This is a genomic window from Pseudidiomarina aquimaris (genome assembly GCF_003987395.1).
Lineage (GTDB): Bacteria > Pseudomonadota > Gammaproteobacteria > Enterobacterales > Alteromonadaceae > Pseudidiomarina > Pseudidiomarina aquimaris.
The window spans coordinates 115,343-173,013 of the sequence record NZ_PIPT01000006.1 but is presented as its reverse complement, the minus strand read 5'-3'; the positions used below and the strand labels follow the sequence as shown (position 1 = coordinate 173,013).

Here is a 57,671-nt window from a genome sequence, read left to right as displayed (position 1 = left end):
AGTTACCGTCTTTCGAGCGTTCTAATTTAGCCAAATCGGAAGGCGTTTCGTCGCGGACGATTTGCGGCTTGAGCACCCAAGTAAAATCAAGTGGCACGTATTCACGGTTACCAATCTTAATCAACCAGCGATCAAGTGTCGGTTCATTGAAGTTATCCAGCTGTACACCCGACTCTTGTAAACGCTCAAGCGGAATCGTTTCGGTATCATAGACTTCACCAATGATGGTCGAAATCGAGCCATCGTTGGCACGCACATCCATCTCGTGGATCTGCGCTGGCCAAAAGAACGACAGACCGCGCCAGCCAATCAGTATCAGCAGCCCGATAACCGCGATCAGACTGATACTCACAGAACCTGCGGTGAGCCAAATCCAGGGTTTTCCTGAGTTAAACCATTGCTTCATGGAAATCCTCTCGCTTACATCGAGCTGTATTTATCGCGTAGACGTTGACGAACAAGTTCCGCCACCGTATTGAACGCGAAGGTGAAAACAAAGAGCACAAAGGCCGCCAAGAACAGAATGCGATAATGCGAGCTGCCAACTTCAGACTCTGGCATTTCAACGGCGATATTGGCCGACAAGGTGCGCATTCCTTCAAAGATATTCCAGTCCATAATAGGCGTGTTACCCGTCGCCATAAGCACGATCATGGTCTCACCAACGGCACGACCAAGCCCCATCATGACAGCCGAGAAAATCCCTGGACTCGCCGTTAACAAAACGACTTTGGTGAGCGTCTGCCACGTCGTTGCACCAAGTGCTAACGAGCCGTTCGATAAGTGCTTCGGTACACTAAATACGGCATCTTCGGCAATCGAGAAAATAGTTGGTATCACCGCAAAGCCCATGGCGATCCCCACTACCAACGAGTTACGCTGGTCGAAGGTAATACCAAGTTCGTTGGTGAGATACTGACGCACGTTGCCATCAAATAGAACGTTCTCGATCGCTGGTGACAGTTGAAACGAGAGCCAACCGACAAAAGCGACCAACGGTACTAGAACTAACGCAGCTCGACCGTCGGTGAGACGCGCCCGAATCACTTGCGGCAGCAAAGCGCTCGCCGCCGCAAATAACACGATGGCTAACGGCACCAACACGATTACCGCAATGATTCCTGGTAGATAGGACTCCACCAGCGGCGCCAGCCATAGCCCAGCCAAGAAACCAAGAATAACTGTCGGCAACGCCTCCATGATTTCTACGGTTGGTTTCACTACTTTGCGCACGCTTGGCGACATGAAGTAGGCAGTATAGACCGCGGCTGCGAGGCCAATCGGTACCGCAAACAACATAGCGTAGGCCGCTGCTTTAATGGTACCGAAAGAGATCGGGACTAAGCTAAACTTCGGTTCAAAGTCATCTGAACCCGAAGTCGACTGCCACACGTAATCTGGTTCCGGATAACCTTCATACCAGACTTCCTGCCACAAACCACTCCAAGTAACTTCTGGGTGTTCGTTGATCAGTTCGAACATATGCAACTGATTGCCTTCACGCATCAGTAAGGTATTTGCGCGAGGATCGATAACGAGTTGCTCGGCTTGATAAGCATCAGGGTGTCCACGGTACAACTCTGCTTCTGAGGTGGTGTGGAACACGCCTACTTCGCCGCTTTCGGCGATGGTGTAGAAGGTGCGGCGGTAATACTCAACAACGATCTCGGCAATCGCGCTGTCAGCCGCTTGGAAGTCACGAATGAACTGATAGCGGCGACCATCGTCACCGGCTACTTCAAACCATTGCGTGATTTTACCGTTGGCATGGCCAAACAACACCGAGCTCGCGCCCGCTAATAGGCTCATTGAGGTCACTTCGCCATAGCGTCGCGCATCCACATTAATCAACTGACGTTCTTTTATGGAACCCGTACGGGTCACATCATAAACCCAAAAACGATTGTTCTGCCGCACCATCACTTGGCGCAAATCAGGGGTAACCACCAGCTGGTCAACTGCGCCGTTAATCGGCAGCTCACTAACCTTTGATTCCATTTCCACTGCGCCACTTAAAAAGTTACGCTTGGCTTGCATAAAGTTTACCAGCACACGACCGTCGCTGGTTTGCGCTGCAAACAACTTCGACTCGCCATCATATTCATAAGCAAGCTTCACGATGTTTTGTTGCTGCGGATCAACCTGCAGTAATTCCCGATCTGAAAGTTCAACCTCGCGCGGCTCGACAAACATTTCACCGTCAATAAAACGACTGTTGAACTTGGGCTCCACAATTCGCACCGAACCACCGGGTACAGCATAGGCATAACGGTTGTTTTGCGGCTGCGTTTGCGTAAACGCAGTCGGCTGCTCCGCCGTCACTTTGGCCCGCAATAGTTCCTGACCAGGCTGCCAATCGGTACCTTTCTTTGCCTGCATTGCAAAATACACCAACTCACCTTCAGCGGTGAACTGGTAACCAATTTCCGATTGCTCTTCCATGCCCATGGCGACGACATTCTCCGCCGGCGTTTGGAAGCTGCGTTGGTGGTTGATTTCGACCCCACGGAAAATCGGTTCGATTACGTAAAGTAGGTAAAAGAAGATGAGCAACAATGCGACCAAGACCATCACCCCGCCGAAGCTTACGCCCCAGCGCGCCGCGCGGTCTTTAAAGAGTCGATAATTGCTGGCTCCCATTGAGGGTTTTGCTGCCGCCATCGTAACCTCGAGTGGTTGTGCAAGTTAGAAATTTCACTGCGCGCAGTATAGTCGAGAAGTATGACAGAATTGTTACAGCACCGTCATAAAACTGACATTTTCACGAAAACCGATGTTTGATGTTCGCTGTTTGCACGCTCGCTGCGCTCGCTCTTGGTTTAAACAAACAGCAAACAGCGAATAGCGAACAACGAAGAAAAACCCGGCGGGTGCCGGGTTTTTCGTTTTTAGTTGAGTCCGAGCTTTTCTAGTTCTTGCTCAACGACCATTTTCGGCAGCGGAATGTAACCGTCTTTATCGACAATCTCTTGTCCTTTTTTCGACAGTACCATTTTCAAGAACTCAGCAGTTGCTGGGTCAAGTGGCTTGTTTGGGTGCTTATTTACGTAAACGTACAAGAAGCGTGCAAGTGGGTACTTACCAGCCAATGCGCTTTCAGTTGTCGCATCCACATACTCACCGCCTTCTTCAACCGCGATAGGCACGGTTTTAACACCAGAGGTTAGGTAGCCGATACCTGAGTAACCGATAGCATTCAACGAGGTTGAAACAGACTGCACAACAGAAGCTGAACCTGGCTGTTCATTCACGTTCGCGCGGAAATCACCGTCACAAAGGGCGATCTCTTTGAAGTAACCGTAGGTGCCTGATACTGAGTTACGACCGTATAGCTGCAAGTCGCGGTTGCCCCAGCTGCCAGTTAGACCTAAATCGCCCCAACGCTGAACTTGTTCAGTAGCGCCACAAAGACGTGTGTTACTAAATACTGCGTCAACTTCAGCAATGGTCATGCCTTCAATTGGGTTGTCTTTGTGCACGAATACCGCCAAGGCATCGATTGCTACGCGAACAGGCGTCGGTTTGTAGCCATGACGTTTTTCAAAAGCTTCGATTTCTTTCGACTTCATACCACGGCTCATTGGGCCAAAGTTTGAAGTTCCTTCAGTAAGGGCCGGTGGCGCAGTTGATGAACCAGCCGCTTGAATCTGCATGTTCACGTTCGGGTAGAGGCGCTTAAACTCTTCTGCCCAGAAGGTCATCATGTTGGCCAAGGTGTCTGAACCAACAGAAGAAAGGTTGCCAGATAAACCGCTTACTTTCTCGTATTCAGGAAGGTTGTCGGTAGCTTTTTGCGCATGTGCTGAAGTGGCTACGAGGCCGGCTACGCTTAAAGCAAGAAGTACTGATTTAACTTTCATAATGACTCCAAGTGTCTGTGCTAAGGTCATGCCAAAAATAATGGGTTAAAAACTTAGCTTTGCTTAATCAACACTGGGAATTTTAGCAGGTCAATGTGACACTTTAATGACAACAGCTATTTATTTGTCATATTTCTGCCATTTTAGTGTCACGCTATGCGGGCGTAATCACCAGCTCTTCTGGAACTCGCACACTAAAGGTCGAACCACGTCCTACTACGGAGTCGATGGTAAGTTTGCAATGATGATGCTCAACGGCCTGCTTAACGATAGCTAAGCCAAGTCCTGAGCCGCCTTTGCTACTATTGCGATCTTTATCGATGCGGTAAAAGCGTTCGGTCAACAACGGAATATGCTCGGCCGGAATGCCCGGGCCATTATCGGTGACGCTAAATTCCATTTGTTTACCAACAGAGCGCCAGCGCACGGTAATCGTGCCCTTTGGCTGAGTATAATGAATGGCGTTAGTAATGAGGTTGGCGAACACACTGCGTAACTCATCTTCGCGCCCATACATTGTCTGGTCAGCAATCTCAAATCGTAAGTCATGCTGTTTTGCTTGATTGAGTTGCTCGGCATCTTGTTGGATACGACGAAGCAGTTCCGGAACATTAACGGCGCGCTCAAAAATATCCCCGCGGGCTGAGTCAATGCGTGACAACGATAACAGTTGGTCGACCAAATTACGCATCCGTGTCGACTGCCCATTCATATCCTTCACCGCTTTTTGTAGCAGCGCAGGAGGCATCGCACTGACATCATCGTCGAGCATTTCGAGGTAGCCTTGAATAACCGTCAACGGTGTTTTCAATTCATGAGATACGTTGGCAACAAAGTCTTTGCGCATTTGCTCGAGCCGGCGCAGCTGAGTCACATCACGCGCCATCAGCAAGTATTGATCCTCGCTGTAAGGCATGACGCGAATTTCTAACTCGATATCTTCGCGCACCGGCGACGGCAAATAAATTTCTTGGCTAAAGTCACCCTTTTGCAAGTACGCAATAAACTCTGGGTAACGGATCAGGTTTGACAACCGAATGCCCGTGTCCGCAGGCCACTTTAAGCCAAAATAAAACTGTCCAAGCTTGTTACACCAAATCAGCCCACCGTCCTTACGAAACACAATTGCCGCATCAGGAATAGCTTCTGAGGCCTCACGGAAGCGACGCAAGATACGCGCAAGCGCACGACGACGTTGTTGGCTGCGACGCTGCGTACGGTAGATTCCGTCGTAGATATAGCTCCAGCTACCCGGAGCACTCGGCGGCAACATGGTGCGACGGTGCCACAACCAATCGACAAGCTTGTATTGATAGAAGTAATGCCACGCGAGAATGCCGAGTAAGCCGATACTCAACACTTGCCAGAAATAGCCAAATAGCCAGCCGATTACGGCAAGAGGGGCGACATACCAAAGGAAGCCGCGCAGAATAAATACGGCGGAGAATCGTTTATCCATGTCGCACTACCCTACGCTGCAACAATTTATCTTGGTGAGAAGCGATAGCCGACACCACGCACCGTCTGCACCAAGCGATCATGGCCGTGCATTTCGATGGCTTTGCGTAATCGGCGAATATGGACATCCACGGTACGGTCTTCAACGTAGACATTCGTGCCCCAAACGTTATCGAGGAGTTGCTCTCGACTATACACGCGATCTGGGTGTGTCATAAAGAAATGAAGTAATTTAAATTCAGTTGGCCCCATATCGAGGCGGTCATTGTAGGCGCTCACTCGATGCGAAATGGGATCAAGCTTGAGTCCTTCGATTTCCAATGGTTCATCTAGCGCTGTAGGCGAGACTCGGCGGAACACTGCGCGCATCCGCGCCATCAGTTCTTTTGGCGAAAACGGTTTGGTAATGTAATCGTCAGCGCCGACCTCAAGACCACGGATTTTATCTTCTTCCTCACCACGCGCGGTGAGCATAATAATTGGAATACCACGCGTAAAATCATCGCTCTTGAGCTTCTTCGCCAACTGGATGCCCGAACCTCCTGGTAACATCCAGTCGAGCAGAATCATATCAGGGAAAGGCTCGACAATTTTCTCTAGGGCTACTTGATAATCGTTGGCTTCCACTGCTTGGTAGCCATGCTGCTCCATGACAAAGCTAAGCATTTCGCGAATCGGAGCTTCGTCTTCAACAATCAAAATTTTTCGTGACATCGTGCTTCACCTAGTCGTTTTTAAGCACCGCCATTATTACGACACAATATGACAGTTTTATGAATCTACGACATATTTGTGAAAATTACTGCAATTGAATGTCAATCCATACTAAACGATGGTCCGAAGAGCGTTCTCGCTTGCTGACTAAATCTGCTTTAGGTTCACCTTGGGCCGGCCAAAACACTCCGCCATCGATGATCCGAATACCAAACGTTGATGGCAGCACATAGTCAGCGCGTTTACGCCAACCTGCAGTATGTTGACCCGCCAGCGGGTTATCTGGTGTGTGAGCCTGACCACCAGCACTTTTAGGGAGAAACTCACCTTGTATTTTGGTGTTTTCTAACAACTGTTCAATGGTTCCTGGGACGTTATCATCGCTCTCTATCGAAGCATTCAAATCACCTGCGATGACAAATCGTTGTTGTGAGTCGAGTCCCCCTCGCCGTCCTTGATCGTCATAGATGTAGTCGGTGTCGAGGTCACTTACATATTCCTGCCAAAAACGTATTTCGTCATGGTTACGCCGCCCATTGCGGTTCTCTCCACCATCAAATACCGGTGGTGTCGGATGGCTGACCAGCATATGCAATGGGTAGCCTTTGACATCGAGCAGCACGTCCCAATGAGATTTTGAGCTAAGCGGCATTTGTGACCACGCATCGGCGCTGTACCAAGGTTCGTGAGAATTTGGCACCAACGGCTGTAAGGCACCGGGTAAGTCACGCCATTTGAAAAACTGAAAGGTTCGCGTCGCTGTTTGGTCTATCGGATACTTAGACAACACAGCCATGCCATATTGCCCAGGATAATTTCCGTACCCCCAAGCGTCATCTGCAACGCCACTCTCTTTGCCATCGCGATTGAGGTCAAACGGACTGGCCCGCCCTGTATTGACCGGTGCAATGAAGCTGTACGGATATTCAATCGGTGCTTCGCCATTTTGGCTGACCGCCAAAAAGTCGCGGCGAAAACTCTCCAATACTTGCGCTTCGGGTAAGTAATCAAATTCATTCAGAACGATCACATCCGGCCGCACATGTTGAATGATTTCTGCGATGGCACGAATTTGTGGATGCTGATCCGCAAGTGCTTGTGGCAAGGCTTGCGCGCCGGTGGTTTGCCATTGCTCAGAAGGTATGTAGTTCGACGCGTCCATACTCACATTGAAAGTTGCCACACGAAGTGTCACCGGCGGTTGTAAATTTTTTTTCGGCACATCACACCCATTTAAGAAAAAAGTGAACAAAGCTACAACACCGAACAGAATAGGCTTCATAGACATTCCTGCAACATTTGAAGAGCGAATAGGACAGTTTTTTATCATATTAGTTCGACTTTATCGGTGCAATTGCCAGCAAAATTGATTAAAATACTGTCACATTTTTGACACAACCAAGTGTTATAAAAGCGTAGAATTAATTCACAAGGCTCAACATCAAGCGGTATTGCCTTTCTAAGATTTTTTTTTAAACCACAACCCAGGAAATTAAGAAAGATGAGTACATCTCTGCGATTTTCGCGCACCGCAAGTGCCGTCGCAATTGCCTTAGGCTTTGCCTCAGCAACAGCGGTAGCACAAGACACCTCAGCTTCTATGCGAGGCGAAATTCTTGGACCCCAAGGTAGTGGCGCAGCCAATACCACGGTTGTTATTGAACACATGCCTTCAGGTAGCCGTACTGAAGTAAATACCGATAACAACGGTAGCTTCATTGCCAGCGGTTTACGTGTTGGCGGTCCTTACCGCATCACTATCGATTCAGACGTGTATCAAGACGCTCAATACTCAGAAGTGTTCTTGAAACTTGGCGAAACCTTCCGCCTTAATGCACAACTTGAATCAGCTAATGTTGAGCGCATCAGTGTGACTGGTCAAGCGATCAACTACGCACAATTGAATAATGGCTCAAGCAGCTCATTCGGCGAAGAGCAAATCGAATCACTGCCTACTTATAGCCGTGACTTGAAAGAAATCGTACGTTTGAACCCACTTGCGACTCAGTTGGGCGACGGCGACCAGTTGGTTGTTGCAGGTAACAACCCGAAATACAACTCTATTACTGTTGATGGTATCAACCAGAATGATGATTTTGGTTTGAACAACAACGGATACCCAACCCAAGGTTCACCGATTTCAATCGACGCGATTGAGCAGATCACTGTTGACGTAGCGCCTTTCAATGCGAAAGACACTAACTTCACTGGTGCGAAAGTGAACGCGGTAACCAAATCAGGTACCAACGAACTTGAAGGTTCATTCTTCTATCAGTACACCAGCGACAGCCTCGCCGGCGACGCTGAAGCTTCAAAGTACGACGAAGATGCTTTGCCGCCGAATGTTGACTACGAAGAGAAGACTTTAGGTTTTGGTCTTGGTGGTCCAATCATCAAAGACAAATTGTTCTTCTACGTGAACTATGAGACCCAAGATGAGAGCAACGCGCCTTATCGTGGTCCTATCGGTTCTGACGCAGCAAACATTGCGAACATCACTACCGAAGAGCTTAACGAAGTATTGGCAATTGCGCGCGAAGTCTATGGCTTAAGCGACAGCCAACTCGGTGGCTGGGACATTCCAGCAGACGAAGAAGACAATAAACTTCTCGTTAAACTTGACTGGAACATCAGCAACGAACACCGTGCTGCGTTTACTTATCAGCGCACCGACGGCAACTCGATTCGTAACCAATACGGCGGCGACGGTACGTTGACGTTGTCTTCAAGCTGGTACAACAACGAGCAAATTCTTGATGCTTACGCAGTGCAAGTTTACTCAAACTGGAGCTCAAACTTCTCGAGCGACATCAAGCTTTCGCACAAGAACGTTGAAGCGATTCAAGATCCTTTGAACGGTCGTACCATGGGTATGGTTACCGTTGAAGTGGGTGGCCGTAACGCCATTGAATTTGGTCCTGACTATTCACGCCACGCGAACGAAGGTGAAAACACCACCATCGAATTCCAAGCGAACGGTGAATACCTGATCGGCGACCACGCGATTGGCTTTGGTTATGCTTTCTCAGAAACCGATATCTACAACTTGTTCGTACAGAACGCTTTAGGTTCATGGGAATTCGATAGCATCGAAGACTTCCGTAACCGTGAAGCAGGCGCATTCTACTATTCAGGTAGTTTGACTGGCGACATCAACGATGCCGCTGCGAACTTCACTCAAGGCCAGCAAGCTGTTTATATCCAAGATACGTGGCAGCCAACTTGGGACCTAGAGCTAATGTTCGGTGTGCGTTACGAGCGTATGCACGCTGAAGACAAGCCGATGTACAACCCGAACTTTGCTGCACGTTACGGCTTTGCAAACACTGAAAACCTCAACGGTAAAGACTTGATCTTGCCACGTGTAGGTTTCAAGTATCAGTTGACTGACGACGTTCAATTGCGTGGTGGCTTCGGTCGCTATGCCGGTGGTCGTCCTAATGTTTGGGTATCAAACTCATACACTAACAATGGCTTGACCTTCTCTCAGTTTGACCGTTTCTTGTCAGACGTGCCATGGTCAGTCTTCTTCGACAATGTCGACCCAACTGAAGTACCACAAGCTGTTAAAGACGGTTTGATTGCTGACGGTTATGTGAATGCTATTGACCCGGACTTTGACTTGCCTTCAGACTGGCGTGGTAGCTTCGGGGTTGATTTCAACAGTTTCAGCATCCCAGCACTTGGTGATGACTGGTTCGCAAGTGTTGAATACATCTACACCCGTCGTAAAGATGACGTGCAGTGGAAAGACTTAACTCGTGTACCGCTGTTAGACGAAAATGGCCAACCACGTCGCACCGTCGACGGCGGTCGTATCATTTATGTAGTTGACGATCCGCTTGACGACCACACTCCAGGCAGTGTTGGCGATCACGGTAACGTACAGCGTTATGACTTGTTGCTTACCAACGGCGACGGTGGTAAGAGCCAAATCTTTACCACAACCCTTGGTAAAGCATGGGACAACGGTCTAAGCATGCGTGCAAGCTACACCAACCAAGACATCCAAGAAGCGGTTGCAGGTAGCTCGAGTACTGCTATCTCTAACTACCGTTTCCCGGTTGCTATCGACCGTCAAAACGTTCGTCCAGGCACTGCGTCTTACCAAGTTGAGCACCGCTTCATGGCGGACGTAACCTACAAGACTGAAATCTTTAATGGTTACACCTCAACCTTCGGTCTCTTCTGGGAACGTTACTCAGGTCGTCCTTGGGGCTATGTGTATGACAGCTACGGTGACGTAAGCTTTGGTAACCAGCCGTTCGGTACCTTGGGTCAATCGTCAGTTTACCTGCCGTACATCCCAACCGGTGCTGATGATCCAGCAGTTGCCTACGAAGATGGCTTTGGTTACGACCAGTTCATGGAATACCTCGAGCGCGCAGGTCTTTCTGGTTATGCTGGCGAATACTTGCCACGTAACACTGAGCGCGGTCCTTGGACCACCAACTTGGACTTCAAATTTACCCAAGAACTTCCAGGGTTTGCTGAAGGCCACAAAGGTGAGTTGTATATCAACGTGCGTAACTTGATTGCTATCTTCGATAAAGATGCAGGACAGAAACACGTGTTGCCATACGGCGACAACGTGCGTGAGTTGGTAAGTGCTTATATCAACGACGACGGCCAATATGTTTACGGTACCCCGTACAACAATCGTGCCTTCGACTTGGTAACTCAAGCACCTACGCGTTACTTGCCAGAGCGTTCAACGTGGCAGGCTAAGATCGGTATCCGTTACCGCTTCTAAGCGCGTTGCTAACATCTAAAGTGTAAAAAAGTACAGAAATGTACAAAAAGCCCTCGCAATTGCGGGGGCTTTTTTTTAGAATGCGCGCCATATTGCTTTCTTACTTCAGAGATCGCTAATGGACCACGAACGTTACATGCGTCGCGCCCTTGAACTGGCACAACAAGCCGAAGCTATCGGTGAAGTGCCTGTCGGCGCCGTTGTGGTCGCCAATGACACCATTATCGGCGAAGGCTATAACGAAGTTATCCGTCTTAGCGATCCCTCGGCACATGCCGAAGCCCAAGCCATTCGTGCCGCTGGGCAACATCTCAAAAATTATCGTCTCGTTGACACGACTTTATATGTTTCTTTAGAGCCCTGCGCCATGTGCGCGGGGCTTATTACACATGCGCGCATCAAAACCTTAGTCTTCGCTGCACCAGATCCGCGTACCGGCGCTACCGGCAGCGCCATCGACGTGCTTAATCACGCCACCATGAACCATAAAGTTGAGGTGGTCGGTGGGGTCCTTGAACACGAATCAGCAGCGATTTTGCAGAATTTCTTCCGTAAAAAGCGTGAACAGGCAAAGAACAAGAAACGTGAAGAAAATAGTGTGCATTGATCAATTTTTGGCTACTATTTCATCAAACTGTCATAGAAGTCGCATAGGATTTGTCACCCAATAAAGACAATTTGTTCTAACCACAACCCAGGAAAGCAACATCATGTTGAATAATAAACCTAGTCGTATTGCTGCCGCAGTCGCACTTGCCATTGGCTTGTCCGCAACTGCTACGGCACAAGAGACCTCATCTAGTATCCGTGGCGTCGTAACCAACGAAAGCACCGGGCAAACCATCGCTAATGCAAGCGTGACTTTACGTGATGAACGTACCGGCACCAGCACTACGTTGTCAGCAAACGCCAATGGTCTGTTCTCAGCTCGTGGTCTTGCAGTTGGTGGTCCTTACACTTTAACCGTTACCGACAACATGGGTAATACCGAAGTTGTTGAAAACGTCTACCTAACTCTTGGTGAAACTGAAAACTTAAGTGTGCAAATCGCGCAACAAAGCGTTGAGCGTATTGAGGTTTCTGGCCGTCGCTTAACCATGACTTCTGGTTCAAGCAGCCCAGCATCTAACTTCAGCTTGAATGACTTACAAGAGCAACCTGCTGCGAATCGTGATATCAAAGACGTGGTACAAATTGACCCACGTATCTATATCAACGAAACCAACGCACGTGACATTCAGTGTGGCGGTGCCAACCCACGTTTCAATAGCTTGACCGTTGATGGTGTGCGCACCAACGATAACTTCGGTTTGAACTCAAGTGGTTACCCTACTGAGCGCATGCCGTTCTCTTACGATGCCATCGAGCAGGTTGCCGTAGAATTAGCACCGTTTGATGTTCAGTACGGCGGCTTCACCGCATGTAACATCAACGCTGTTACCAAATCAGGTGAAAACGAATTCTTCGGTAGCGTCTTCTTTGACTACACCAACGACTCTTTGACCGGTGACAAACTCGAAGGTGAGCCAGTAAATATTGGTGCCTTTAACGAGAAACGTTACGGCTTCAATGGCGGTGGCGCACTGATTAAAGACAAACTTTTCGCATTTGTTGCTTACGAAAAGCTTGAAGGTTCTGACACTTTCGACCGTGGTCCTGAAGATGCCAACGTTGCAACTCCAGTGCTTGGCGTAACGCAAGCAGATCTTGACCGTATCGCTGGTATCGCGCGTGACGTTTACGGCTTTGAGCCAGGTTCATTCCCATCAAGCTTGCCGGTTGAAGATGAAAAATTCTTGGCAAAAATTGACTGGTACATCAACCAAGACCACCGTGCACAGTTCACTTACAACTACAACGATGGCTACTCAATCGCAGAATCAGACGGCGATGACAACGAGCTAGAATTCTCAAACCACTTCTACTCACGTGGTGCAGAGTTCAACTCATACGTTGCGCAGTTGTACTCTGACTGGACTTACAACTTCTCAACTGAGCTCCGTGCTGGTTACTCAGAGTTAGAGAACGCGGTTGTACCTTTAGGTGGAACTGAAATCGGTGAAGTGCAAATCCGTCACAACGGTAACACCATTTACCTCGGCGCTGATGACTCACGTCACTCGAACAAGCTTGCTTATGACACTATGTTCTACAAGCTTTCAGGTACTTACTTGTACAACGATCATACCTTCACTTTCGGTTACGAATATGAAAGTTATGACGTGTTCAACCTGTTCATTCAGGAGTCACAAGGTGAGCACCGCTTTAGCTCAATTGACGACTTCGAAAATGGTATAGTTAACCGCATCATTTATGAAAATGCTGCAGGTACCAACAACCCTGACGATGGCGCGGGTCAATTCAAGTACGCAGTTAACACGCTTTATGCGCAAGACGAGTACTACTTTATTGATCACGACCTAACCCTTACTTTAGGTCTTCGTTATGACTGGTACACCACCAGCGATGCACCAACCCTAAACCAAGCTTTCCAAGACACCTATGGTTTCGCTAACACTGCGACCCTAGATGGCGAAGGTTTGATTCAACCACGTGTTGGTATGAACTGGGTTGTGAATGACCAATTAGAAGTACGTGGTGGTTTCGGTCTGTACTCAGGTGGTAACCCGAACGTTTGGTTGTCTAACAACTACTCAAACAACGGTGTGAGCTTGTATGAAGCTAACCGTTTCGGCGTCAACTTGTTTGACCTTGACTACGGTACTGGTAGCCCAATCATCGACATCCCATTGGAAATGATCGACGAAGTTGCCGAAGCAGCAGGCCGTGGCCCAGTGAACGCACTTGACCCGAACTTCGAAATTCCAAACGAATGGAAGTTCGCATTGGGTGCAACCTATGTGACTGAAAACGACTACGTTTTGATGGCTGACTTCTTGCACACTCGCAAGCAAGACGCGGCAATCATTAAAGACCTTCGTGCGGTTCAATCTGGTACAGCTCCAGACGGTCGTCCAATCTACTCACGTAGCGGTTCAGATGCCTTCTTGTTAACCAACGTTGATGGCGACGCTGGCGACCAAACGAGCATCAGCTTCGCAATTTCAAAAGAGCACGATTGGGGCTTCGATTGGTCACTTGCTTACGCATGGAACAAAGCTGAAGACGTCAACCCAATGACCAGCTCTGTTGCGTATTCAAACTACACCAGCGTTGCAACTGCTGATGCTGAAAACCCTGGCATCGCTACGTCGAACTATGAAATCCCACACCGCTTCACTTTCCGTGGTACTTACACCACTGAATGGTTAAACGGATACGATACTAAGTTCAGCGTATTCGGTTCTGCGAACAAAGGTCGTCCATACAGCTACACCATGAACGCAGCGGTAGGTGATATCACCAGCGGTCGCTCGTTACTCTACGTGCCAGACGGTATGAACGACAGCAACGTAGTTTGGGGCGATGACCTAACTGAAGCGCAAATCCAAGAGTTCTTGGCGTTTATCGATAACCACGGTTTGAGCCAATACGCGGGCGGTATCGCTCCTCGTAACGAGTTCAACAGCGACTGGTGGCACAAGGTTGACCTGAAAGTAGAGCAAGAATTGCCAGGCTTTATGGAAGGTCATAAATCTAGCATTTACTTTGTTGTCGATAACTTCACTAACATGCTGAACGACGACTGGGGTGTCTTGTACGAAGCAAGCTTCCCACGCGCAGTAAACGTTGCTGAAGTTGATATCAACGACCAAAACCAGTGGGTATTCGAAGAGATCAACCCACGCATCAACTCTGTTCAAGGCCGTGCTGGCTCTCCATCACTCTGGAGCGTTCGCTTAGGCTTCCAGTACGACTTCTAAGTCTGACGGACGAGCACAAAAAACCCGGCTTTCGAGCCGGGTTTTTTATTGCCTGTATTAACAGGTAGTACAGGTCTTATAGGTCGTTAAAAGGCTTAACCTAAATAGACGCGCGCGTTACGGAACATGCGCATCCATGGGCTATCCTCGCTCCAATCATCTGGATGCCAGCTGTTGGCTACCGTACGGAATACGCGCTCCGGGTGTGGCATCATAATGGATACGCGGCCATCTGGCGTAGTTAAGCCGGTTATCCCCTCAGGTGAGCCATTCGGGTTCGCAGGATACTGACTAGCGATACTGCCATCGTTGTTGATGTAGCGCATTGCCACCAAGCCTTTCGCTGTTACTTCGGCAAGGTTATTACCTTTGAACTCGGCGCGTCCCTCACCATGCGAAACCGCGATTGGCATTTTTGAGCCCGCCATTTCTTTAAAGAATAGCGATGGGCTGTCCTGTACTTCAACCATGCTAAAGCGCGCTTCAAAACGTTCAGAACGGTTGGTTACGAAATGCGGCCATGCTTCAGCGCCAGGAATCAAGTCGCGTAGGTTCGACAGCATCTGACAGCCGTTACAGACGCCTAGCGCGAAGGTCTTCTCACGCTCAAAGAAGGCTGCGAATTGGTCGCGTGCACGGCTATTGAACAAGATCGATTTAGCCCAACCTTCACCGGCACCTAAAACGTCACCGTAGGAGAAACCACCACAAGCCACGAGGCCATTGAATTTCTCAAGGTTTACGCGACCACTTAAGATGTCGCTCATGTGCACATCGATAGCGGCAAAGCCCGCGCGGTCAAAGGCAGCAGCCATTTCCACGTGCGAGTTCACCCCTTGCTCACGCAAAATAGCAACCACTGGATCGCGACCCGTATTGATATAAGGGGCCGCGATATCTTCGCTGCTATCGAAACTTAAATCAGCAAACAAACCGCTGTCGTTGGTATTTTGCTTCGCCGCAAATTCTTCATCGGCACAGGCAGGGTTATCACGCAAGCGCTGCATTTGATGTGTCGTTTCCGCCCAAATTGAGCGATAGTGACTGCGCGCGTGCTCAAGCACCACTTGGCCATCGCGGGTAAACTGTACGACGTCTTCGTCGGTGACCTCACCAATCACGTTTACGACATCTGCAAGGCCTGCCTCAGCGTAGACCGCCTGCACTTTATCAACGTCTTCGCTACGTACTTGAATCACCGCACCGAGCTCTTCGTTAAAGAGCGCAGCAAGGTCATGCTCATGCATGCCGTCAAGGCGCACATGCACACCACAGTGACCGGCAAAGGCCATCTCTGCGACTGTAACGAATAAACCGCCATCCGAGCGGTCATGGTAGGCCAGTAATTTCTTCTCACGGATCAGTTTTTGCGTCGCATTAAAGAAGCCTGCGAGCAGCTCAGCGTCGTCCACCGTAGGAGCATTTTTGCCTAATTGACGATAAACCTGAGCCAATGCCGAACCGCCTAAGCGCGCTTTACCGGCCCCTAAGTCAATCAGGAGTAACTTGCTTGCACCTTTATCGGTGCGTAGCTGTGGAGTAAGCGTACGGCGTACATCGCGGACGCGACCGAATGCGGTAATGACCAAGCTTAATGGCGCAGTAACGGCTTTATCTTCACCATTTTGCTGCCATTGGGTCTTCATCGACATGGAGTCTTTACCCACCGGAATGGTCAGACCTAGCGCTGGACATAGTTCTTCGCCCACGGCTTTTACCGCTTCATACAAGCCCGCATCTTCGCCAGGGTGCCCTGCCGCGGCCATCCAGTTGGCAGATAGTTTGATATGTTTCAAATCGCCAATATCTGCAGCGGCAATATTGGTCAACGCTTCACCCACCGCCATTTTTGCCGAGGCAGCAAAATCTAATAGCGCTAATGGGGTACGTTCACCCATCGCCATTGCTTCACCCGCATAGCTATCATAACTTGCGGCGGTCACCGCCACGTCAGCCACTGGGATTTGCCATGGCCCCACCATTTGGTCACGCGCAACGAGGCCGGTAACCGAGCGGTCACCGATGGTAATCAAGAAGGTCTTTTCCGCAATCGCAGGTAAGCGCAATAGACGCTCGGCAGCCTCATCCAAGCGGATCTCTTGGCTTGCCAGTTCGCTGCCCTCGGCACGCTTCGACTGCACATCGCGGTGCATTTTCGGTGGCTTGCCGAGTAACACCTCAAGAGGCAAATCAATCGGGGTATTGTCGAAATGCGAATCCGTCAGTGTAAGGTGTTCTTCTTCCGTCGCTTCACCGATAACTGCATAAGGTGCGCGTTCACGCTCACAAATCGCCGCAAAGGTGTCCATGTGTTCAGCAGCGATAGCTAACACATAGCGCTCTTGTGATTCGTTACACCAAATCGCCAATGGCGACATGCCAGGTTCATCGTTCGGCACTTTGCGTAACTCAAAGTTACCACCGCGACCGCCATCGCTCACGAGCTCTGGCATCGCGTTCGAAAGGCCACCCGCCCCGACGTCGTGAATGAAGGCAATAGGATTCTTTTCACCAAGTTGCCAACAACGGTCAATAACTTCTTGGCAGCGACGCTCCATCTCTGGGTTATCACGCTGCACCGAGGCAAAATCTAAGTCTTCGCTCGAGGTACCTGAGGTCATAGACGATGCCGCACCGCCACCAAGGCCGATGTTCATCGCTGGACCACCCAGCACAACAAGCTTCGCGCCAACAGGGATCTCACCTTTCTCGACATGGTTCTCGCGAATATTCCCCATACCGCCGGCGATCATGATCGGCTTATGATAGCCGCGCACTTCTTCGCCATTGTGACTGCTTACTTTTTCTTCGAAGGTACGGAAGTAACCCGTCAGTGCCGGACGACCAAATTCGTTATTAAAGGCTGCGCCACCTAGCGGGCCATCAAGCATGATTTCAAGCGCTGTAACAATCCGATCGGGCTTGCCAAAGTCTTCTTCCCACGGCTGTTCAAAGCCAGGAATGCGCAAGTTGGAAACGCTAAAACCAACCAAACCAGCTTTCGGCTTCGCACCACGGCCGGTTGCGCCTTCGTCACGAATTTCACCACCTGAGCCGGTTGCGGCGCCAGGGAATGGCGAAATCGCTGTCGGATGGTTGTGTGTTTCGACCTTCATCAAAATGTGTACTGGCTCGTGGAAATAGCTATATTCGCCGGCTGCTGCAGTGCCCGCTGGATAAGGATAGAAGCGCCCCGCTTCTGAACCTACCATCACTGCGGCATTATCTTTATAGGCCGAAAGCACATGGTCCGGGGTTGCTTCGAAGGTGTTCTTGATCATTTTGAACAGCGACTTCAGCTGTTCTTTGCCATCGATGGTCCAATCCGCGTTAAAGATCTTATGGCGACAGTGTTCAGAGTTTGCTTGCGCAAACATGTAGAGCTCAATGTCATTTGGATTGCGACCCAATGCATTGAAGTTCTCGAAAAGGTAATCGATTTCATCGTCCGCAAGCGCAAGACCCATTTCGATATTCGCTCGCTGTAATGCTTCGCGGCCACCAGCAAGAATATCGACCGAGGCCAGCGGAGCCGGTTCTGCAGCGGCAAACAATGTTTGCGCATCTTGTAGGCTATGCATGACTGTTTCCGTCATTCGGTCATGTAAAAGCGCTTGTGCAGTCGCAAACTGCTCTTCACTCAATTCACCTTCAAGATAATAAGCAATGCCGCGCTCAATACGACGAATCTGCTGCAAACCACAATTATGGGCGATATCGGTGGCTTTCGATGACCACGGCGAAATTGTTCCTTGGCGTGGCGTCACTACCAGCAAGCGCCCTTCTGGTAGATGCTGCGCTAATGCAGGGCCGTACGTGAGTAGCTTTTTCAAGACATGCTGGTCCGCTTCATCCAATGCACTTTTTACATCTACAAAGTGCATGTATTCAGCATAGATGTCTTGCACCGGCACATCGGCTTGTTGCAGACGTTGCAATAACTTTTCCGTTCGGAATTCAGATAGGGCTGGGGCGCCGCGTACTATCTCCACAGATCATTCTCCAGATTGGCATTGGATGGCAATTACGACTTTTCGCAGCCGCGTATTATAAAGGTTTAATCGTCTTTTTCACATAACCGAAACCACTTCTGCCGACGATCATTCAGCAGGTGGCGTTTCTTGCGTAACCATGCTCGGCGACGCGCATGCGGAACCAGACGTTTTGTTGTACGCATTAGGGGGCCTCATCACCACTTCCCGTGGGAAGTGAAATATCTAGCGGCTGAGCTGGGATGCGTCCTCTTTCATCCAACCAAACCAAAGTATCGTAGTAGCGACGAATATTCCCTACATATCGCACCGGTTCATCACCACGCGCAAAGCCATAACGCGTTTGACGGTAATATTTTTTCTGTCGTAATAAGGGTAGTCGTTTGCGCACGTCAATCCAGCGATCGGGGTCAGCGCCTTGGCGTTCTGTCAGTACCCGCGCATCTTCTAAATGACCATAGCCAATATTATAGGCAGCAAGTGCAAACCAGGTGCGGTCTGGCTCTGGTATGCGCGCCGGTATGGTATCAAGCATGCGCTCAAAATAACGCGCCCCACCACGAATGCTCTCTTCTGGATTCAAGCGGCTGCTTACCCCCATCTGTTCTGCGGTCGGCAGCGTCAGCATCATCAAACCGCGCACACCCGTAGGGGATGTAGCCCGCGGGTTCCATAAGCTTTCTTGGTAGGAAATGGCAGCGAGCAAACGCCAATCAAGGCGGCCTGAATGCTCAACAAAGAAGTCGCGGTATTTAGGAAGTGTGCTTTGCACTGCATCGATAAAATAACTGGTATCGACATAATTAAATTGCGAAACATGACCAAAATGGCGGTCAACCAACTGCGCTAGTTCACCCGAGGCGCGCAAGTCACCAAAGAAACGGATAACTTCCGCGTACAACGAGCCATCACGTCCAGGCGCCAGCATCCAGCTGATATCAAGATCCTCACGTACGGTAAACGCGACACTGATGTTCGGAAAATAGCGCCGCTGCATATCAAGTATGTTGCTATCGGTAATCGTAAAAGCGATTTCCCCCTCAACGACAGAGCGCAATAATTCCGTGGCATCATGCTCATTGGTGGCGCGCCATTGTAGATTCGGATAGTCCTTAGCATTGCGTTGCAGCCAATCATGATGGCTGCTGCCCGCAACGACGACCACTTCACCATCTACTTGTGTCCAGTCACGCGGTCGATCACGGGAGCCTTGGCGGTAAACCAGCCGTTGGGCGACTTCTTGATAAGGGGGACCGAAGCGATAACGGCGATCGCGGCGCGGAGTGCGGTCGAGACCGGCAGCGATGATATCGACTTGCGCTTGGTCAAGGAGCGAAAAGAGATCATTGACGTTGTAGCGTGAAACGACTTCGAGCTCTACGTCGAGTTGTTCAGCAAAAGTAGCAGCGAGTGCGTATTCAAGCCCTCCTTCACTTTCGAGATCATGGTAGTAGGTTGTCGGCCCCAACAAGGTTCCGACCCGCAACACACCACGCTCCTTAATTTGTGCAAGGTGGTCGGGCTGCGGTTGCGGCGCGCAGCCAGCCAATAGCACTATCGCTATAACGGCAAGCCAACGCGCCATGCTAATTACTCCCACTCAATGGTGGCAGGAGGTTTACCTGAGATGTCATAGACCACCCGTGAAATACCATCAATTTCATTGATGATACGGTTGGACACTTTTTCCAAGAGTTCATAAGGTAAATGTGCCCAACGTGCGGTCATAAAGTCAATAGTTTCGACAGCACGCAATGCAATCACCCAATCGTACTTTCGTGCATCGCCCATGACACCTACTGAGCGTACCGGCAAGAACACGGCGAAAGCTTGGCTGACATCGTGATAAATCCCAGCATTGCGTAGTTCGGAAATAAAAATATGGTCCGCGCGACGCAGCAAGTCACAGTATTCTTTCTTCACCTCCGCCAGCACGCGCACCCCAAGACCTGGGCCTGGGAACGGGTGACGATAGAGCATATCGTATGGCAGACCGAGTTCGAGACCAATCTTGCGTACTTCGTCTTTGAACAGTTCACGCAACGGTTCAACTAACTCAAGTTTCATGTCTTCTGGCAAGCCACCCACATTGTGGTGCGATTTAATCACGTGCGCTTTACCAGTTTTTGAGCCAGCCGACTCAATCACGTCCGGGTAAATAGTGCCCTGCGCTAAGTAAGAAACGTCGTTGATGCGAGTTGCCTGCTCATCAAAAATTTCGATAAATACACGACCGATAATTTTACGCTTCGCTTCTGGGTCATGTTCACCGGCAAGTGCGTCCAGGAAGCGATTCTCAGCATCGACATGAACGATGTTCAAACCATAATGGTCACCGAACATTTCCATGACTTGCTCGGCTTCTTTGTAACGCAACAAGCCATTGTCGACGAACACACAGGTCAGCTGATCGCCGATGGCGCGGTGGAGTAACATGGCAGTGACGGAGCTATCCACGCCGCCAGACAAGCCTAACACCACTTTGCCATTACCTACTTGCTCACGGATACGCGCTACGGCGTCATTAATGATGTGCGCAGCTGTCCAGTTGGTCTCACACTCACAGATCTCCACCACGAAGTGCTCGAGCATCCGCATGCCTTGGCGTGTGTGGGTTACTTCAGGGTGGAACTGCACGCCATAAAAGTCACGCGCATCATCAGCCATTGCCGCGATTGGACAGGTTGGTGTCTGTGCCACGATATGGAAGCCTTCTGGCGCTTCAATGACTTTATCGCCATGACTCATCCACACATCAAGCAGTGGATTACCATTCTCGTGTACTGCGTCTTCAATGTGATGGAACAACGGGCACGGCTCGGTGCGTTCAACTTGGGCGTAACCAAATTCACGCTCCAATGAGCCTTGAACTTTACCCCCCAGTTGCGCGGCCATGGTTTGCATGCCGTAGCAGACACCTAAGACGGGTACACCCGCTTCAAAAACATACTCAGGTGCGCGTGGTGAACCTTCTTCGGTTACTGATTCTGGACCACCCGACAAAATAATGCCGTTTGGATTAAAGTTTTTAATATCTTCGGCGTCGACGTCCCACGCCCACAACTCACAATAAACGCCAATTTCACGAATACGACGCGCAATTAACTGCGTGTACTGTGAACCAAAATCTAAAATCAATATGCGATGCGCATGAATATCTTGCATGTCGGCTTAACCCATTCGGTAGTTTGGAGCTTCTTTGGTGATTTGCACATCGTGCACGTGTGATTCGCCCATACCTGCAGAGGTCACACGAACGAATTGCGGCTTGGTACGCATTTCTTTAATCGTCGCACTGCCAGTCAGCCCCATCGCTGAACGCAGACCGCCCATTTGCTGATGGATAATCGTCGCAATTGGGCCTTTATAGGCGATGCGCCCTTCGATGCCTTCAGGTACTAGCTTTTCGGCTTCGTTACTGGCTTGGAAATAACGGTCAGATGAGCCGTGACGCTGATTCATCGCACCTAAGCTTCCCATACCACGATAAGACTTATAGTAACGGCCTTGATACAGCTCTACTTCACCTGGAGATTCTTCCGTACCGGCTAGCATGCTGCCAACCATGACGCAGTCCGCACCAGCAGCAATCGCCTTGGCAATGTCGCCTGAGAAGCGAATACCGCCATCGGCAATCACTGGAATACCAGTCCCTTTCAGTGCATCCACGGCGTCACTGATGGCAGTGATTTGTGGGACGCCACAGCCGGTTACGATACGGGTCGTACAAATAGAACCAGGACCGATACCCACTTTCACGGCATCAACACCGGCATCGGCAAGTGCTTTGGCACCTGCCCCTGTCGCGACATTACCTGCGATAAGCTGGAGGTTCGGATATTCTTTACGAACATAAGCGACGCGATCAATCACGCCTTGTGAATGGCCATGCGAGGTATCGATGAGCAACACATCAACGCCTGCTTCGACCAACGCTGCGATGCGTTCTTCCGTGCCAGGACCCACACCGACAGCGGCACCTACGCGCAAACGACCGAGCTCATCTTTACAGGCATTAGGTTTGTTTTCAGCTTTGGTGAAATCCTTCAGGGTGATCATACCGCGCAAATGGAAGGCGTCATCCACCACGAGAATTTTTTCGATGCGGTGTTTGTGCATTAAGCCTAAGATTTCCTCGCTGCCAGCACTTTCCTTGACCGTGATGAGGTTTTCTTTTGGCGTCATGATAGTGGCAACACGCTTGCTATTGTCGCTCTCTGCGCGAGCGTCACGGCCGGTGATAATACCAACGAGCTCACCGCTACTCTCAACGACCGGAAATCCGTGAAAGCCATGTTCGACACTTAACGCGCGAATTTCACCAAGCGTGGTGTCAGGCGTAACCGTAACGGGGTCAGACACCATACCGCTTTCGTATTTTTTAACTTTGCGTACATGTGCAGCTTGCTCAGCAATGGTCATGTTTTTATGGACAAAGCCAATACCACCTTCTTGCGCTAGCGCAATAGCTAACGCCGCTTCAGTAACGGTATCCATAGCGGCCGAGACCATTGGAATATTCAGCTCAATACCGCGCGTCAGACGCGTGCGCAGGTCAGCAGTATGAGGTAAAACGGTCGAGTGACCGGGGACGAGTAAAACATCGTCAAAGGTAAGTGCTTCTTGAGCGATTCGTAGCATGGCAACATCCCACTAGCTGAGTTAATGTTGCGGGCAGATTTTACTCGTAATCGGCTTTTCAGTAAACTAATTTTTTTACTAATCGCTACTTAACTAAGGTTCCGCCTCATGCCCGATGCCGCCATTTTTACCGTTGCTCAATTGAATGCTGAAGTACGTCAAGTACTTGAGCAAGGATTTGGCTCGATTTGGCTAATTGGTGAAATTTCGAACTTTGCGGCGCCAAGCTCGGGACATTGGTATTTTACCCTCAAAGACGAACGCGCCCAGATCCGCGCGGCGATGTTCCGTAATGCCAATCAACGGGCTAAAGTCCGTCCGCAACACGGCATGCAGGTGTTGGTTCGCGCCAAGCTCACGGTGTACGAACCACGTGGCGATTATCAGCTGATTGTCGAGCATATGGAAGACGCTGGGGCAGGCCTGCTGCAGCAGCGCTATGAGCAGTTGAAGAATAAGCTTCAGGCCGCAGGACTGTTTGCCCCTGAACACAAGCAACCCCTGCCCGATACGATTCGTAAGGTAGGCGTCATCACTTCTCCAACGGGCGCGGCAATTCGCGATATTCTGGCCGTTCTGCAACGTCGTGATCCAAGCATTGAAGTGATTATTTATCCAAGTGCCGTGCAAGGGCAGAGTGCTGCCAACGATTTACTCTTTGCGCTGCAGCGTGCCATTGCGCGCAACGAGGTCGATGTACTGATTGTCAGTCGTGGGGGTGGTTCGCTCGAGGATTTATGGTGCTTTAACGATGAACAATTCGCCTCTGCTCTGCATAGCTGCCCATTGCCAACCATCAGTGCTGTGGGCCACGAAGTGGACTTTACCATCGCCGACTACGTGGCCGACGTACGCGCACCTACGCCCTCAGCGGCCGCAGAGTTAGTGAGTCGTGACCAGCGTGAAGTGCTACAACGCTTGCAACAACTTGACCACCGCTTACAACAGTGTTGGCAACGGCAGCGTAACTTTATTCAGCAGACCTTACAACATTGGCAGCACCGCCTTGACCAGCAACATCCGCAGCGTCGGTTACAACAACACAGCCAACGCGTCGATGAGCTCATCGCCCGCGCAGCGGCAGCGATGCAACGCTGTCAACGGCAGACGCGCGAACGTTTGGGCTACCAGCAACAACGCCTTGTCGCTGTACATCCGCAGCGCCAGCTCGCACCGCTACAGCAACAACTGCAACAATTGCAACAGCGACAAAACTTGGCGATGCGGCAAATGTTGAAGTACTGGCAACAGCGCCAGCAGACGGTCGTGCAAAACTTACAGTTGGTAAGCCCGCTCCAAACGATTGCGCGCGGCTATGCAGTGGTGCGTTCGCAGCAAGGTGAAGTAATTCGTGACCCTGCTCAGCTCAGCCAAGACGAAGTATTCTCGGTTCGCGTCGCCGAAGGCGAGTTTAACGCCATTAAAGCCCCTGCAAGGTCTGCAAAATAAAGTACCAAAGTGGCAAGGTGACAAAACAAAAGAGTACCCCGTAGCCAACCACTGCAGCAGAGAGCGTTGGCGCCAACCCAGCCATTATGGCTAAGGCGCCAGCCGAAATCATCGCCGGCATAGCTGCTTCCATAATGGTGACCTGCACCGCCAGTTGCTCAAGTCCAAAACCCCACAGCATCAGCAACGCAACCAATGGCATAAGCCCTAATTTGAGTACCAATGCCCAAACCAAAGGTCCACGATCTTCCTGCGGTAAACGGAAGCGCAACTGAAAGCCAACCGCGACCATAATAACTGGCACGAGGGTCACTGCGAGTGAATCAATAAAGTTCTGCATGACATCGGGATAGGTGAAGCTGCGCAGTGCAAACGCTGCCACGAGCGCAACGAAAGGGGGAAACTTGATGATTTTCCAGGCGATTGTCTTGGCCGCTGGACGTTGCGCTTGCTCGCCCTCACTATGACTGTAAACGGCGGCAATGATGGTAGCGTAGATCGAGAGGATAAAAAATGAGCCGAGTTGATCATAGAGTAACGCGTACGGAATACCCTCGGCACCGAAAAACGCCTCGATCATTGGAAAGCCGACAAACGAGGTGTTACCCAGCGGGATAACAATAAGCATGGCACCCGTCGTCGTGCGCGACCATTGACGCCATTTCGCAACCCAAAGCACCACGGGGACAGTTAGCGCCAGCAGCAGCCAAGGAATTAGAGCAGGAAAAAGCAACTCTTTACCGAAGGTAAGCGCTGGGATCTTTTGCAGTACTAAAGCGGGCAATGCCACGTAAATTACGTAGGCATTAAGAATCTGTCCGGTATTCTGGGGAAACTGCCGGCTACGTCTGAGCAGTAAGCCAATCAAAACGTAGCCCGCAATATAAAGAAAATTCGCCATCATTCAAGCTAGCTAGTGAGTGATGGCGATAGTCTACAAGGCTTTCGTTGCCAAGAGAAATTAGACTTTAGAAGCGGTGTTCAAGTCCAATAGCGATGTAGGTTTGCTCTTCCGCTAAAGTATCGAGGTCACGACCGGTATACCAAGCGTAGACTTTAGTGTTTTTACTAAATTTGTAATCAGCACCGAAAGCAATCGAATCGTCGTCACCATCAACGAATTCCATCATTTGGTATTGTGCCTTCAAGCGCCAGCTGCCAAGCGCATGCTCCACGCTGGCAACAAAGCCATCGGCTTCATTAGTACCTGCAACTTCCTGTTGTTGTTGCCACATAAGACCAAACATCGTGTCAGCGACCTTGGTGTAACCGATCAAGCGCTCAATATCGTAACCGTCTACATCACGATCAATACCAGCACCGAAATAGTAGGGTGTATCATCTAAACCCTCGTCGCCATAGGTAAGGGCAAGAGAGTAACCGTCGTCTTGGGTCTCATCTTCGCTCAGAACAATCGAGCCAGCCACACGGAAATCAGCGAATGCTGGCGAGTAATAGGAGATGGTGTCGCTGGTACGGTTCTCACCTTCGAAAAGCGCTTTAATATCAGCTTCGTAGTCGCTGAACTGATCAATATCGCCTTGCAGCGTTTTCAACGCAGTATCACGACGACCTACAGTAAGCTCACCGAATTTTCCTTTTAAGCCAACATACTGGTTACGCGACTTCAAATTGCCGTCACCACCCAAGTCAGCAAGGTCGACTTGCCACTCTAGCTTGTAGATAACTTCAAAATCATCATTAAGCTTAGTACCGCCTTTTACGCCAATACGCGAGGCGTTGCTTACTAACTCAGTTTCACTGCCGTCACCTTCATCATTGCTTTGCAATGAGAGGTTGGCCTTGCCGTAAAAGTCGAAAGAGATTGGGTTCTCGTCCTGAGCTGCAGCTGCGCCACTAAGAAGTGTTAGTGGAAGTACCGTCCAAATTGAAGATTTAACTGTCATAACGGTTACCATGATTGCTAAATTGAAATTCAAGCAGGCACCCGCCTACTCAACACGCGCATAGCATATGGCACTTTTATGACAGTTTGATGACTATATGTCAGTTTTTTTTCGTTTCGATAAAATTTTTATGGCGTATTTATGACGCTTGTAACTGTTTTATCCGCTCTGCTTGCTCTTTTTCAGAGGTTGCATAGCGCTCCCATTGTGCTGCTGCCTTGCGCGCATCGTCAAAAGCTTTCGCTTTGGCAAATGCTTGCAACGCAGGATTATAGTTCTCTTGTTCTAGTTCAGCCATGCCGATAACTAAATGCATGGTTCCTGGCTTTTCTAGGTTGCCTTTGTTCAACGCCATTTCAGCCGCGGCAATAGCCTGCGGGTAACGCTCGGCATTCAATAACACTTGCGCACGTTGTGCATCTAGCTCACCATCGCTACTGAGTTCAGCCGCGCGCTCAAGTGCGGCGACAGCACGATCTGTCTCGCGCGCCGCAATCCAGCTTTGCGCCAGTAGTTTCAAGTTACGTAAATTAGCTTCCAGTTTGCCGTCAAGCAAAGCCTGTTCCATTACCTTACCTGCTTTGTAGGGAATGCCGCCAAAGAAGTAGCTTTGTACCAACATTTGCAAGTCTTGCCCTTTAGTTAAGAAACCTTGTTGATAAGCAGCTTCCAGCATTGCCAATTGCTGCTCGTCGTTACCCAACTGTCCATAAACACCGGCAAGTTGCACCCAGTATTCAGGCTTATTGAAATGCTTGATCATTTTTTCGAGCACCAATGCAACCGCTTCTGTCTGTCCCAACTCGTAGTGAATTGCGCGTTGCAGCACGTACCAGTTTTCGTCGCCAGCACCGCCATTCTGCTCGGCAGTTGTAATCGCCCGCTGAATCGGACCTAGTGCTTGTTGGTAGTCGCCTTTTTGGTACAACGCTTGGGCACGCAGAACATCGGCTTTTTGCGCATTTTCATCACCCACAACTTGCTGCCAACGCTCAAGGTAGTTCAATGTTTCTGCGTAATTCCCCTGTCCCAATGACAATTGCGCCAAACTAAACAACGTATTCTGCTTTAAAGCGTCCGGGATAGGGTCTTCATCAACCACCTTAGCAAAGTAGTCTATCGCCTCAGCGAGCTGATCTTTGCCGTAGTACATGTAACCATAGAAATTCCACAGCATCGCTCGTTCATAGCTGTTCATGCTACTGAGCTTTGATTCAACGTTTTTAAGCGCTGCTAAACCGGCTGTAACATCCCCGTTATCTGCCAATTCTTGGGCGCGCGCCAACTGTGAATAGACTTGTTCACGCAGCGCAGGTACTCGTTTGGTTTCCTGGGCATGAACCAGTTGCAGGCTCGATTGAGCAACAACCAGCAAAACAATCGCAATAAGTAAGTTACGCATGGTTTTTCTCCTAGCCGTCAATTTCAAAGGTTAAACGGTTTTGTACGCCTTCAACTTCAACCGTTTCACCGTTCACAACGCGCGGCTTGTATTTAAATTTCACCACTGCATCCAATGCTGCTTGATCAAAAATCTGCTCAGGCTCAGCCTCAACAACCCGTGGGTTGCGAACTGTGCCTTGCTTAGTGACCGTAAACTCAACCACCACATAACCCTCGATGCCGCGCTGTAGCGCACGACGTGGGTAGGCAGCCTGAACCTTTACAATCGGCAAGTATTCACCATCACTAGTATCCAGATTCATCCCACCGCTTAGACCCGTGTCAGCTTGTGCAACAGCAGAGAAGTCGTAGCTACCCTCGCCCGGCGTTAATTCGCTACTATCCATTTGCGGCTGTGGCAGATCCTCAGGGGGTTGCTCAGGCTCGGGCGGACGTTGTGGCTTACGTTCCTTTTCTTGCACCACTTCTTCGGGCTTTACTCGTACGAAATCGAGTACGCTGCCCTTCGGTGGCTCCGTCATCGCACCTTCACCGCCGGTGATGAAGGACTGCATCAAATAAAACAGTCCTAAGGTCACAACGGCAGCAACGGCTAATGCAGCTAAAAAACGCATAAATTATTCTTCCTGTGCGGCAATCGAGACATCGAACACACCAGCAGCCCGTGCTGCATCCATGACTTTGATCAGGGTTTCGGTAGTCGCGAGCTTGTCAGCTTGAATCACTACTGAACCTTGCGGATTCTCGGCATATAGCCGTTCAATATTCGCTTGCACTGCGCGTACGTCGACCTGACGTTTGTTGATCCAGATCTCTCCGGTTTCGCTAATAGCAACCAAGATGTTGGCACGATCTTTTTGTACAGCAGTTGCGGCATCTGGACGATTCACGTCAATCCCCGCCTCTTTCACAAAGGTTGCGGTAACAATGAAGAAGATCAGCATAATAAACACCACGTCCAGCATCGGCGTCATATCAATTTGCGCTTCTTCTTCGTCAAGTAAATTAGCAAAATGTTGTTTCATAAGTTGACCCTCTAGTGATGTTCCATCAGCATGCGATCTTCAAGCTTCAAGCGCTCACGCTTTGCTGTTCGTTGCAACCAAGTGGTGGCGAAAACGCCTGATAGTGCGCCTACCATGCCAGCCATCGTTGGAATCGTAGCTTTCGATACACCAGCTGCCATCGAACGCGCATTGCCAGTGCCAGCAATGGCCATCACATCAAATACTTCAATCATGCCCGTCACGGTTCCCATCAAGCCAAGCAGCGGACAAAGCGCAACCAAGGCTTGCAGAACCGGAACCTTGCCACCTAAAGCTAAGGAAACGCGCGAGATCATCGCCTGGCGAATTTGCTCAGCATGCCATGACGATTTGTCATCGCGGCTTTGCCACTTTTGCAAAACGCGGCGCTTCTCTTGCTGATGACCACGGCTGTAATAAAAAACGCGCTCCAGAATCATCAACCACATCACGAAGATGAGGATGCCGATGACCAGTAAGACTTGGCCACCGGTTTCAACAAAGTCCTGAATCGCACTATAAAAGTCGATGAAGAACACCATCATTAGTGACTCCGCTCAGAACGCTCCGCGATAATGCCAGAGGCCTGTTCCTGCAAGACGTGCACAATATTTCGGCTACGCGTGTTAAGGGTCGCGAACAGTAACGTCATCGGAATCGCTACAACCAAACCGAGTACGGTGGTTACCAACGCTTGCGAAATACCACCTGCCATGAGTTTCGGGTCGCCCGTACCGAATAAGGTAATGGCTTGGAAGGTGTTAATCATACCGGTTACCGTACCGAGTAGACCCAGCAAAGGCGCCACCACTGAGATGATCTTAATAAAGGTCAAGTTGCGGGTAATCTTAGGTACCTCACGCAAGATCGCTTCGCTTAGTTTCAGCTCCAGAGTTTCAGTGTCGACTTGCGGATACTTATCTTGTACCGCCATAACGCGGCCCAACGGATTATCTTGTTTGGCATCATTTTGCTTCAATTGACGCTTCACTTTGCCGCCCATCAGGGTCAAGGTGATAAAGCGCTCCAGTGCAATCAATAAACCAATCACACCTAAGCCAAGAATGATGTAACCCACAGTCGAACCTTGCTCAATACGTTCCATGGTGCCCGGTGCTTGCACAAGCAAACCAAGAATTGAGCCACCGGTAGGGTCTAAACCAAAACGCACTGGGTTTTCATCGCCCTGCTCTAGTGCTTCAACAGTCGATAAGTAACGGCCACTCGGCTGACGAACTAACTCGGCAACAGCATCGGTACCGGGAATCAGCTCAAGGTATTTGCCATCAGCAACCATATTGAAAGTACCAACCCGCACGACGGACTTCTCTACTTTCTCACCACTCGCCAAGGTTACAGTGGTGTCAAACTGACTCACTTTGCCCGACTCGGTCATTTCTTGCTGAAGCGCAAACCACACCGACTCAATTTCTTCGATACTGGCTAGCTTAGAGCTTGAGCCCATTTTCTGTGCCAAGTCACTTAGAGCATCACTGCGGCCTGGAAACTCTACTGATACATAGGAATTCTGTAGCGTGCTTGCCGTATCGCCAGCGACTTGCTGCAACACACCAAATAACTCTTTCAGCGAGCCCATGCGCTGGGTAAGCGCATCTTCAAGTGCCGCTAAATCACGTTCATTTTCTTCAAACTGCCCTTCGAGTTCAGCACTCAGAGCCTCTAATTGATCACGCTGGGCAATCGCGTCGCGCAGAATTTGCTGCTGTTGCTCTGCTTGCGCACGAAACCGAGCTTCACGTTCCTGGTTGGCTTGCGACTGGGCAAACTTACCTTCTTTCAACTGCTGTAGAAGTTGGTCTAAGTCAACCGGTTCTTGGGCAATAGTGGGCGTAGCCATTGTGAACGAGCTAGCCACCAACACGACGGCAGTTAACAAATGTTTGAGCTTCAACATGGATTACTCTCCTGCCTGAACGTCAGAGTGAAAGATCGGCAACATCAACAAGTCCGGCGCAAGTTGCTTACGCGCGATACGGAGTGCTTCTTGAACATTTGCGGCATAACTGGAGTCCAGCTCTTGCCAAGCTCGCGCTTGCTGATTCCAGACACCCATGGTGTCACCATTACGGGTCTTGTAGATAAGCGCGGTGCGCCCTACGCGAAGGAATTCGACATCTTGGCTTTGGCCATTGACTTCCATCGCACCGTTATAGGCTTCAATCGTACGACCATATTCCGACTCGATTTGGTAGGCCTCCATAACCCGACGAAACTTCTCAGACACATCAACATCGGCACGGTCCATCAAGTCCTCAAGTCCGGCGATACGGTTGTTGCGTTCTTCTGGTAAGAAAGGAACATCTAGCTCCACAAAGGTAGCCAAGCTATCGATCATGCGCAGCATGAGAGGTGTGATTTGACGCTCGACGACGCTCACTTCATCGATTGAGGCGTTCAAATCGCTTTTTTCGGTCTGTTGCGACGCGATCTGCTTTTGCAGTTGCTGCACATAGACTTCGAGTCCTTCGATTTGACGACTAATTTGCTTGTACTGCTGCAAACGCTCTTGCGTCGTATCGGCAATTTTATCGACGGTAAGTTGAGAAGAACGCGCAGCTTGGTTGATTTCATTAGCAGCGTCGACCACGGGGTCGAGTGCCTGTTCTTGCGCGTTTAATTGCGGACTGGCAACGCCTACGGTGGCTAGAAAACTGGCCACCAACAGCGTGCGAGTGAAACATGGGTTCATGGAAACACCTTGCACACGTTGTGAATGATGGTGTGCAAGATACGTCAGTTCTGTGACAGCTTGGTGACTGTATTATGGCAGTTTTATGTCAGGATGAATCTTTTGTGCCAGTTTGATTTAAGTTTCGTGTCATTTCGCGCATATCGATACCACTTGGATGCTGGAACACACGTAAGCCAAACTCAGGCAAAATCGACAGCAAGTGGTCGAAAATATCCGACTGGATACTTTCGTACTCGGTCCAAGCTGTGGTGTTGGTAAAGCAGTAGACTTCGAGCGGTAGGCCATCAGAAGTCGGATTTAACTGGCGCACCATCAGTGTCATTTCCTGATGCACGCGCTCGTTATTTTCCAAATATTTCTTCACATAAGCGCGGAAAGTACCGATGTTGGTAATACGGCGCGTATTCACTGGCTCTTTGCCTTCGTCCTTGAGCTGCTGGTTCCACTCATCGATTTCTTGTTGCTTGTCTTTCAAATAATCCTTCAACAACCGAAAACGCTTTACCGCATTCATTTCATCTTCGGTCAAAAAGTGAATACTTTGCTGATCGAGTAATAGACTACGCTTGATACGACGCCCGCCCGACTCCTGCATACCGCGCCAGTTTTTGAACGGGTCTGAGATGAAGCGGCGCGTAGGAATAAAGGTTATGGTTTTATCCCAGTTTTGCACCTTGACTTGATGCAAGGCGATATCGATGACATCACCATCGGCATTAAGGTTTGGCATTTCGACCCAGTCACCAACCCGAATAATATCATTCGAGGTGATTTGCACACTAGCCACGAGACTCAACAAGGTATCTTGAAATACCAACATCAAGACCGCCGCCATAGCACCTAAACCGGACAGCAAAATCACTGGCGATTTATCGATCAGTACCGCCACCATTAAGATGGTAGCCACTGCATAGATCACGATCTTGGCAACTTGGATATAGCCCTTGATGGGGCGTTCATGAGCATCCGGCTGCCGCTCATAGAGCATATTAATAATCGTCAGCGTGCCACTGATAGCGCGTGCGATGGTTATGACAATAAATGCATAACAGACGTTAGTGACAACAATCGTGAGTTCTTCAACCAGATTAGGAACCGAGGTGATGCCGAAAGCAATGACTAGCGCAGGAACGACATTCGCAAGGCGAGCCACAATATTGCGCTCAATTGCTTGTCGATCTTTGCCCACAGGTGTGTAGCTGATGAGGTTCAGCAAGCCACGCAGTAAAACTTTCTTCACTATGAAGTTGGCGATCCAGGCACCCAGCAGGAGCAAACCTAACTTGGTAAGCGTGTCCATGTCGGGCCGTTCAATCAGCCATTGTTCTGCGGTTTCAAGTTTTTCTTGTAAGTCCTGCATAAAGTCCGTTATTCGCTGTTCGCTGTTCGCTGTTCGCTGTTCGCTGTTCGCTGTTCGCTGTTCGCTGTTCGCTGTTCGCTGTTCGCTGTTCGCTGTTCGCTAATGATTAGAAACCATCTAGCTTTAGGTTTCAACAAATAGCGTAGCCCGTGGTTTTACCACGGGACAGATCTCACGTTTCAACGATGCTGGTTCAATTCGCTATTCCCCGCAGTAGAACTGCGGGCTACATACAAAAACGGGAGCCTTGGCCCCCGTTTCAAATCAGTCAGAACGTTCAGCAACCACCGTCAGAACGAATAGCTATACTCCAAGCTAATGCCCGTGCCGACCGTACGCATCTGAATCATTCGACCGTTCTGCTCGATTTCAACGTCGTCACCCAACAGATTTTGCACCTTGAACTTCAGCTTCGAATTGAAGTCTGGGTAGTACGTGTAAACTGCATCCAGGCTATGGAACGGTTGCTCGAAGGCATCGTCGATACCGATTTCACCCTGCTTCACACCCGCAAACGCAATGCGCTCGCCTGCGACGTTGTAGATCAACGAGGCACTGTGTTCACCATTCAGTGAATCGTATCCTAACTGCAAGTTGGCAACATACTTCGAATGCCCAGTCATACGACGGGTATTGTTGGTGAGCTCCACGTTACCTGTGTTAGCGATGCTAATTTCAGAATCTGAAAGGGTCAGGTTACCAGTGACAAATAAGCCGTCAGCAAGCGCTGTTAAGTCTTTCAAGAATTCAAATTCAACGCCATACACTTCACCAGCCTGGCCATTCAAGAAGGTAATCACTCGGTCGGAGTCGGTACCTTTGGCTTCCACTGCCTCAATTGGGTTGGCGAGATCTTTGTAGAACGCTGCCACAGAGTAGTTTTCACCTGAAGGCAGGTACCACTCCCAACGCACATCGAAGTTATCAATGTCGGTGGTCATCAGCTCGCTGTTACCACGCACCTTGAAGTTGGTGATCGGGTCAACGAAGATGACTTCGGTTAGCTCTCGCAAGTCTGGACGTACAACAGTGCTGCCGTAGCCGAAACGCAGTTGCATTTCATCGTTCAGTTGATAGGTCAGTGCGAGTGAGCCATAGATATCGTCTTCCATACGACCTGCTTCTGCCGCGTCACCGATAACGGTCATGTCGCGAATGTCTAGTTGCGCTGCAACTTGGGTATATTGCTCCCAACGCAGACCACCGCTGACCCGCCAATCTTGATTCACTTGGACATCAAGCAAGCCGTAACCAGCTTCGATTTGCTGAGCAGCAAGGTAGTTCGGATCGGTTGCCGTTGGCGCGCCAAACAACGCTAGACCAAAGTCAGCATCAGTAATGTTGCCAACACTAAACAAGTCGTTGTAGCCAACATTAACCAGGTCTTCATTCGCCACTTGTTCAGCACTCAAGGCGAAGCGACGTGAATACGAAGAACGAGCTTTTTTCGAAACTTGTCCACCGCCTTTGACTAAGATTTCCATATCAGCCAAATACAATGGCAACTCTCCATCCACTCGCCAATCCTGGGCATCATCCTGCAGCGTTTGGAATTGCATGGTGGTCGCGGTACGCGTCTGTTGGAACGCCAAGTCACCAATGCCTTCACCTAGATCGCGATTGTTGATACGGCGGTAAAAGACTTCACCCGGTGCATCACGGTTAGCGCGTGAGTCAGCATATTGCCAATCCAAGGCAAAGCCCCACAGTTCAGGAAAATAATGCGAGCCACGGATTTGGTTGGTTAAAAGTTCGCGCTGCTCATAGCGAATATCAGTGTCATAGTAGCTTAAGCCATCCTCATTAATTGAGTTCGGCGTTTCGATGCCACCCTGCTCTACACGATCTGAAGTGTTGCGTAAGAAAATCGTCGAGGTTTCAAGCTTATGATAGTCACCAATTTGCAAGCCGAAGTTTAATAAGCCGCTCAGTTCAACGTCTTGGGTAGTAACGCGGGTTTCACTGCGTTGATTCACCACGGTCTCGCCATTGGCGATACCGAGCACTTCTTCAGTTTCTTCATTGTTCGACCAACCGCTGTCATAATCAACACCGGCTAAGAAACCAAAGGTAATATCGTTACCCAAATCGTAGTTTGAACCATAGGTCAGTGAGCCCTTGATATCAGGCGCCATCGACTTACTGTACACTTCGTTTTGCGTATTCATTGACGCCGCAAGGCTACGGTTAATTTCTGCGGCTTCGGCTAACGAGATATTCTCGTAGCTGGCAATACTCGCGGTGTTAATCGACTCTTGATAACGCGCTAAGGCAGACCACATTTCGGGCGAGAGAGCGCGGGTACCGTCGTCTTCACCAAGCCAATCATCACTGCCGCCAGAGTAACTAAAACCGTCGTCAGATAAGTTAGTATTCCAGCCGGTTCCAATTGAAACATCAAACACTTCTTCGGTTGGAATCGAGACTGTACGAATATCAACATTACCGCCACCAAAGTTTGCTGGCATATCAGGTGAGTATGATTTTTGTACTGCCATACTCTCGATGATGCTAGCTGGAAACATATCAAGTGGAATAACATTTCGAGTTGGATCAGGTGATGGTACCGACGCACCATTTAATTGCGTACTTGAATAGCGCTCACCTAAACCACGAACATAAATGAATTTACCATCCACCAGTGTCAAACCAGTTACACGGCGCAACGCCGCAGCTGCATCGCTATCACCAGTTCGGGAAATTTGCTCTGCACCAAGAATATCCGCTACGAAAGCTTGAGCCTTGCGCTCTTCAACCACTGCAGCAGCCGAGCCCTGTAGCCTTGTACCAGTGGTTACCACTTCTTCAATTGTCGTATCATCACTGGTTGACGTTTCTTGTTGTGCATAAGCAACAGGTCCTGACAACGCTAGCGCGATGGCAAGGCCCAGTTTACTTTGAGTTAAAACAGCCTGCTTTTTCATAGGAAACTCCGATTGCGTGACTTGAGAAATACGGGGGAAAGATGCACATCCATGTGCCCCTAATCCGTGTTTAGTCGCGCAGGCCTACGGTCCAGCCGTTGGTCCAATCGTCGTCTTCGCTTACCGCACCGATGAAGTCGACATCATCAAAGAATGGGTCAATGCTGCTCAGGTCAGTTTTTGGCGTTACCGTCACTGGTGCACCTGAAGCGTCTGCCATATCGCTTGCTGTGATGTAGCCTGAAGTCAATACACTTGCGCCAGCACTCAGTGTTACGTTGCCTGTACCAGCTTCGAACCAGTTCTGGGTATCGGTATCTTTAAAGTTCTCAGTACATGCAATGACTGAGTTCTGGATAGAGAGGTCACCGTTCGCTGCTGCGGTTAGGGTTGCAGCATCATCGATTTCCAAACATTCGCCACGCGCTTCAGTGATCACAAAGTTATATAATGCGCCGTGCGTACCTTCACGCACCAACACACCTTCTGACTCGTCAGAACCATCTGTAGCTGTTAGCGAACCAATTGAAGTGAAGTTAGCAATGATCGGGTCTGAGTACGGAGTTGCGTCGTTGTTGCCGCTGTTACCATCCGCTTCGATAGCACGGTTGGCGCGGTCATCAGCATGCTTCACCAGAATGTACTGAATCTTACCTTGCCAGCCATCAGCCCAATCCAATGAGTCATCATCGTTACCGGTCAGAACTACGTTTTTCACGTTGGCTGCTCCGCCGAAGAACTCAATACCATCATCCAGGTTATTGTGAACTTGGATATATTCGAGAGTCGTACCTGAGCCCACTGCGTTGAAAGTGATACCGTTCAACTCGTTGTCCAGTGAGACTTCGTAGCCCGCATACTTAACCAAGGCATAACGTAATACGCCTGAGTCATCCGCATTGTCATCACCACCATAGAAGCCTGCGCCACCTTCACCTTGCAGTACACAGTTGGCTAGGTCGTTCTGATCACATTTGTTCGAGATACCGAAGCCATTAATAACGATACCGCCCCACAAACCACGGGCATTTTCGTCAATGTCAAAGCCTTCAACTTCTTGTACCGAAGTGAAAGTGATCGGCGCGTTACGGTTACCATCTGCCATGATGTTTGCACCACGTGCAATACGTACGAACGAGTCGCCGTCTTCAAAAGCAAGTGTTACACCTGCATCGATGGTCAAGGTTGGACCTTCACGGTTGACGTCTGCAGTAGCTTCAACGTTTTCACCGATATAAAGACCATTCGGGAAAATGTGCGCGCCGCCTGGCAGTTCTACCAAACGAATGTCGCTCGTCACTGGGCTTTCTGGCGTTGAGAAGCTACGTGGATAAACGCAGTCTGCACCGATTTTCTCACCACGAATCGTCGTACCAGAAGACTCGTAAGAAGCACAGTTGTTGGTATCTGGCGTGCTGCCACCACCTTCATTAACTGAGTTGTCGATTGAAGTAGGCGTCAAGTTGATGTCGCCACCACAACCAGCAAGTAGCATAGAAGCGGTCAGGGCAGAAAGAGCGAAAGCTTTAGTGCGGTTCATGTTAGTCTCCAAAGGATTGTAGCCGAATCTGAATTTCGTGAACGCACTTTAAGGAGGTTATGTGACACCTAGGTGACGCGTTTATGAACACTTCATGACAATAGGAATAGTTGCGCTCGAGGAGAGATTGGATAAACTGAGCACAGCCAACAAATGAGTGAGTCGATGTCAGGTACCACCAAAATTTCCAAATCCCTGCTTACCAACGTGTTGTCAGTGTATTTTGTGCTGACGCTGGTGGTGACCTGTGTGCAGGTAATGGGTGAGTACTTTGATACCAAAAGCCAACTCGTTCAGGAATTGCAAAACCAACAAAGCACTTTTAGTAATTCCGTAGCCCGCTCGCTGTGGGAGTACAATAATCCACAAATTGAAGCGATTGCTGAGGGTTTGATCAATATTCCAGCCATCGCTGGCATCGTGATTCGCGATGAAGGCGGCGACGTGATCGTTAAGTTGGGCCTAACCGAGAACGTCAATACCTATAACCTCGCGGCGGACGTTGAGGACTACGTGATTGAAGAGCACAACGGGCTGTTCGGCTATTACTCCTCGATTATTTTTGAATTCGCAGGCACCTCCAACCGTGTCGGTGACGTTACCCTGTTCTCAACCCGTGATATCGCCCTCGAGCGCATCCGTTTTAGTCTCTATTTTATTTTTGGTAACGCCATCATTAAAAGCACCTTTTTGATTGTGCTGTTTACCTTGGCGTTTAGTCGTATGCTGAACCGTCCTATGGAGATGCTGACCCAGCAAATACGCAACTTCCGCCTCGATGATCTTGAGCATTCACGTATCAACCTGAAAAGTCACCGCCAAGCGGAGTTTACGATGCTAGAGCAAGCCTACAACCAGCTGCTCGATAGCATCGAAGACTATCAAGAGGACTTAAAACGCACGCAACAGCAATTGCTCAAAGCCAACCGTCAATTAGATGACCAAAATGCCATGCTTGAGCAAGAAGTGGCGCGTAAAACCTCCAGCTTGAGTCAGGTTTTAACTGACCTCGAGCGGCGCAAGAACGAACTCGAGCAACGCCAAGAGAAACTTGAACGGGAAATCCGTCAACGAAAAATTATTGAAGAAGACTTGCGTGAGGCAAACCAACAATTACAAAGCTCAGTCACGGCCTCAGAACGTTTACAAGACCAGCTGCTCGAAGCAGAAAAACTAGCGGCACTTGGCCGCTTAGTAGGCGGTATCACCCATGATGTTGGTACGCCATTGGGGATTGGTATCACCGCTGCCAGTGTTTTGGGCGAAAAGCTCGAGGCCATGCGCACTGCACTTGAAAATCGTGAGCTTACCGAGGCCCAGTTGCGTGAGTTTTTGGCCGCTGGCGGTGAAAGTGTCGGCTTGCTCGAAAGTAATCTTCAACGCGCTTCAGAATTATTAGGGAGCTTTAAACAAGTTGCCGTGGATCAAACGTCCGATGCAGTTCGAGAAATCAATGTAAAAAACTATATTGAAAGCGTTCTGCAAGCACTACGTCCGCGGTTTAAAAATACTCCGCACAAATTTAGCCTCGATTGCCCAGAAGACTTTAATGTGCGCTGTAATGCTGGTGCCTTGGCGCAAATCATTACTAATTTAATTCTCAACTCGCTGATTCATGCCTTTGAAGACGATCAAGAGGGACACCTTGAACTATCGCTGTCGCGTCGAGGCGATGTGCTAACGCTGCATTATCAAGACGATGGCAAAGGATTAACCGAGTCCCAACAAGAGCAGTTGTTCACACCGTTTTATACCACTCGTCGCGAGCGCGGTGGGAGCGGCTTAGGTACGCACATCATTCACAGCCTCGTGGCACAAACCTTCAAAGGTAAAATTTCAATTAAGTCGGCCCCGCAAGAAGGTTTGGCTTATACCATCGAACTACCGATTCAATTTATTGATCGCTAACGCGGTCCCATTTTTACAGCAAGGAACAGTATATGTGGTTTCGTAATTTGCGTATTTATACGTTAGCTGACGACTTCGAGTTGACGACGGATCTTGACCAAGCCCTCGCCGAACATAGTTTTACTCCGTGTGGTCGCAGCGAGCTGGCTAGCTTTGGCTGGTCGTCGCCGTTTGGCCCGCGCAGCGAAGTGTTGTTTCACAAAATCGGCGACAGCTACCTTTTCTGTGCCCGCAAAGAAGAAAAAGTATTGCCAAGCAGTGTGGTCAACGCACAGTTAGAGGAGCAAATCGAAGCGGTCGAAGCTGAGCAAGGTCGCCGCGTAGTCGGCAAAGAAAAGCAAACGATGAAAGAAGACCTCGTGCACCGTTTGCTACCGCAAGCCTTCACGCGCTTTAAGTTAACCTGGGGCATGCTCGATACCCAGCTCGGCATCGTCGTCGTTGATGCTTCGGCGAGCAATCAAGCCGAGGACTTTTTAGGCCTATTACGCAGTAGCCTCGGCTCGTTACCGGTGAAACCATGGTTTAGTGACAATCCAACCGAGCTTTATTTCACGAAATGGCTTAAAAACAGTGAAATCCCCGGTGACTTCGATTTTGGTGATGAAGCTGAATTGCGCGACAACGACCAAGACGGTGGCATTCTGCGCTGTAAAAATCATGAGCTGACAACTCCAGAAATTTTGGCTCACTTGGAACATGGCAAACAGCTGACTAAACTGGGTATCACTTGGGCTGATCGCATCACTATGGTGATCGAACAGGATATGGCCATTAAACGCTTTAAAGCCACCGACGTTTTGCTCGATGACCAAGACAAGTTAGTGGATGCTACTGCGGAAGAAAAAATCGATGCCGATTTTGCCTTGCTTAGCGGCGAAATTCGCGAGCTGTATCCGCAGTTGGTCAGTTTATTTAACGACGAAATAAGCGTAGATTAAACGCACTAAAACAGCACAACAGAGAGACATAAAAATGAACACGTTTCGATTTTCACTCACCGCAATTGCCAGCGCGCTGCTCATTACAGCCTGCAGCCAGCCGGCCAGCGAGAATAGCGCAACTACTGCGGAAGCTGCATCTCAAGCAGCCAGCGTTAGTCTGGTTGCTGACGCTGAACAGCGTTTAGATATCTATCAACCAGTAGACTTAACCGCCGATTTGAGCCATTTGTCAGCTGACCAGCAAAAGATGATTGGCCTCTTAATTGACGCTTCGAAGATTATGGATGAGCTGTTTTGGTCGCAAGCGTACCCAGGTGATAAGCAAGAGCTGCTAGCGGCTATTGATGATCCGAAAGTGAAGAAGTTCGTCGAAATCAATTACGGTCCATGGGATCGCTTGAACAGTAATAAGCCTTTCCTAACTGGCGTTGACGCAAAACCTGCTGGGGCAAATTTCTATCCAGCCGACATGAGCAAGGAAGAGTTCGAAGCCGCAAACTTTGAAGGCAAGATTGATCTGTATACCCTCGTGCGTCGCAACCAAGACGGTGAGCTTTATTCAATTCCATACAACGTGGCCTACACCGAGCAATTGCAAGCGGCCGCCAGCCTCTTACGCGAAGCCGCCACGCTAGCTAAAAGCGAAGCCTTCGCGAACTACCTCAACCTGCGCGCCGATGCTTTTGAAAGTAACAGTTACCAAGCTTCTGATTTCGCTTGGATGGACATGACCGACAACCAAATCGATATCGTCATGGGGCCTATCGAAACCTACGAAGACCAGTTGTACGGGTATCGCGCGGGGTTTGAGTCTTACGTACTCATCAAAGACATGGACTGGAGCCAGCGCCTAGAAAAATACGCTGAATACCTGCCAAGCCTGCAACGCGGTCTGCCCGTTGAGGATGCCTACAAAGCCGAAATGCCGGGCTCTGGTGCCCAACTGAACGCTTACGATGTGGTTTACTATGCGGGCCACTCGAACGCCGGTAGTAAGACCATTGCGATTAACCTACCTAATGATGAGCAGGTGCAACTCGAAAAAGGCACGCGCCGCTTACAGCTTAAAAATGCGATGCGCGCCAAGTTTGATGAAATTCTAGTGCCGATTGCGGACGTGTTAATCGTACCAGAGCAACGTCAACACATTACGTTTGATGCCTTTTTTGCCAATACCATGTTCCATGAAGTCGCTCATGGGCTTGGCATCAAAAACACCATTGATGGTACAAGTACTGTGCGCCAAGCCTTGAAGGAACACGCCTCTGCGCTCGAAGAGGGCAAAGCGGATATTTTAGGTCTTTACATGGTCACGCAACTGCTTGAGCAAGGTGTGATCAGCGAAGGCCAATTGGAAGATTATTACACGACTTTCTTAGCTGGGATCTTCCGTTCAGTGCGTTTTGGCGCATCGAGTGCGCACGGGAAAGCTAATATGATTCGGTTTAACTATTTCGCCGATGCCGGTGCTTTCACTCGTAATGAAAAGGGTCAATATGCGGTCGACATGGACGCCATGCGTAGTGCCATGAATAGCCTGTCAGAAAAGATCCTCACCCTACAAGGTGACGGTGATTATGCAGGTGTTGGCCAGTTATTCGATCAGATGGGCAACGTCAGTGCGCAACTGCAAGCCGACCTCGACCGTCTCTCCGCAGCGAGCATTCCAGTCGATATTACTTTCAATCAAGGTAAGGCCACGCTAGGTCTCTAACCTTTATCGGCTTAAAAGTTTTGACCGGCGAGATAAAACTCGCCGGTCAAACGCCGATAAGCTTCGCTATAACTCCCGTCTTCAGCGTGAATCACCAACGCCTCTCGCACTATATTTTGCGGCGCGCTGAGTTGCCAACCTTGCACGACTAATTTCGGCTTTTTCTTAACTGTCGTTTGTACCCGTAACTCATTGCCTAAATAGAAGCCCTCGGCTTCGGCCAAAGCCTGCCATTGCTCAGCTTGGTGGGTCGGTAACACCCAATAAAATGTCCCTGTGTCGCACAGTGAGCGCGCGGCGCATTTGAGCCAAGCACTGGGAGCAACCTCTCCCTGCCGCGCTAGTGCACGCGCATCCTGAGCACTGGCAAGATGATTGGCAAAGTAAGGTGGATTACAAACAATGAGATCATAGGGCTGCGGTGACTGCCAAGCCGAAACGCATTGTTGCTCAAGCTGGATACGCTCCGGCCATGGACTCGTGAGCACATTTTGTCGCGCCTGAGCGATTGCCGCCGCATCCGCATCAAACCCATCGATATACGCTTGCGCCGCACGCTGGGCCAGCATTAATGCCAACAAGCCGCTGCCAGTGCCCATATCCAGTGCCCTTTTGACCCCTGCGACCGGCACATAACTGCCAAAAAGCAGGCTATCGGTGCTGACTTTCATCGCACATTGGTCGTCTTTGATATAAAATTGCCGGCATTGAAAGCCCATTTTGACTCCAACCACAGCGCGATGCTGCAATGAAAGGATGACATCATGACCCCTGACTGGGATCAACTCGAACTCGACGATGACCTTATCGACGTCTTAGTCGCTGCAGAGCTAAATAAGCCTGCCAAAGTGCAACAGGCCGTAATTCCTGCAGCACTGGCCGGTCAGGACTTGTTGGTCAACTCACCGACCGGAACCGGTAAAACCTTGGCATTTTTGCTGCCCGCACTACAGCATTTGCTCGACTTTCCGCGTCACCAACCGGGTAGCGCGCGCGTGCTTATTCTCGCACCGACCCGAGAACTTGCGCAACAAATCGCTGAACAAGCCGACGCCTTCGAAGAAACCTCAGGCTTGCGTACCGTTTTGGTGACGGGTGGCGTCAATTATGGCAGCCAGCATCAACTCTTGGAACAACCGCACGATATTCTCGTTGCGACACCCGGTCGCTTACTTGATCTGCTCAATGCTGAACAATATGAACTGGAGCACATCGAATGGCTGATCATCGATGAAGCCGATCGGATGTTGGATATGGGCTTCGCTGGCTCGGTCGAAATGATCGCTCAGTCAGCGCTGCATTTAAAGCAGACCTTGCTCTTTTCTGCCACCCTCGAAAGCGCCGGCGTACTGAAGTTTTCGGCCGCCATCCAGAAAGAGCCAGAACATATCGTCGTCCAACCGCCAAAACGCGAGAAGGGTAAGATCTTGCAGCGTTGGTACCAGGCAGACACCGCCGAACACAAGCTGCAACTGCTGTTACGCCTATTGCCAGACTACCCGGGCCGACGGATTATCTTCGTTCGCACCCGCGAAAAAGTCGAAGAAATCTCTGGCAAGCTCTGGAGTGCTGGCATTAAAAATATGACACTGCGCGGCGACATGCCCCAAGACGAGCGGCAGAAAATCATTGCCCGTATGGAAACCTTTGGCGATGCAACACTGGTCGCCACCGATGTTGCCGCACGTGGGATTGATATCGAAGCAGTAGAGCTGGTCGTTAACTACGACCTACCGCGTCAAGCAGACATCTATTTGCACCGTATCGGTCGTACCGGCCGTGCCGGTAAAACCGGTGTCGCTGTGTCATTAGTGGAAGCGCACGATGCCGACCTACTTGGCCGCATCGAGCGTTATCAAGACGCTAAAATCGAACGCCGCGTCTTTGCTGAGTTAAAGCCGCAATATAAATTCCCCGATCCGCGTAAAAAAGCGAAGAAGAAAAAGAAGAAAACCGACAGCAAGAAAGCTAAGAAGAAGTCTTAGTGCGGCGCTTACGGTGGCGCATAAAGCGCCACCACGCAATAAAATAAAAACTCGCAGCACCAGCCGCATCAGCGGCTAAGTCAGCCCAACTTGAGGTGCGATAAGGCAAGAGCTCCTGAACGTACTCAATCAGCAAACCATAGCCGGTTAACACCAGCAGTGCGAGCCAGATTGGGATAGGAAAGGCATGGTAAAACGCCCACGCCAAAACAAAAAAGGCGCCGAAGTGTACTACCTTGTCCATGTGTTCAAAGCGCGGTAAGTCGCCCGTCGAGACCTGCATCAGAAAGATCGCAGTCACCGCCACCAATAACACCAAAAAGAGAACTCTAGCCCAATTCTTCGATAGCATATTTAGCCCTTGTGCTTACTACATCAACCTTTGCGTTTCGGTTGATAGACACCGACATTGGCGTAGCCTTGTTCGTGCAAGTACAACGCCTGCAATTTACTCATCACACCTTTTTCGCAGTACAGTAGATAGTGCTTCGCCTGATCTAGTTCCGCAAATGCCGTAGCTAATTTAAAAAACGGCACATGTTTTACTGCGACACCTAAATGCTGCGCATCAAGCGGTTTCGCTTCTTGCTCATCGGCACTGCGAATATCGATGATGATTTCATCCGCTTGAACTGCATCTACGCTGTCGACCACTTGCGCTTCTGCAGCCGTCTGTTCACCGATATGGCGAACTTCTTCGACATTCGCTGCCCGCACTACTTTATAGAGCAACTCTGGATCAAGTTTAGCTTCTGCTTCTAAGACCGCTTCACGCTGTGCTTTTACATTCGGTTTTACCGAGATCACACCGCAGTATTCAGGCATGCTCCGCGCAATATCTGCGGTACCTATTTGTTCTGCAATATTGATAATTTCTTGTTTATCCATAGTAATCAACGGCCGCAATACGAGACTTTCGATGGCTTCATCGATCACCGCAAGGTTACTCAGCGTCTGGCTCGATACTTGGCCTAAGGCTTCACCGGTCACCAATGCGCTCGCATTAATACGGCGAGCGACAATTTGCGCGGTCCGCAGCATTTGTCGCTTGAGCACGACGCCCATCAAGCCGTTATCAACGTGCTCGAGAATTTCTTCCACCACTGGCGCGAAGTCAATACTGATAAACTTCAACGGATGTGAGCTAGCGTAGCTTTCCCACAAATAGTAGGCGGTTTGTCGGACCCCAGTTTCGTGGCGATCGCCGCCGAGATTAAAAAAGCAGAAGTGCGTGCGGGCACCGCGCCGCAACAGCTGAAAACTCGCGACACTTGAATCGAAGCCACCGGACAATAAGCTCACGACAGTTTCTTGCGTTGGTAATGGGAAGCCACCCAACCCCGCCTGCTTGTCGCCAAACACGCGGACTAAGTCGTTGTCGACTTCGATACGTAACTCAACATCAGGCTTACGCAAATCGACCCGCGTATCGCTCACATTTTGCAACACACCACCACCGATATAACGTTCGAGATCGAGCGAGCTAAAACCATGTTTACCCTTACGCTTTACGCGTACGGCAAAGCTTCGCCGCGTTAAGCGCGGCGCCCACGTTGCCAATACCTGTTGCAGAATCGGTGTGAAATCAGCGCTCTCACAATCGTTTAACGGCAACTCATGGGACTGACTAAACCAGGCAATACCAGGAATACGTTGCAGTTCATCGCCTATTTGTTCGGCTACCAGCGCATCGTTGCTGTCGACATTGACCTCAATACGATCCCAACACCAGAGTACTTTTACTTGCGCTGCAGGGGGTAATTCAACCCGTTGCAAAATCTTTTTCAGGTTATTTACCAAGACCTTGCCGTAGCGTTTGCGAACGCCTTTGCTCTTGATGGTGATTTCGGCGTGTAAGCGAATAACAAATTTCATGAACGAACAACTTATCGGATGCTAAAAACGCGCTAGTATAACCGATTTGACGGTCCATCGGAATCAGGGTAACTTGTGCGCGAACCCTTTAATCAGGTAGCACCATGAGTGATGTCACGTTAGAGCAGGCGATTGCCGAATTAGAAAAAATTGTCGTTCAACTGGAACAAGGCGACTTACCCTTAGAGAAAGCCCTTGAAGAGTTCGAAAAAGCGGTGCGTTTGTCACGCGTAAGCCAAGAAAAGCTTCAACAGGCCGAGCAGAAAGTGAGTCAGCTCTTGCAAAAACAAAACGGTGAGCAATTGGCACCTTTTGCGACCGATAACGATGACCAAGGAGCAGCTTCGTAGTGACCCTCCAAGCTTTAACTGCACCGCAACGAGACACCATTAATCGCGTTTTAGAAGAACAACTGCAGCAGTTCGCCTCGCCTGCAGTCCGCCTGCAGGACGCCATGCGCTATGCCTTGGTGTTAGGTGGCAAACGTGTACGGCCGTTTCTTACCTATGCGGTCGGCAGCATTTGTGGTGCGCCATCGAAAGCTTTAAACCACGCAGCGGCTGCAGTTGAGTGTATCCACGCCTATTCACTGATTCATGACGACTTACCCGCGATGGATGACGATGACCTGCGGCGCGGACAGCCCACCTGTCATCGAGCCTTTGATGAAGCGACCGCCATTTTGGCTGGGGATGCCTTGCAAACCCTAGCGTTTGAATTGCTAAGTGATGAGCAGCTTGAGTTGCCTGCGGCACGGCAGTTACAAATGCTCCAAGTATTAAGTCGCGCCAGTGGCGGTCGTGGCATGTGTGGTGGCCAAGCGCTGGACCTTGCGGCAACCGGGAAACAACTTACCGAAGCTCAGTTGTCGCAGGTACATCAACTCAAAACCGGCGCCCTCATACAAGCTGCTGTGCAACTCGGCGTGCTGGCAGGTCATGACGAAGCGCAACTTTATTTTGATGATTTCAGCGAGTTTGCCGGCTGGTTAGGCCTGGCCTTTCAGGTCCAAGATGATATTTTAGATGTCACCAGCTCGACCGAAACCCTTGGGAAGACCAATGGCAAAGACGAAGCGGCCAACAAAAGTACATACGTACAACTGCTCGGTCTTGAGCAGGCGCAAGTAAAGCTCGCGCAATTACACCAGAAAGCGCTTCAAGCACTGCAAAGAATCCCCTACAATACACAGCTACTAGAAAATTTTGCAGAACAGTTGTTAAATCGGGATCACTAAACGCATGTCATCTACTTCTCACGCCGCACACGGTTCGTATCCGCTGCTTGATAATATCGATTCACCGGCAGACTTACGTACGCTAACTGAACGCCAGCTACCGCAGCTGTGTGCTGAGGTGCGTGAGTTTTTATTGAATTCTGTCAGCCAGAGTAGCGGTCACCTTGCTTCAGGTCTTGGTACCGTCGAACTGACCGTCGCCCTGCACTATGTTTATGCGACCCCGTACGATCAATTGGTATGGGACGTAGGCCACCAAGCCTACCCCCACAAAATACTCACCGGCCGTAAAGAGCAGCTGCATACCATTCGACAAAAAGATGGTCTGCATCCGTTTCCTTGGCGTCCAGAAAGTGAATACGACACGCTGAGCGTGGGCCACTCGAGCACGTCGATCAGTGCTGCGCTTGGCATGGCCATTGCCGCTGAACGCGAGCGCACCGAACAAAAAATAGCGGCTATCATCGGTGATGGTGCGATGACTGCTGGTATGGCCTTCGAAGCCCTTAACCATGCGGGCGACATTAAGCCCAACATGCTGGTTATCCTGAACGACAATGACATGTCGATTTCAGAAAATGTGGGTGCGTTAAATAACCACCTCGCGCGCGTACTTTCCGGAAGTTTCTATAACTCTGTACGCGAAGGTAGCAAAAAGCTTCTGCAGGGCATGCCTGGCATCCAACATCTGGCCAGCCGTGCCGAAGAACACATGAAAGGTATGGTTGCCCCTGGGACGATTTTTGAAGAACTCGGCTTCAACTATATCGGACCTATTGACGGTCATGACGTGAACCTATTGGTTTCAACCTTGCGCAATATGCGTAACTTGAAGGGACCGCAGTTCCTGCACATCGTGACGCGCAAGGGTAAAGGTTACGAGCCAGCCGAGAAAGATCCAATTGGTTACCACGGGGTGCCCAAATTTGATCCTGCGACTACCTCGTTGCCGAGTAAAAAGCCTACTCACCCGTCGTACTCAAAAGTGTTCGGCGACTGGCTCTGTGAAATGGCGGCGAGCGACCCGAAATTAATGGCGGTAACGCCAGCGATGCGCGAAGGTTCGGGAATGGTGCGCTTTTCGCAAGAGTTCCCGCAACAGTACTTCGATGTCGCAATTGCTGAACAACACGCCGTTACCTTTGGCGCAGGTTTAGCCATTGGAGGCTATCACCCTGTGGTAGCGATTTATTCAACCTTCTTGCAACGCGGCTACGATCAACTTATCCATGATGTTGCCCTGCAAAACCTACCGGTGTTATTCGCTATCGATCGCGCGGGTGTTGTTGGCGCCGATGGCCCCACGCACCAAGGTGCATTTGATCTCAGTTACTTGCGCTGCATTCCAAATCTCGTGATCATGGCGCCAAGCGACGAAAACGAATGTCGTAATATGCTTTATACCGGTCACCTGTTGCAACAGCCTGCCGCTGTCCGTTATCCACGCGGCAATGGTATCGGTTGTGCAATTGATACCGAAATGCAGCAACTCGAGGTTGGTAAAGGGCGTGTGGTGCGCAAGAGCGAAGCAGGTAAGATTGCTATCTTAAGTTTTGGTACGGCTTTGCATGACGTCTTACCGTGCGCTGAACAATTGGATGCAACTGTTGCTGATATGCGTTTTGTGAAGCCACTCGACGAAGCACTTATTAACGAGCTTGCTGCGTCGCACGAACTCCTAGTGACAGTGGAAGACAATGTGGTTGCTGGTGGTGCGGGTAGCGCCGTTGGAGAGTATTTGCATGCGCAAGGTAGCAATACCCAGCTGTTGCAGTTAGGTTTACCTGATAGCTTTATCAAACATGGTGGACAAGACGAGATCCGCGCTGAGTTAGAGCTCGATGCCGAAGGCCTAGAAAAACGTATTCGCGAGCGCATGGCCCGCATGTAGAATGGCGGCGCTGGCAAGACCTGCCAGCAAGTCATCGAGCATGATGCCCATGCCACCATGGAGTTTTCTATCACACCATCCGATCGGTCCCGGTTTGCGGATATCCAGCCAGCGGAACAGCACAAACGCAGCCACTAAATTAAACCATGTAGCTGGTAGAAAACTTAACGCCAACAGGTAACCGGCAATTTCATCCCAGACAATAGCTGGATGGTCATGCACGCCTAAGTGTTCTGCCGTGCGCTGGCACAGCACAATTCCCACTAGACCCGCAACGAACGCAATAACGAAATAAAGCCAACTCGGTAAGCCTTGCATCAGCAACACCAACGGCACCGCCGCAAGTGTGCCGAAAGTACCTGGTGCTTTCGGGGCCAGTCCGCTACCAAAACCAAGCGAAAGAAAGTGGATCGGGTGCAGTAATGTTTTAACTGTCACTTTCGGCAGTTTGTTAGCGGAAGTGTTCATAGCCACCGACACTCTCAGTATCTGCTTCAGGACCCTGCCATGGCTCACCGTCACGTTCCAAGCGCAACTTGCCCGGCTCACTGGTCACCCGGCCAATGCAAGTAGGTTTGGCTGGGTGACGCGCCATCAGCGTGTCAAAAACACCACGACGGCTCTCTGGTACGGTAAAACAAAGTTCGTAATCATCGCCGCTGCTCAGGGCGAACTGAATAGCTAAATCTGCGGTGACGGACTCCGTAAGTGCCATGCTTAATGGGATTTCATCAACATCAAGACGCGCACCTACATTCGAGGCTTTAAGAATATGACCAAGGTCAGCTTGCAAGCCATCGGAAATATCAATGGCACTGGAGGCAACATCTCGCAGATTTTGGCCCAGCGCAACCCGTGGCGAAGGAAAGTACAAACGCTCGAGTACGCGTCGATAGTGACTATCAGAAACCTTACAGCGCTGCTGCTGACAAGCCAACGCCAGGCCCGCATCACCGAGGGTACCACTGACATAAATCCAGTCACCAGGTTTGGCGCCATCACGGCGCAATGCGTGCCCCTTCGGCAGCAAGCCATGCGCCGTTAAAGTCACACTGAGCGGTCCGCGTGTGGTATCCCCCCCTACCAGCTGACAGTCATAGTAATCACAAATTTCACGTAAGCCGTGGCTAAAACTTGTGAGCCATTCATGATCGACTTCAGGTAGGGTGATGGCGAGCGATAGCCAAGCGGGTTCGGCGCCCATTGCCGCTAGGTCACTGAGGTTGACCGCTGCTATTTTGTGGCCAATCGCGCGCGCCGGGGTTTGCTCATCGAAATGCACGCCCGACACCATGGTGTCGGTAACGACGACCAGTTGGTTCTCTTCAGGAACGTTAAGGATGGCACCGTCATCACCCACACCTAATTCCACATCAGCGCGGTTAGGCCAGCGCTGTGTGAAATAGGTTGAAATGAGGTCAAACTCGCCAAATGCCATAATGGCAAAGCTTACTTGCGGGTAGGACGAAGGCTGTCGATGGCTTTATCGAGCACGCCGTTGACAAAACGGTGGCTTTCATCGGCGCCAAACGACTTCGCTAGTTCAATTGCTTCGTTGATAGCGACTTTATAAGGCACATCGAGGCGCTCGCGCAGCTCGAAGGCGGCAAGACGTAACACAGCACGTTCGACTTGATCGAGTTCCGCTAACGGCCGGTCAAGAAAAGGTGACAGCGCTTCATCAAGGGTTTTCACTTGTCCGGCAACGCCGCGCACCAGTGCTAAAAAGTAATCGACATCAATCTTACTGGTATCATTGTCAGTGAGGAACTGCGCTTCGATATCGCTCATGCTGTTCTCACTCAACTGCCATGAATAAATGGCCTGAACCGCTAATTTACGCGCCTTCCGGCGTGCAGCAGGTTTCATTTTCAATCCTCTTAAAGCTGTTCTAGCACATTAACCATTTCAAGCGCACTCAAAGCTGCTTCTGCACCTTTGTTACCGGCTTTTGTGCCGCTACGCTCAATGGCTTGTTCAATGGTGTCCGTGGTGATGACACCGTTTGCGACTGGAACGTTGTATTCGTGCATCACGCGACTCAAACCGCTATTACACTCACCGGCGACAAAGTCGAAATGAGGCGTACCGCCGCGAATGACAGCGCCAATCGCAATTACGGCATCATAATTACCGCTCGCCGCAAGTTTCTTAGCTGCCAACGGGAGTTCATAAGCACCAGGTACTTTCACTACCGTAATCGCATCATCGCTCACTTGCCCATAGTGCTTCAATGTTTGCACAGCACCGTCAAGGAGACTGTCGACAACAAAGTGATTAAAACGGGAAACCACCAGAGCAAACTTTTTGCCAGGTGCTGCGATACCAGCTTCAATAACGTTCATGGTTCTATCCTTTTAAAGAAATCGGCGGGATAATAGCACAAAATTTGCTATCAGGCATGTTGCGGATTTTTTCCTACTGCGTGGGCAATTGCTTGCTTGACTCGTGCTAGCTCAGCGTCGATTTCGCCGGTAATCATCATTGGCGGGCGAATATCAATCACTTTACGCGAGAAGTCCATTCCGACAGGTATCACGGGCACTTGCGTTGCTTTGGCGATATGAATAAAGCCTTTTTTCCATTCAGTCACTTTCTTTCGCGTACCCTCTGGTGCCAGCGCCAGTATGAGCTCATGTCGTTGCTTAAACTCCTCGACCATTTGCCCGACGACGCCCTGTGCAGAGCGCCGATCCACCGGAATGCCGCCTAGCCATCGCAAGATACCGTTGACCGGAAAACGAAAAATAGTATGTTTGCCGAGGTAAGAAAGCTTGAGCCCAAGCGCGAGCATGACAAAGACGCCGACAAAAAAGTCCCAATTAGAGGTATGCGGGGCCACTGGAATGATCGCTTGTCGCGTGTTCGGTAACTTACCTTCAATGCGCCAGCCACCCAGCAGGCGCATCCCGACACGACCTACCCAACGGCTAAAGCGGTTGCCACGCGTCGGCAAGGGGGCACGCAAATGCTCTGGGATGTGGCGCATAAGCGACTTACTGTGCTGGCTCTAATGCACTGCGTAGACTTTCAAGCTTAAGTTTCACGCGACGCATATTATCTGGGCCAAGGCGCAACATTTGCTTTTGCGCATCGGGTAAGGCTTCAAGTGCTGGATCAGCGTAACGATACATGACGGACTCATCGGTCAGCTCAATCACGGTACCTACTGAAGGCGTTTGCATGAGCATATCAATCGCTTCAATGAGCACTGTTTGCGGCGCAGCATCAGGGTAACCAATTTCCGCTAAGGCTTCTTTCACCAACGGCTGATAATCCTCAAGCATGTCGACTAACACCGCGGTATCTAAGCTAACAAACCAATCAACAACAGTGTTGTAGCGGTCATAAGAGCGTGGGTCGATGTAAATTTTGCCGTCTTGCTCCAAAACACGAAACTGGGCCTTCGGACCTTGCACAGGAGCGGCTTCCTTCACTACCACACCATTTCCCAAGTTATCGACAAAAACCACTGCGTCACGGATCAGTTGTTCGCTTTGCAGTGGTTCTACCGTCTGCTCTTGTTCACGTAAACGCGTCACAATTTCGTCGGTGCTTTGATTCAGTGGCGGTAACTCCACAGCAGGCTCTGCTGGTTCAGCAACCGGCTCTTCGGCAACCTCAGTCGGTTCACCAAGCTCAACGGTTTCGGCGGGTTCTGCCACCATTTCAGGCTCTGGCTCAGGTTCCGCTTCTTGTACCACAACGGGTTGTTCGATAGGCGCAGGCTTTTGCTGGGTGTCCTGCGACAGGTACCATAGAATGACGATAGCAAGGGCTATAACGACCAATAACGCTGCGATGAGTTTGCCTTTCCCGGCACTCGATGGTTGGTCATTAAAGTCTCTATCACTCATGGTCCGCTCCTCAGGGTTTATTCATCAATATCTATTGATCGCGCTCGGCGCGTTGAAATACCAACTCAGTATCACTCGACTGTTCCGCGTTAAACCGATAGCCATTCGCATTGAATTGCTTTAAACCCGCAACGTCTGTGACTTGCTCTTTCATGATGTAGCGAGCCATCGCGCCACGCGCTTTTTTCGCCCAGAAGCTGATGACTTTGTATTGGCCATTTTTCTCGTCCTTAAATACTGGCGTAATTACCTTGGCATTTAAGTTTTTCGGCTCGACACTCGAAAAGTATTCGTTCGAGGCGAGGTTTACCAATACATCACTACCGACGGCCTTGAGGTCTTCATTCAACATGTCAGTAATGACATTGCCCCAGAACTCATAAAGGTTCTTACCACGGGCGGTGTCGAGTTTCGTCCCCATCTCCAATCGATAGGCTTGCATCAAATCGAGAGGCCGTAATACTCCATATAGACCCGATAGAATGCGTAAATGTTCCTGAGCAAAGGCAATTGTTTCGGCAGACATTTTTTCGGCTTGTAAACCAGCATAGACATCGCCATCAAAAGCGAACACTGCTGGACGCGCATTATCGGGGGAAAACGGCTGATGCCATTCGGCGAACCGCGCCGCATTCAGACCCGCAAGCTTGTCGCTAATTTTCATTAGCGACGAAAGATCCTGTGGGCTGAGCGACTGACAACGATCAACGAGCTCTTGCGCGTATTCAAGCAAGCGTGGCTGGCTGTAGTCATCCGTCGGCAACGGGCTTTCATAGTCCAAATTTTTCGCGGGTGATAATACCACTAGCATCATCCGTTCTCCTTTTGTCCGGTTTACCGATTAAGGCATCGGCTCGAGGTCTTCGCCTTCTTTCTCAACTTCAGGTGGCATCAGATCTTCGCGGCTGACGCCCAAAGCGAGCGCGAGTGAGCTGGCGATGTAAATCGATGAATAGGTACCGATAAATACACCAAACAGTAACGCCGTGGCAAAACCGTGAATCAAGGCGCCGCCAAGGAAGAACAAGGCTAATAGTACCAATACCGTGGTCAATGAGGTGATCACCGTACGGCTCATGGTGTCGGTCAGCGCTCCATCGATAATTTCTTCTGACTCACCTTTACGGAATTTACGGAAGTTTTCCCGAATTCGATCGCACACCACCACGGTATCGTTAATCGAGTAACCAATAACCGCAAGCAAAGCTGCGAGAACGGTTAGGTCAAACTCAAGTCCGAGCACCGAGAACAAGCCTAGCGTCAGGATAACGTCGTGCGCCAAGGCACCCACTGCACCAAGCGCGAGGCGCCATTCAAAGCGGAAGGCAATGTAGGCCAAGATACAGATCAGTGCGGTTAGCATTGCCAAACCACCCTGCTCCGTCAGCTGCTCACCAACGTTTGGTCCAACAAATTCAATACGACGCATGGCAACTTCGTCGGTCGAGGCCGCACGCAAAATGCTCAGCACATTTTCACCAACTTCTTGCGCTTTCACGCCTTCTTGCGGCTCAATCCGAATCAGCACGTCTTGCTGGGTGCCGAAGTTCTGTACCACTGCCCCCTCGAAGCCATTAGCGTCAAGTGTCGAGCGAATGTCACTTAAGTTGGCTTCTTGTGAGTAGCCGACTTCAATCACGGTACCACCCGTGAAGTCGAGGCCCCAGTTCAATTGGTTTACAGCTAAAGAAACGATTGAAGCGACTAGCAATAGGCCACTGAAAATCCATGCGCCAATGCGGAAGCGCATGAATGGAATCGTTTTATGAGTTTTGATTATCTCGTGCATGTGGCCTCCTAAACCGACAACTTATCAATGCGTTTGCCACCCCAGATGGCATTGACAACAGCACGCGTTCCAACGATAGCTGTAAACATTGAGGTCACGATACCGATCATTAAGGTCACCGCGAAGCCTTTGATAGGCCCTGTACCGATGGCGAACAAAATGATGGCAGCAATAAGGGTCGTTACGTTGGCATCCGCAATGGTAGATAGCGCACTATCGTAACCGTGATGGATGGCCTGTTGCGGACTACGTTTCGCTTTGATCTCTTCACGTATGCGCTCGAAAATCAGCACGTTGGCGTCGACCGCCATACCAACGGTTAGAACGATACCGGCCATACCAGGCAAGGTTAAGGTCGCCCCAGGAATCATCGACATAACGCCAATGATCAACACTAAGTTCGACGCCAATGCTAAGTTGGCAACCATGCCGAACTTGCGGTAGTACATCACCATGAAGATCAACACCAAAACAAAGCCCCAAACAATCGCTTGGGTACCCATGTCAATGTTTTCTTGACCAAGGCTTGGTCCAACCGTACGTTCTTCAACGATTTGAATCGGCGCAATCAAAGCACCCGCGCGTAGCAATAGCGCAAGATTTTGCGCTTCTTGCACTGAGCTAATGCCGGTAATACTGAAGACACTACCCAAACGCGACTGAATGGTGGCAACGTTAATGACTTCCTCTTTACGCTCGAAGATAATATTACCTTCAGCGTCACGTTCGCCGGTGGCTTTAAATTCGATAAACAGGGTTGCCATTGGATTACCCACATTGTCGCGCGTTGCCAACGACATTTTGTCGCCGCCCGCGCCATCAAGGGTGATATTCACCGATGGACGTTGGTTCTCATCGAACGCCGAGTTAGCTTTGACGATATGGTCACCGGTCAAGATAACGTCTTCTTCGAGCAATACGTTACCGCCGTTACGATTTGGAAACAGCTCTGAACCAAAAGGTACACGGCCCATTTCGGCATCACGCACACTGTTTTCGGTATCGACTAAGCGGAATTCCAGCGTTGCCGTAGCACCGAGGATCTCTTTGGCTCGCGCCGTGTCCTGCACGCCAGGCAACTGTACGACGATACGGTCTGCACCTTGACGTTGCACTAACGGTTCAGCAACACCGAGTTCGTTGACACGATTACGTAGAATCGTGACGTTTTGTGAAATCGCATAATCTTGGGTTTCGGCGATTTGTGCTTCGGTCATACGCAGCGTGATTTCTTGTGCGTCTTCATCTTCCAGCACAATGTAACCTTCATATGCACCGTCGAGGTAACTTGCCGCAGCAGCGTAATCCTCTGCAGTACGTAAACGCACGGTAAGGTCGTCGCCGTTGCGTTCAACGCTGGTGTAACGGATCCGCTCTTCTCGCAAGTCTGCACGAATGGTGTCACGCATTTGCCCTAAGATTTTGCGCATCGCCTCATTCATGTCCACTTCCATCAGAAAGTGCACACCACCACGCAAATCAAGCCCCAGTTTCATCGGTGAAGCGCCGAAGGCTTCTAACCATTCAGGGGTTGCTGGGGCAAGGTTTAGAGCGACCACGTAATCGCTACCTAGCGCTTGCAAAATTGCCTCACGAGCACGCAACTGTTCACTGTCAGAATTCAGACGGACTAAGATTTGTCCTTCTTCCATTACCACCGATTTAGGGGCGATGTTGAGCTCTTCTAGTGTCTCTTCGACGGTCCCTAAAACTTGGGTATCGACTGTTGTGGTGCGCGTCGCAGATACCTGCACTGCAAAATCTTCACCATAAAGGTTCGGTAAGGCATACAGTGCGGCCACCGCCAAAATGACGATGACCATCAGGTTTTTCCAGAGCGGAAACTTGTTTAACACGTTACATCCTTATCTCTATTACAGAGATTTCATGGTTCCTTTTGGCAGAACCGCTGTTACCGCCGATTTTTGCACGGTTACTTCAACGCCTTCAGCCAGCGCGATAACCATGAAGTCTTTGTCTTCGCTGATTTTGGTGATACGACCGACCATACCACCGTTCATCAATACTTCGTCGCCTTTGCTTACGCTCGCAATCAATTCTTTATGTTGTTTTACGCGTTTCGCTTGCGGACGGTAAATCATGAAGTAGAAGATCAAACCGAACATAACCAGCATGAAGATCAGCTCCATACCACCACCTTGTTGGGCTGCGCCGTCTTGTGCGTATGCGGTACCGATTAAAAAGTCCATAATTTCCTCATTCGTATCGAGTTAGATTGAATCACTTTGAAATGGGGTTCTTCGCATGGCAAACAACCCTTCATTGCAACTTTTTATAAAAATTGTCAGGCATTCTAACGAATTTATCGTGTAATGGGGAGTCATCTTCGCAAGTCACCGCTAGGCATCTGTAACAATCCATGCCAAACTGAGTTTTTTATTGGGCAAAACAGTCGATTGTCGCGATGGAACTCTTTTTTTATTGGTTTGATCATTTGGGTGTTGCAGTGTTCGCCATCTCAGGCACATTGCTAGCGTTCCGCAAAAACATGGATGGCTTTGGCGTCATCGTGCTCGCCTCGGTAACGGCCATCGGCGGCGGTACCTTGCGTGATTTGATCCTCGACCTGCCGGTCTTCTGGGCCTACGACCCGACCTACCTCTACACCATCATTGTTGCGGCGCTTGGCACGATTGTTTGGTTGCGCTTTCGCGATTACATTCACCAAAAGACGTTGCTTACCGCCGATGCCTTTGGTCTAGCGTTCTTTACCGTAATGGGAGCGCAGAAAGCACATATGGCTGAGTTCCCAGCAATAATTTGTGTAGTGATGGGCACCATGACTGCCTGTTTCGGCGGTATGCTACGTGATGTTCTGGCCCGTGACATCCCGATGGTCCTCAAAGGCGAGTTGTACGCGACGACCTGCCTCGTAGGTGCCAGTGT

Annotated in this window: 46 protein-coding genes (2 of these 46 running past the window's edge); 12 read left to right on the top strand and 34 right to left on the bottom strand. The window is 50.1% G+C overall.

The features are described 5' to 3' along the window. The 6 genes from pstA to CWE21_RS08970 form a co-directional block, all read right to left on the bottom strand. On the bottom strand, positions 1–406 hold the 5' end (the start) of the coding sequence (pstA, locus tag CWE21_RS08995) for a phosphate ABC transporter permease PstA (RefSeq protein WP_126834097.1). 1,250 nt of this gene lie to the left of the window's left edge; the window shows 406 of its 1,656 coding nt (coding positions 1–406); it begins with the start codon at positions 404–406; its stop codon lies beyond the left edge, outside the window. A 14-nt stretch (positions 407–420) separates the two neighbouring features. Beyond that, complete coding sequence (locus tag CWE21_RS08990) at positions 421–2,661, bottom strand: ABC transporter permease subunit (protein WP_126834096.1); 2,241 nt, start codon at positions 2,659–2,661, stop codon at positions 421–423. Positions 2,662–2,888: 227 nt separating this feature from the next. Next, positions 2,889–3,860: a PstS family phosphate ABC transporter substrate-binding protein gene (locus tag CWE21_RS08985; protein ID WP_126834095.1), complete on the bottom strand. Its 972-nt coding sequence runs from the start codon at positions 3,858–3,860 to the stop codon at positions 2,889–2,891. Between the two features lie 154 nt (positions 3,861–4,014). After that, entirely contained in the window at positions 4,015–5,319 is a 1,305-nt protein-coding gene (gene phoR / locus CWE21_RS08980) for a phosphate regulon sensor histidine kinase PhoR (protein ID WP_126834094.1), read from the bottom strand. Between the two features lie 26 nt (positions 5,320–5,345). Beyond that, positions 5,346–6,032 carry a phosphate regulon transcriptional regulator PhoB gene (gene phoB / locus CWE21_RS08975; RefSeq protein WP_126834093.1) on the bottom strand — a complete coding sequence of 229 codons (687 nt, stop codon included), beginning with the start codon at positions 6,030–6,032 and terminating at the stop codon, positions 5,346–5,348. 85 nt (positions 6,033–6,117) lie between these two features. Then, complete coding sequence (locus CWE21_RS08970; protein WP_126834092.1) at positions 6,118–7,314, bottom strand: endonuclease/exonuclease/phosphatase family protein; 1,197 nt, start codon at positions 7,312–7,314, stop codon at positions 6,118–6,120. Positions 7,315–7,533: 219 nt separating this feature from the next. On the opposite strand from CWE21_RS08970, the gene CWE21_RS08965 reads away from it, so the two are divergent. From CWE21_RS08965 to CWE21_RS08955, 3 genes are all read left to right on the top strand, one after another. Further along, positions 7,534–10,785, top strand: a complete 3,252-nt coding sequence (locus CWE21_RS08965; protein WP_126834091.1) for a TonB-dependent receptor — start codon at positions 7,534–7,536, stop codon at positions 10,783–10,785. 118 nt (positions 10,786–10,903) lie between these two features. Then, a complete protein-coding gene (tadA, locus tag CWE21_RS08960) occupies positions 10,904–11,392 on the top strand; it encodes a tRNA adenosine(34) deaminase TadA (protein WP_126834090.1) in 489 nt (162 codons plus the stop codon). Between the two features lie 103 nt (positions 11,393–11,495). After that, positions 11,496–14,609: a TonB-dependent receptor gene (locus CWE21_RS08955; RefSeq protein ID WP_198675093.1), complete on the top strand. Its 3,114-nt coding sequence runs from the start codon at positions 11,496–11,498 to the stop codon at positions 14,607–14,609. A gap of 95 nt (positions 14,610–14,704) precedes the next feature. Here CWE21_RS08955 and purL read toward each other — a convergent pair whose 3' ends face one another. The 4 genes from purL to guaB all read right to left on the bottom strand — a co-directional run bounded on the left by purL (position 14,705) and on the right by guaB (position 23,242). Then, positions 14,705–18,601, bottom strand: coding sequence for a phosphoribosylformylglycinamidine synthase (gene purL / locus CWE21_RS08950; RefSeq protein WP_126834088.1), 3,897 nt, complete (start codon positions 18,599–18,601; stop codon positions 14,705–14,707). Positions 18,602–18,785: 184 nt separating this feature from the next. Then, the gene (gene mltF / locus CWE21_RS08945) at positions 18,786–20,186 is read right to left on the bottom strand and encodes a membrane-bound lytic murein transglycosylase MltF (protein ID WP_126834087.1); all 1,401 of its coding nucleotides are present in this window, start codon (positions 20,184–20,186) and stop codon (positions 18,786–18,788) included. 5 nt (positions 20,187–20,191) lie between these two features. Continuing rightward, entirely contained in the window at positions 20,192–21,766 is a 1,575-nt protein-coding gene (gene guaA / locus CWE21_RS08940; protein WP_126834086.1) for a glutamine-hydrolyzing GMP synthase, read from the bottom strand. A 6-nt stretch (positions 21,767–21,772) separates the two neighbouring features. Then, on the bottom strand, positions 21,773–23,242 hold the full coding sequence (guaB, locus tag CWE21_RS08935; RefSeq protein ID WP_126834085.1) for an IMP dehydrogenase: 1,470 nt from the start codon (positions 23,240–23,242) through the stop codon (positions 21,773–21,775). A 108-nt stretch (positions 23,243–23,350) separates the two neighbouring features. Between guaB and xseA the strand changes: the two genes are divergently transcribed. Further along, complete coding sequence (xseA, locus tag CWE21_RS08930) at positions 23,351–24,691, top strand: exodeoxyribonuclease VII large subunit (protein ID WP_126834084.1); 1,341 nt, start codon at positions 23,351–23,353, stop codon at positions 24,689–24,691. Here xseA and CWE21_RS08925 read toward each other — a convergent pair. The 11 genes from CWE21_RS08925 to CWE21_RS08875 form a co-directional block, all read right to left on the bottom strand. Next, positions 24,663–25,595: an AEC family transporter gene (locus CWE21_RS08925; protein WP_241970267.1), complete on the bottom strand. Its 933-nt coding sequence runs from the start codon at positions 25,593–25,595 to the stop codon at positions 24,663–24,665. The two genes, xseA and CWE21_RS08925, sit on opposite strands and share 29 nt — an antisense overlap. Positions 25,596–25,659: 64 nt before the next feature. Then, positions 25,660–26,598: a porin gene (locus CWE21_RS08920; RefSeq protein WP_157982750.1), complete on the bottom strand. Its 939-nt coding sequence runs from the start codon at positions 26,596–26,598 to the stop codon at positions 25,660–25,662. A 139-nt stretch (positions 26,599–26,737) separates the two neighbouring features. Next, the gene (locus CWE21_RS08915; RefSeq protein ID WP_126834082.1) at positions 26,738–28,000 is read right to left on the bottom strand and encodes a tetratricopeptide repeat protein; all 1,263 of its coding nucleotides are present in this window, start codon (positions 27,998–28,000) and stop codon (positions 26,738–26,740) included. Positions 28,001–28,010: 10 nt separating this feature from the next. Continuing rightward, the gene (locus CWE21_RS08910; RefSeq protein ID WP_126834081.1) at positions 28,011–28,616 is read right to left on the bottom strand and encodes an energy transducer TonB; all 606 of its coding nucleotides are present in this window, start codon (positions 28,614–28,616) and stop codon (positions 28,011–28,013) included. Between the two features lie 3 nt (positions 28,617–28,619). Next, positions 28,620–29,027, bottom strand: a complete 408-nt coding sequence (locus CWE21_RS08905) for an ExbD/TolR family protein (protein WP_126834080.1) — start codon at positions 29,025–29,027, stop codon at positions 28,620–28,622. An 11-nt stretch (positions 29,028–29,038) separates the two neighbouring features. Then, a complete protein-coding gene (locus tag CWE21_RS08900) occupies positions 29,039–29,569 on the bottom strand; it encodes a MotA/TolQ/ExbB proton channel family protein (protein ID WP_126834169.1) in 531 nt (176 codons plus the stop codon). Positions 29,570–29,571: 2 nt separating this feature from the next. Next, positions 29,572–30,939 (bottom strand): MotA/TolQ/ExbB proton channel family protein, encoded by a 1,368-nt coding sequence (locus CWE21_RS08895; protein WP_241970270.1) that lies wholly within the window; start codon positions 30,937–30,939, stop codon positions 29,572–29,574. A gap of 6 nt (positions 30,940–30,945) precedes the next feature. Beyond that, the gene (locus CWE21_RS08890; protein ID WP_420821130.1) at positions 30,946–31,635 is read right to left on the bottom strand and encodes a DUF3450 domain-containing protein; all 690 of its coding nucleotides are present in this window, start codon (positions 31,633–31,635) and stop codon (positions 30,946–30,948) included. 190 nt (positions 31,636–31,825) lie between these two features. Beyond that, positions 31,826–33,100 carry a mechanosensitive ion channel family protein gene (locus tag CWE21_RS08885; RefSeq protein ID WP_241970266.1) on the bottom strand — a complete coding sequence of 425 codons (1,275 nt, stop codon included), beginning with the start codon at positions 33,098–33,100 and terminating at the stop codon, positions 31,826–31,828. 290 nt (positions 33,101–33,390) lie between these two features. Beyond that, a complete protein-coding gene (locus CWE21_RS08880) occupies positions 33,391–36,024 on the bottom strand; it encodes a TonB-dependent receptor domain-containing protein (protein WP_126834077.1) in 2,634 nt (877 codons plus the stop codon). A 70-nt stretch (positions 36,025–36,094) separates the two neighbouring features. After that, positions 36,095–37,564 carry a hypothetical protein gene (locus tag CWE21_RS08875; RefSeq protein WP_126834076.1) on the bottom strand — a complete coding sequence of 490 codons (1,470 nt, stop codon included), beginning with the start codon at positions 37,562–37,564 and terminating at the stop codon, positions 36,095–36,097. Positions 37,565–37,717: 153 nt separating this feature from the next. Between CWE21_RS08875 and CWE21_RS08870 the strand changes: the two genes are divergently transcribed. The 3 genes from CWE21_RS08870 to CWE21_RS08860 are packed head-to-tail and all read left to right on the top strand — an operon-like array spanning position 37,718 to position 42,130. After that, positions 37,718–39,472 carry a sensor histidine kinase gene (locus tag CWE21_RS08870; protein ID WP_241970265.1) on the top strand — a complete coding sequence of 585 codons (1,755 nt, stop codon included), beginning with the start codon at positions 37,718–37,720 and terminating at the stop codon, positions 39,470–39,472. Between the two features lie 32 nt (positions 39,473–39,504). Further along, a complete protein-coding gene (gene rdgC, locus CWE21_RS08865; RefSeq protein WP_126834075.1) occupies positions 39,505–40,413 on the top strand; it encodes a recombination-associated protein RdgC in 909 nt (302 codons plus the stop codon). Positions 40,414–40,447: 34 nt separating this feature from the next. Next, complete coding sequence (locus tag CWE21_RS08860) at positions 40,448–42,130, top strand: dipeptidyl-peptidase 3 family protein (protein ID WP_126834074.1); 1,683 nt, start codon at positions 40,448–40,450, stop codon at positions 42,128–42,130. A gap of 11 nt (positions 42,131–42,141) precedes the next feature. Here CWE21_RS08860 and CWE21_RS08855 read toward each other — a convergent pair whose 3' ends face one another. Beyond that, a complete protein-coding gene (locus tag CWE21_RS08855; RefSeq protein ID WP_126834073.1) occupies positions 42,142–42,849 on the bottom strand; it encodes a tRNA1(Val) (adenine(37)-N6)-methyltransferase in 708 nt (235 codons plus the stop codon). Between the two features lie 45 nt (positions 42,850–42,894). Between CWE21_RS08855 and srmB the strand changes: the two genes are divergently transcribed. After that, positions 42,895–44,115 (top strand): ATP-dependent RNA helicase SrmB, encoded by a 1,221-nt coding sequence (gene srmB, locus CWE21_RS08850; RefSeq protein WP_126834072.1) that lies wholly within the window; start codon positions 42,895–42,897, stop codon positions 44,113–44,115. Here the strand turns inward: srmB and CWE21_RS08845 are convergent. Both CWE21_RS08845 and thiI read right to left on the bottom strand, forming a co-directional pair. Then, positions 44,099–44,467, bottom strand: coding sequence for a VanZ family protein (locus tag CWE21_RS08845; protein ID WP_126834071.1), 369 nt, complete (start codon positions 44,465–44,467; stop codon positions 44,099–44,101). The genes srmB and CWE21_RS08845 overlap by 17 nt on opposite strands. Before the next feature lie 23 nt (positions 44,468–44,490). Beyond that, positions 44,491–45,990 (bottom strand): tRNA uracil 4-sulfurtransferase ThiI, encoded by a 1,500-nt coding sequence (gene thiI / locus CWE21_RS08840; RefSeq protein WP_126834070.1) that lies wholly within the window; start codon positions 45,988–45,990, stop codon positions 44,491–44,493. Between the two features lie 104 nt (positions 45,991–46,094). Here thiI and xseB point away from each other — a divergent pair, with 104 nt between their 5' ends. Genes xseB through dxs form a run of 3 tightly spaced genes read left to right on the top strand, consistent with a single transcriptional unit; the run spans position 46,095 to position 49,118 of the window. Further along, positions 46,095–46,340, top strand: a complete 246-nt coding sequence (xseB, locus tag CWE21_RS08835; protein ID WP_126834069.1) for an exodeoxyribonuclease VII small subunit — start codon at positions 46,095–46,097, stop codon at positions 46,338–46,340. Continuing rightward, positions 46,340–47,227 carry a polyprenyl synthetase family protein gene (locus tag CWE21_RS08830; RefSeq protein WP_241970264.1) on the top strand — a complete coding sequence of 296 codons (888 nt, stop codon included), beginning with the start codon at positions 46,340–46,342 and terminating at the stop codon, positions 47,225–47,227. Before xseB ends, CWE21_RS08830 begins: the two co-directional genes overlap by 1 nt. Before the next feature lie 4 nt (positions 47,228–47,231). Then, a complete protein-coding gene (gene dxs / locus CWE21_RS08825; protein ID WP_126834068.1) occupies positions 47,232–49,118 on the top strand; it encodes a 1-deoxy-D-xylulose-5-phosphate synthase in 1,887 nt (628 codons plus the stop codon). On the opposite strand, the gene CWE21_RS08820 is transcribed toward dxs, so the two are convergent. The 10 genes from CWE21_RS08820 to yajC are packed head-to-tail and all read right to left on the bottom strand — an operon-like array spanning position 49,080 to position 56,974. After that, positions 49,080–49,586: a phosphatidylglycerophosphatase A family protein gene (locus CWE21_RS08820; protein ID WP_126834067.1), complete on the bottom strand. Its 507-nt coding sequence runs from the start codon at positions 49,584–49,586 to the stop codon at positions 49,080–49,082. The genes dxs and CWE21_RS08820 overlap by 39 nt on opposite strands. Then, positions 49,570–50,556: a thiamine-phosphate kinase gene (gene thiL, locus CWE21_RS08815; RefSeq protein ID WP_126834066.1), complete on the bottom strand. Its 987-nt coding sequence runs from the start codon at positions 50,554–50,556 to the stop codon at positions 49,570–49,572. The genes CWE21_RS08820 and thiL overlap by 17 nt, the downstream gene beginning before the upstream one ends. An 11-nt stretch (positions 50,557–50,567) precedes the next feature. Continuing rightward, the gene (gene nusB, locus CWE21_RS08810; protein WP_126834065.1) at positions 50,568–50,987 is read right to left on the bottom strand and encodes a transcription antitermination factor NusB; all 420 of its coding nucleotides are present in this window, start codon (positions 50,985–50,987) and stop codon (positions 50,568–50,570) included. An 11-nt stretch (positions 50,988–50,998) separates the two neighbouring features. Next, the gene (gene ribH, locus CWE21_RS08805) at positions 50,999–51,463 is read right to left on the bottom strand and encodes a 6,7-dimethyl-8-ribityllumazine synthase (RefSeq protein ID WP_126834064.1); all 465 of its coding nucleotides are present in this window, start codon (positions 51,461–51,463) and stop codon (positions 50,999–51,001) included. A 50-nt stretch (positions 51,464–51,513) separates the two neighbouring features. After that, complete coding sequence (locus tag CWE21_RS08800) at positions 51,514–52,107, bottom strand: lysophospholipid acyltransferase family protein (RefSeq protein WP_241970263.1); 594 nt, start codon at positions 52,105–52,107, stop codon at positions 51,514–51,516. 7 nt (positions 52,108–52,114) lie between these two features. Next, entirely contained in the window at positions 52,115–52,975 is an 861-nt protein-coding gene (locus CWE21_RS08795; RefSeq protein WP_126834063.1) for a DUF3014 domain-containing protein, read from the bottom strand. A 31-nt stretch (positions 52,976–53,006) separates the two neighbouring features. After that, complete coding sequence (yaaA, locus tag CWE21_RS08790) at positions 53,007–53,789, bottom strand: peroxide stress protein YaaA (RefSeq protein ID WP_417680777.1); 783 nt, start codon at positions 53,787–53,789, stop codon at positions 53,007–53,009. A gap of 27 nt (positions 53,790–53,816) precedes the next feature. Beyond that, positions 53,817–54,764 (bottom strand): protein translocase subunit SecF, encoded by a 948-nt coding sequence (gene secF, locus CWE21_RS08785; RefSeq protein ID WP_126834062.1) that lies wholly within the window; start codon positions 54,762–54,764, stop codon positions 53,817–53,819. Between the two features lie 8 nt (positions 54,765–54,772). Beyond that, on the bottom strand, positions 54,773–56,620 hold the full coding sequence (gene secD, locus CWE21_RS08780) for a protein translocase subunit SecD (RefSeq protein WP_126834061.1): 1,848 nt from the start codon (positions 56,618–56,620) through the stop codon (positions 54,773–54,775). A gap of 18 nt (positions 56,621–56,638) precedes the next feature. Next, positions 56,639–56,974, bottom strand: a complete 336-nt coding sequence (yajC, locus tag CWE21_RS08775; protein WP_126755136.1) for a preprotein translocase subunit YajC — start codon at positions 56,972–56,974, stop codon at positions 56,639–56,641. A 215-nt stretch (positions 56,975–57,189) separates the two neighbouring features. Here yajC and CWE21_RS08770 point away from each other — a divergent pair, with 215 nt between their 5' ends. Further along, positions 57,190–57,671, top strand: the 5' portion of a protein-coding gene (locus CWE21_RS08770; RefSeq protein ID WP_126834060.1) for a trimeric intracellular cation channel family protein. It continues 136 nt past the right edge of the window; only the first 482 of its 618 coding nucleotides appear in the window; it begins with the start codon at positions 57,190–57,192; its stop codon lies off the right edge, out of view.

What these genes read in the sequence shown, in the direction of transcription:
- rdgC (WP_126834075.1), top strand. Translation starts at nt 39,505, where the DNA reads ATGTGGTTTCGTAATTTGCGTATTTATACGTTAGCTGACGACTTCGAG.
- CWE21_RS08900 (WP_126834169.1), bottom strand. Translation starts at nt 29,569, where the DNA reads ATGGTGTTCTTCATCGACTTTTATAGTGCGATTCAGGACTTTGTTGAA.
- thiL (WP_126834066.1), bottom strand. Translation starts at nt 50,556, where the DNA reads ATGGCATTTGGCGAGTTTGACCTCATTTCAACCTATTTCACACAGCGC.
- CWE21_RS08820 (WP_126834067.1), bottom strand. Translation starts at nt 49,586, where the DNA reads ATGAACACTTCCGCTAACAAACTGCCGAAAGTGACAGTTAAAACATTA.
- CWE21_RS08885 (WP_241970266.1), bottom strand. Translation starts at nt 33,100, where the DNA reads ATGCAGGACTTACAAGAAAAACTTGAAACCGCAGAACAATGGCTGATT.
- CWE21_RS08990 (WP_126834096.1), bottom strand. Translation starts at nt 2,661, where the DNA reads ATGGCGGCAGCAAAACCCTCAATGGGAGCCAGCAATTATCGACTCTTT.
- CWE21_RS08870 (WP_241970265.1), top strand. Translation starts at nt 37,718, where the DNA reads ATGAGTGAGTCGATGTCAGGTACCACCAAAATTTCCAAATCCCTGCTT.
- CWE21_RS08920 (WP_157982750.1), bottom strand. Translation starts at nt 26,598, where the DNA reads ATGACAGTTAAATCTTCAATTTGGACGGTACTTCCACTAACACTTCTT.
- CWE21_RS08915 (WP_126834082.1), bottom strand. Translation starts at nt 28,000, where the DNA reads ATGCGTAACTTACTTATTGCGATTGTTTTGCTGGTTGTTGCTCAATCG.
- CWE21_RS08910 (WP_126834081.1), bottom strand. Translation starts at nt 28,616, where the DNA reads ATGCGTTTTTTAGCTGCATTAGCCGTTGCTGCCGTTGTGACCTTAGGA.
- dxs (WP_126834068.1), top strand. Translation starts at nt 47,232, where the DNA reads ATGTCATCTACTTCTCACGCCGCACACGGTTCGTATCCGCTGCTTGAT.
- CWE21_RS08985 (WP_126834095.1), bottom strand. Translation starts at nt 3,860, where the DNA reads ATGAAAGTTAAATCAGTACTTCTTGCTTTAAGCGTAGCCGGCCTCGTA.
- CWE21_RS08905 (WP_126834080.1), bottom strand. Translation starts at nt 29,027, where the DNA reads ATGAAACAACATTTTGCTAATTTACTTGACGAAGAAGAAGCGCAAATT.
- nusB (WP_126834065.1), bottom strand. Translation starts at nt 50,987, where the DNA reads ATGAAACCTGCTGCACGCCGGAAGGCGCGTAAATTAGCGGTTCAGGCC.
- thiI (WP_126834070.1), bottom strand. Translation starts at nt 45,990, where the DNA reads ATGAAATTTGTTATTCGCTTACACGCCGAAATCACCATCAAGAGCAAA.
- phoR (WP_126834094.1), bottom strand. Translation starts at nt 5,319, where the DNA reads ATGGATAAACGATTCTCCGCCGTATTTATTCTGCGCGGCTTCCTTTGG.
- xseA (WP_126834084.1), top strand. Translation starts at nt 23,351, where the DNA reads ATGCCCGATGCCGCCATTTTTACCGTTGCTCAATTGAATGCTGAAGTA.
- phoB (WP_126834093.1), bottom strand. Translation starts at nt 6,032, where the DNA reads ATGTCACGAAAAATTTTGATTGTTGAAGACGAAGCTCCGATTCGCGAA.
- xseB (WP_126834069.1), top strand. Translation starts at nt 46,095, where the DNA reads ATGAGTGATGTCACGTTAGAGCAGGCGATTGCCGAATTAGAAAAAATT.
- CWE21_RS08845 (WP_126834071.1), bottom strand. Translation starts at nt 44,467, where the DNA reads ATGCTATCGAAGAATTGGGCTAGAGTTCTCTTTTTGGTGTTATTGGTG.
- guaB (WP_126834085.1), bottom strand. Translation starts at nt 23,242, where the DNA reads ATGCTACGAATCGCTCAAGAAGCACTTACCTTTGACGATGTTTTACTC.
- srmB (WP_126834072.1), top strand. Translation starts at nt 42,895, where the DNA reads ATGACCCCTGACTGGGATCAACTCGAACTCGACGATGACCTTATCGAC.
- CWE21_RS08795 (WP_126834063.1), bottom strand. Translation starts at nt 52,975, where the DNA reads ATGAGTGATAGAGACTTTAATGACCAACCATCGAGTGCCGGGAAAGGC.
- mltF (WP_126834087.1), bottom strand. Translation starts at nt 20,186, where the DNA reads ATGGCGCGTTGGCTTGCCGTTATAGCGATAGTGCTATTGGCTGGCTGC.
- CWE21_RS08925 (WP_241970267.1), bottom strand. Translation starts at nt 25,595, where the DNA reads ATGATGGCGAATTTTCTTTATATTGCGGGCTACGTTTTGATTGGCTTA.
- ribH (WP_126834064.1), bottom strand. Translation starts at nt 51,463, where the DNA reads ATGAACGTTATTGAAGCTGGTATCGCAGCACCTGGCAAAAAGTTTGCT.
- tadA (WP_126834090.1), top strand. Translation starts at nt 10,904, where the DNA reads ATGGACCACGAACGTTACATGCGTCGCGCCCTTGAACTGGCACAACAA.
- guaA (WP_126834086.1), bottom strand. Translation starts at nt 21,766, where the DNA reads ATGCAAGATATTCATGCGCATCGCATATTGATTTTAGATTTTGGTTCA.
- yaaA (WP_417680777.1), bottom strand. Translation starts at nt 53,789, where the DNA reads ATGATGCTAGTGGTATTATCACCCGCGAAAAATTTGGACTATGAAAGC.
- secF (WP_126834062.1), bottom strand. Translation starts at nt 54,764, where the DNA reads ATGCACGAGATAATCAAAACTCATAAAACGATTCCATTCATGCGCTTC.
- CWE21_RS08860 (WP_126834074.1), top strand. Translation starts at nt 40,448, where the DNA reads ATGAACACGTTTCGATTTTCACTCACCGCAATTGCCAGCGCGCTGCTC.
- CWE21_RS08965 (WP_126834091.1), top strand. Translation starts at nt 7,534, where the DNA reads ATGAGTACATCTCTGCGATTTTCGCGCACCGCAAGTGCCGTCGCAATT.
- CWE21_RS08955 (WP_198675093.1), top strand. Translation starts at nt 11,496, where the DNA reads ATGTTGAATAATAAACCTAGTCGTATTGCTGCCGCAGTCGCACTTGCC.
- CWE21_RS08875 (WP_126834076.1), bottom strand. Translation starts at nt 37,564, where the DNA reads ATGAACCGCACTAAAGCTTTCGCTCTTTCTGCCCTGACCGCTTCTATG.
- yajC (WP_126755136.1), bottom strand. Translation starts at nt 56,974, where the DNA reads ATGGACTTTTTAATCGGTACCGCATACGCACAAGACGGCGCAGCCCAA.
- CWE21_RS08880 (WP_126834077.1), bottom strand. Translation starts at nt 36,024, where the DNA reads ATGAAAAAGCAGGCTGTTTTAACTCAAAGTAAACTGGGCCTTGCCATC.
- CWE21_RS08800 (WP_241970263.1), bottom strand. Translation starts at nt 52,107, where the DNA reads ATGCGCCACATCCCAGAGCATTTGCGTGCCCCCTTGCCGACGCGTGGC.
- CWE21_RS08970 (WP_126834092.1), bottom strand. Translation starts at nt 7,314, where the DNA reads ATGAAGCCTATTCTGTTCGGTGTTGTAGCTTTGTTCACTTTTTTCTTA.
- CWE21_RS08855 (WP_126834073.1), bottom strand. Translation starts at nt 42,849, where the DNA reads ATGGGCTTTCAATGCCGGCAATTTTATATCAAAGACGACCAATGTGCG.